This is a genomic window from Aestuariivita boseongensis (assembly GCF_001262635.1).
Taxonomy (GTDB): domain Bacteria; phylum Pseudomonadota; class Alphaproteobacteria; order Rhodobacterales; family Rhodobacteraceae; genus Aestuariivita; species Aestuariivita boseongensis.
In genome coordinates this window covers 1-55,767 of record NZ_JXYH01000026.1, presented here as the reverse complement: position 1 = coordinate 55,767, position 55,767 = coordinate 1, and the positions used below count along the sequence as shown (strand labels likewise).

53 protein-coding genes are annotated in these 55,767 nt (G+C 61.3%); 23 read left to right on the top strand and 30 right to left on the bottom strand.

The features are described 5' to 3' along the window. From TR61_RS20265 to pncA, 4 genes are all read right to left on the bottom strand, one after another. Positions 1-252, bottom strand: a 252-nt coding sequence (locus tag TR61_RS20265) for a phosphoribosyltransferase-like protein (protein WP_216595397.1), incomplete at its 3' end; no start/stop codon positions are given. Between the two features lie 129 nt (positions 253-381). Continuing rightward, positions 382-1,671 carry a nicotinate phosphoribosyltransferase gene (gene pncB, locus TR61_RS11595; protein WP_050930181.1) on the bottom strand — a complete coding sequence of 430 codons (1,290 nt, stop codon included), beginning with the start codon at positions 1,669-1,671 and terminating at the stop codon, positions 382-384. A 66-nt stretch (positions 1,672-1,737) separates the two neighbouring features. Further along, complete coding sequence (locus TR61_RS11590; protein ID WP_050930179.1) at positions 1,738-3,975, bottom strand: ATP-binding protein; 2,238 nt, start codon at positions 3,973-3,975, stop codon at positions 1,738-1,740. A gap of 114 nt (positions 3,976-4,089) precedes the next feature. Then, a complete protein-coding gene (gene pncA, locus TR61_RS11585; protein ID WP_050930177.1) occupies positions 4,090-4,689 on the bottom strand; it encodes a bifunctional nicotinamidase/pyrazinamidase in 600 nt (199 codons plus the stop codon). A 96-nt stretch (positions 4,690-4,785) separates the two neighbouring features. Between pncA and trhO the strand changes: the two genes are divergently transcribed. Further along, positions 4,786-5,691, top strand: a complete 906-nt coding sequence (gene trhO, locus TR61_RS11580; RefSeq protein ID WP_050930175.1) for an oxygen-dependent tRNA uridine(34) hydroxylase TrhO — start codon at positions 4,786-4,788, stop codon at positions 5,689-5,691. Positions 5,692-5,699: 8 nt separating this feature from the next. Here the strand turns inward: trhO and TR61_RS11575 are convergent, their stop codons facing one another. Genes TR61_RS11575 through TR61_RS11565 form a run of 3 tightly spaced genes read right to left on the bottom strand, consistent with a single transcriptional unit; the run spans position 5,700 to position 8,485 of the window. Beyond that, a complete protein-coding gene (locus tag TR61_RS11575; RefSeq protein WP_050930173.1) occupies positions 5,700-6,926 on the bottom strand; it encodes an MFS transporter in 1,227 nt (408 codons plus the stop codon). Positions 6,927-6,982: 56 nt separating this feature from the next. Continuing rightward, a complete protein-coding gene (locus TR61_RS11570) occupies positions 6,983-7,660 on the bottom strand; it encodes an SDR family NAD(P)-dependent oxidoreductase (RefSeq protein WP_050930171.1) in 678 nt (225 codons plus the stop codon). Between the two features lie 3 nt (positions 7,661-7,663). Next, entirely contained in the window at positions 7,664-8,485 is an 822-nt protein-coding gene (locus TR61_RS11565; protein WP_050930169.1) for an SDR family oxidoreductase, read from the bottom strand. Between the two features lie 156 nt (positions 8,486-8,641). Between TR61_RS11565 and TR61_RS11560 the strand changes: the two genes are divergently transcribed. From TR61_RS11560 to TR61_RS11550, 3 genes are all read left to right on the top strand, one after another. Further along, positions 8,642-9,226: an NUDIX hydrolase gene (locus tag TR61_RS11560; RefSeq protein WP_172676972.1), complete on the top strand. Its 585-nt coding sequence runs from the start codon at positions 8,642-8,644 to the stop codon at positions 9,224-9,226. An 85-nt stretch (positions 9,227-9,311) separates the two neighbouring features. Beyond that, entirely contained in the window at positions 9,312-9,704 is a 393-nt protein-coding gene (locus TR61_RS11555; RefSeq protein WP_050930165.1) for a nuclear transport factor 2 family protein, read from the top strand. After that, positions 9,704-10,717 (top strand): NAD(P)H-dependent amine dehydrogenase family protein, encoded by a 1,014-nt coding sequence (locus tag TR61_RS11550; protein WP_050930163.1) that lies wholly within the window; start codon positions 9,704-9,706, stop codon positions 10,715-10,717. Before TR61_RS11555 ends, TR61_RS11550 begins: the two co-directional genes overlap by 1 nt. Before the next feature lie 24 nt (positions 10,718-10,741). Here TR61_RS11550 and gyrB read toward each other — a convergent pair whose 3' ends face one another. The 9 genes from gyrB to mutM form a co-directional block, all read right to left on the bottom strand. Next, positions 10,742-13,159, bottom strand: a complete 2,418-nt coding sequence (gene gyrB, locus TR61_RS11545) for a DNA topoisomerase (ATP-hydrolyzing) subunit B (protein WP_050930162.1) — start codon at positions 13,157-13,159, stop codon at positions 10,742-10,744. A 77-nt stretch (positions 13,160-13,236) separates the two neighbouring features. Then, positions 13,237-13,857 (bottom strand): LysE family translocator, encoded by a 621-nt coding sequence (locus TR61_RS11540; protein ID WP_050930160.1) that lies wholly within the window; start codon positions 13,855-13,857, stop codon positions 13,237-13,239. Next, the gene (recF, locus tag TR61_RS11535) at positions 13,854-14,951 is read right to left on the bottom strand and encodes a DNA replication/repair protein RecF (RefSeq protein WP_050930158.1); all 1,098 of its coding nucleotides are present in this window, start codon (positions 14,949-14,951) and stop codon (positions 13,854-13,856) included. Before recF ends, TR61_RS11540 begins: the two co-directional genes overlap by 4 nt. A gap of 63 nt (positions 14,952-15,014) precedes the next feature. After that, on the bottom strand, positions 15,015-16,133 hold the full coding sequence (gene dnaN / locus TR61_RS11530; protein WP_050930187.1) for a DNA polymerase III subunit beta: 1,119 nt from the start codon (positions 16,131-16,133) through the stop codon (positions 15,015-15,017). 226 nt (positions 16,134-16,359) lie between these two features. Further along, on the bottom strand, positions 16,360-17,745 hold the full coding sequence (gene dnaA, locus TR61_RS11525; protein WP_050930156.1) for a chromosomal replication initiator protein DnaA: 1,386 nt from the start codon (positions 17,743-17,745) through the stop codon (positions 16,360-16,362). Positions 17,746-18,266: 521 nt separating this feature from the next. Next, the gene (gene rpsT / locus TR61_RS11520) at positions 18,267-18,530 is read right to left on the bottom strand and encodes a 30S ribosomal protein S20 (protein ID WP_050930154.1); all 264 of its coding nucleotides are present in this window, start codon (positions 18,528-18,530) and stop codon (positions 18,267-18,269) included. 172 nt (positions 18,531-18,702) lie between these two features. Beyond that, complete coding sequence (locus tag TR61_RS11515) at positions 18,703-19,560, bottom strand: DMT family transporter (protein ID WP_050930152.1); 858 nt, start codon at positions 19,558-19,560, stop codon at positions 18,703-18,705. 308 nt (positions 19,561-19,868) lie between these two features. Next, positions 19,869-20,645: an enoyl-CoA hydratase gene (locus TR61_RS11510; RefSeq protein ID WP_050930150.1), complete on the bottom strand. Its 777-nt coding sequence runs from the start codon at positions 20,643-20,645 to the stop codon at positions 19,869-19,871. Positions 20,646-20,711: 66 nt separating this feature from the next. After that, a complete protein-coding gene (mutM, locus tag TR61_RS11505; protein WP_050930147.1) occupies positions 20,712-21,563 on the bottom strand; it encodes a bifunctional DNA-formamidopyrimidine glycosylase/DNA-(apurinic or apyrimidinic site) lyase in 852 nt (283 codons plus the stop codon). Positions 21,564-21,647: 84 nt separating this feature from the next. Between mutM and ubiE the strand changes: the two genes are divergently transcribed. From ubiE to TR61_RS11490, 3 genes are read left to right on the top strand one after another with little or no spacing between them, the layout of a single operon-like run. After that, on the top strand, positions 21,648-22,400 hold the full coding sequence (gene ubiE / locus TR61_RS11500) for a bifunctional demethylmenaquinone methyltransferase/2-methoxy-6-polyprenyl-1,4-benzoquinol methylase UbiE (RefSeq protein ID WP_050930145.1): 753 nt from the start codon (positions 21,648-21,650) through the stop codon (positions 22,398-22,400). Positions 22,401-22,403: 3 nt separating this feature from the next. Next, positions 22,404-23,936: a 2-polyprenylphenol 6-hydroxylase gene (ubiB, locus tag TR61_RS11495; RefSeq protein ID WP_050930144.1), complete on the top strand. Its 1,533-nt coding sequence runs from the start codon at positions 22,404-22,406 to the stop codon at positions 23,934-23,936. A 27-nt stretch (positions 23,937-23,963) separates the two neighbouring features. Continuing rightward, positions 23,964-24,956: a 4Fe-4S dicluster domain-containing protein gene (locus TR61_RS11490; RefSeq protein WP_050930142.1), complete on the top strand. Its 993-nt coding sequence runs from the start codon at positions 23,964-23,966 to the stop codon at positions 24,954-24,956. Between the two features lie 66 nt (positions 24,957-25,022). Here TR61_RS11490 and TR61_RS11485 read toward each other — a convergent pair whose 3' ends face one another. Then, positions 25,023-26,198, bottom strand: coding sequence for an acetyl-CoA C-acyltransferase family protein (locus TR61_RS11485; RefSeq protein ID WP_050930140.1), 1,176 nt, complete (start codon positions 26,196-26,198; stop codon positions 25,023-25,025). A gap of 124 nt (positions 26,199-26,322) precedes the next feature. Here TR61_RS11485 and TR61_RS11480 point away from each other — a divergent pair, with 124 nt between their 5' ends. From TR61_RS11480 to tdh, 3 genes are all read left to right on the top strand, one after another. Next, positions 26,323-26,889 carry a helix-turn-helix domain-containing protein gene (locus TR61_RS11480; protein WP_050930137.1) on the top strand — a complete coding sequence of 189 codons (567 nt, stop codon included), beginning with the start codon at positions 26,323-26,325 and terminating at the stop codon, positions 26,887-26,889. A gap of 171 nt (positions 26,890-27,060) precedes the next feature. Beyond that, the gene (locus TR61_RS11475) at positions 27,061-28,242 is read left to right on the top strand and encodes a glycine C-acetyltransferase (protein ID WP_050930135.1); all 1,182 of its coding nucleotides are present in this window, start codon (positions 27,061-27,063) and stop codon (positions 28,240-28,242) included. Then, positions 28,242-29,279: an L-threonine 3-dehydrogenase gene (gene tdh, locus TR61_RS11470; RefSeq protein ID WP_050930133.1), complete on the top strand. Its 1,038-nt coding sequence runs from the start codon at positions 28,242-28,244 to the stop codon at positions 29,277-29,279. Before TR61_RS11475 ends, tdh begins: the two co-directional genes overlap by 1 nt. Before the next feature lie 72 nt (positions 29,280-29,351). Here tdh and TR61_RS11465 read toward each other — a convergent pair whose 3' ends face one another. From TR61_RS11465 to TR61_RS11440, 6 genes are all read right to left on the bottom strand, one after another. Continuing rightward, positions 29,352-30,080: a metallophosphoesterase family protein gene (locus tag TR61_RS11465; RefSeq protein WP_050930131.1), complete on the bottom strand. Its 729-nt coding sequence runs from the start codon at positions 30,078-30,080 to the stop codon at positions 29,352-29,354. Positions 30,081-30,133: 53 nt separating this feature from the next. After that, complete coding sequence (locus TR61_RS11460) at positions 30,134-30,886, bottom strand: ABC transporter permease (protein ID WP_050930130.1); 753 nt, start codon at positions 30,884-30,886, stop codon at positions 30,134-30,136. Next, complete coding sequence (locus tag TR61_RS11455; RefSeq protein ID WP_050930129.1) at positions 30,883-31,683, bottom strand: ABC transporter ATP-binding protein; 801 nt, start codon at positions 31,681-31,683, stop codon at positions 30,883-30,885. Before TR61_RS11455 ends, TR61_RS11460 begins: the two co-directional genes overlap by 4 nt. Before the next feature lie 47 nt (positions 31,684-31,730). Continuing rightward, positions 31,731-32,732: an ABC transporter substrate-binding protein gene (locus TR61_RS11450; RefSeq protein ID WP_050930128.1), complete on the bottom strand. Its 1,002-nt coding sequence runs from the start codon at positions 32,730-32,732 to the stop codon at positions 31,731-31,733. A 293-nt stretch (positions 32,733-33,025) separates the two neighbouring features. After that, a complete protein-coding gene (serA, locus tag TR61_RS11445) occupies positions 33,026-34,621 on the bottom strand; it encodes a phosphoglycerate dehydrogenase (RefSeq protein WP_050930127.1) in 1,596 nt (531 codons plus the stop codon). A gap of 84 nt (positions 34,622-34,705) precedes the next feature. Beyond that, the gene (locus tag TR61_RS11440; RefSeq protein ID WP_050930126.1) at positions 34,706-35,860 is read right to left on the bottom strand and encodes a phosphoserine transaminase; all 1,155 of its coding nucleotides are present in this window, start codon (positions 35,858-35,860) and stop codon (positions 34,706-34,708) included. A gap of 215 nt (positions 35,861-36,075) precedes the next feature. Between TR61_RS11440 and TR61_RS11435 the strand changes: the two genes are divergently transcribed. Next, a complete protein-coding gene (locus TR61_RS11435; RefSeq protein WP_050930125.1) occupies positions 36,076-36,537 on the top strand; it encodes a hypothetical protein in 462 nt (153 codons plus the stop codon). 74 nt (positions 36,538-36,611) lie between these two features. Next, complete coding sequence (serB, locus tag TR61_RS11430) at positions 36,612-37,487, top strand: phosphoserine phosphatase SerB (RefSeq protein ID WP_050930124.1); 876 nt, start codon at positions 36,612-36,614, stop codon at positions 37,485-37,487. A 103-nt stretch (positions 37,488-37,590) separates the two neighbouring features. On the opposite strand, the gene TR61_RS11425 is transcribed toward serB, so the two are convergent. Then, a complete protein-coding gene (locus TR61_RS11425; protein WP_245626880.1) occupies positions 37,591-38,241 on the bottom strand; it encodes a class I SAM-dependent methyltransferase in 651 nt (216 codons plus the stop codon). A gap of 90 nt (positions 38,242-38,331) precedes the next feature. Here TR61_RS11425 and TR61_RS11420 point away from each other — a divergent pair, with 90 nt between their 5' ends. After that, a complete protein-coding gene (locus tag TR61_RS11420; RefSeq protein ID WP_050930123.1) occupies positions 38,332-39,258 on the top strand; it encodes a LysR family transcriptional regulator in 927 nt (308 codons plus the stop codon). Here TR61_RS11420 and TR61_RS11415 read toward each other — a convergent pair. Next, complete coding sequence (locus TR61_RS11415) at positions 39,251-40,231, bottom strand: asparaginase (RefSeq protein WP_050930122.1); 981 nt, start codon at positions 40,229-40,231, stop codon at positions 39,251-39,253. The genes TR61_RS11420 and TR61_RS11415 overlap by 8 nt on opposite strands. Positions 40,232-40,391: 160 nt before the next feature. On the opposite strand from TR61_RS11415, the gene TR61_RS11410 reads away from it, so the two are divergent. The 3 genes from TR61_RS11410 (at position 40,392) to TR61_RS11400 (ending at position 42,638) form a co-directional block, all read left to right on the top strand. Continuing rightward, the gene (locus tag TR61_RS11410; protein WP_050930121.1) at positions 40,392-40,937 is read left to right on the top strand and encodes an invasion associated locus B family protein; all 546 of its coding nucleotides are present in this window, start codon (positions 40,392-40,394) and stop codon (positions 40,935-40,937) included. 80 nt (positions 40,938-41,017) lie between these two features. Then, a complete protein-coding gene (gene rlmN / locus TR61_RS11405; protein ID WP_050930120.1) occupies positions 41,018-42,199 on the top strand; it encodes a dual-specificity RNA methyltransferase RlmN in 1,182 nt (393 codons plus the stop codon). 229 nt (positions 42,200-42,428) lie between these two features. Next, complete coding sequence (locus tag TR61_RS11400) at positions 42,429-42,638, top strand: hypothetical protein (RefSeq protein WP_245626879.1); 210 nt, start codon at positions 42,429-42,431, stop codon at positions 42,636-42,638. Between the two features lie 52 nt (positions 42,639-42,690). On the opposite strand, the gene TR61_RS11395 is transcribed toward TR61_RS11400, so the two are convergent. Continuing rightward, positions 42,691-43,533, bottom strand: a complete 843-nt coding sequence (locus TR61_RS11395) for an LOG family protein (protein WP_050930119.1) — start codon at positions 43,531-43,533, stop codon at positions 42,691-42,693. Between the two features lie 78 nt (positions 43,534-43,611). On the opposite strand from TR61_RS11395, the gene TR61_RS11390 reads away from it, so the two are divergent. The 3 genes from TR61_RS11390 to TR61_RS11380 all read left to right on the top strand — a co-directional run bounded on the left by TR61_RS11390 (position 43,612) and on the right by TR61_RS11380 (position 45,817). Continuing rightward, a complete protein-coding gene (locus TR61_RS11390) occupies positions 43,612-44,532 on the top strand; it encodes a threonine/serine dehydratase (RefSeq protein ID WP_050930118.1) in 921 nt (306 codons plus the stop codon). Between the two features lie 77 nt (positions 44,533-44,609). Beyond that, the gene (dapD, locus tag TR61_RS11385) at positions 44,610-45,437 is read left to right on the top strand and encodes a 2,3,4,5-tetrahydropyridine-2,6-dicarboxylate N-succinyltransferase (protein ID WP_050930117.1); all 828 of its coding nucleotides are present in this window, start codon (positions 44,610-44,612) and stop codon (positions 45,435-45,437) included. A 35-nt stretch (positions 45,438-45,472) separates the two neighbouring features. Beyond that, entirely contained in the window at positions 45,473-45,817 is a 345-nt protein-coding gene (locus TR61_RS11380) for a hypothetical protein (RefSeq protein WP_050930116.1), read from the top strand. Here TR61_RS11380 and TR61_RS11375 read toward each other — a convergent pair. Continuing rightward, positions 45,802-46,902 (bottom strand): Hint domain-containing protein, encoded by a 1,101-nt coding sequence (locus TR61_RS11375; RefSeq protein ID WP_050930115.1) that lies wholly within the window; start codon positions 46,900-46,902, stop codon positions 45,802-45,804. The two genes, TR61_RS11380 and TR61_RS11375, sit on opposite strands and share 16 nt — an antisense overlap. Before the next feature lie 163 nt (positions 46,903-47,065). Between TR61_RS11375 and dapE the strand changes: the two genes are divergently transcribed. The 4 genes from dapE (at position 47,066) to TR61_RS11355 (ending at position 52,617) form a co-directional block, all read left to right on the top strand. Continuing rightward, positions 47,066-48,226, top strand: coding sequence for a succinyl-diaminopimelate desuccinylase (gene dapE / locus TR61_RS11370; protein ID WP_050930114.1), 1,161 nt, complete (start codon positions 47,066-47,068; stop codon positions 48,224-48,226). A 36-nt stretch (positions 48,227-48,262) separates the two neighbouring features. Next, entirely contained in the window at positions 48,263-48,847 is a 585-nt protein-coding gene (locus TR61_RS11365; RefSeq protein ID WP_050930113.1) for a TIGR04282 family arsenosugar biosynthesis glycosyltransferase, read from the top strand. Between the two features lie 85 nt (positions 48,848-48,932). Beyond that, positions 48,933-51,185 carry a ribonuclease R gene (rnr, locus tag TR61_RS11360; RefSeq protein WP_050930112.1) on the top strand — a complete coding sequence of 751 codons (2,253 nt, stop codon included), beginning with the start codon at positions 48,933-48,935 and terminating at the stop codon, positions 51,183-51,185. Between the two features lie 103 nt (positions 51,186-51,288). Next, positions 51,289-52,617, top strand: coding sequence for a lytic murein transglycosylase (locus tag TR61_RS11355; RefSeq protein WP_050930111.1), 1,329 nt, complete (start codon positions 51,289-51,291; stop codon positions 52,615-52,617). A gap of 64 nt (positions 52,618-52,681) precedes the next feature. Here TR61_RS11355 and TR61_RS11350 read toward each other — a convergent pair whose 3' ends face one another. From TR61_RS11350 to TR61_RS11340, 3 genes are read right to left on the bottom strand one after another with little or no spacing between them, the layout of a single operon-like run. After that, entirely contained in the window at positions 52,682-53,860 is a 1,179-nt protein-coding gene (locus TR61_RS11350; RefSeq protein WP_050930110.1) for an ABC transporter permease, read from the bottom strand. A gap of 4 nt (positions 53,861-53,864) precedes the next feature. Then, positions 53,865-55,409, bottom strand: coding sequence for an ABC transporter permease (locus tag TR61_RS11345; RefSeq protein ID WP_050930109.1), 1,545 nt, complete (start codon positions 55,407-55,409; stop codon positions 53,865-53,867). Next, entirely contained in the window at positions 55,406-55,696 is a 291-nt protein-coding gene (locus TR61_RS11340) for a DUF1330 domain-containing protein (RefSeq protein ID WP_050930108.1), read from the bottom strand. The genes TR61_RS11345 and TR61_RS11340 overlap by 4 nt, the downstream gene beginning before the upstream one ends. Positions 55,697-55,767: the final 71 nt, after the last annotated feature.

Below are 55,767 nucleotides of genomic sequence, written 5' to 3'. Positions count from 1 at the left end.
ATCAATGGGTCCTGACCCTAAGATCACAAGCATCTCGCGTTGGCTTCTGCCCCTCGCTTGGATATTCAGTAGATTGGCAGACTTCCAGAAGCCTGCAGGATCAGAGCCACTGAACTCTTCATTTTTCACAACTTCTTTCAGCCAGCTTTCCGCTTCGGACTTAGAAAAGTAGCAAACCGATAGTGCATTCTCAACGCAAGTAAGTATTTGGGCGCGTTGACCTTCTGGGAATTGATTTGCCCAATTGGTCACGTGAACTTCGTCAAACTCGAACCCGTCATCCTGGCGGTAGTCACCACACTTTTGTACAATCTTAGAAATTACTGAGGGCATTACTACTCTACCTGTAGAACATTTTCGTTCTTTATATGTTCCAATTCCTTAAACCACAACCTCCAGCCGTTCCTGCTCCCCAACCCCAAACACCCGCTTATACCGGTCAATCTGATCCTCCGGCCCCATCGCCTTGTTCGGGTTGTCCGACAGTTTCACCGTCGGTCGTCCGTTTGCTGACACCGCCTTGCACACCAGGGAAAACGGCGCGAGGCGGTCGTCGGGGGTGAGGCCGCGGAAATCATTTGTCAGCAACGTCCCCCAGCCGAAGGACACCTTCACGCGGCCGGCGAACTGCGCGTAAAGCTCCAGGATTTTGTCCACGTCCAGACCGTCAGAGAAGATCACCAGCTTCTCCCTCGGGTCCTCGCCGCGGGATTGCCACCAGCGGATGGCGGTTTCGGCCCCCTCGGCCGGGTCGCCTGAATCGATGCGGATGCCCGTCCATTGGGTCAGCCAGTCGGGCGCGTTTTCCAGAAAGCCGTCGGTGCCGTAGGTGTCGGGCAGGATGATGCGCAGGTTGCCCTCATGCTCTTCATGCCAGTCGGACAGCACGTCATAGGGGGCCTGGGCCAGGTCGGCGTCGGTATCGGCCAGAGCGGCATAGACCATGGGGAGTTCGTGGGCGTTGGTGCCGATCGCCTCAAGATCGCGGTTCTTGGCGATCAGGCAGTTGGAGGTGCCCACGAAGCTGTCGCCCAGCCCTTCGAACATGGCCTGCACGCACCAGTCCTGCCAGAGGAAGCTGTGCCTACGCCGTGTGCCGAAATCGGCAATGCGCAGGGCGGGCTGACTGCGCAGGCGTTGGACCTTTTCCCACAGCTTGGTCATGGCGCGGGCATAGAGGACCTGCAGTTCGAACCGGCCCATTTCGTTCAGCACCGCGCGGCCGCGCAATTCCATCAGCACGGCGAGGGCGGGGATTTCCCAGAGCATGACCTCGGGCCAGCTGCCTTCGAAGGTGAGTTCGTACTGATCGCCCACCCGTTCCAGGTGGTAGGGCGGCAGGCGAAGGTTTTCGAACCACTCCATGAAATCGGGGCGGAACATCTGGCGTTTGCCATAGAAGGTGTTGCCGCGCAGCCAGGTGCTTTCTCCGCGCGTCAGCGAGAGGGAGCGGATGTGGTCAAGCTGTTCGCGCAGCTCGCCCTCGTCGATCAGGCGGGCGAGGGGCACGTGTTTGGAGCGGTTGATGAGAGAAAACGTGACTTGCGTGTCGGGGCGGTTGCGGAAGACCGATTGGCACATCAGCAGTTTATAGAAATCCGTGTCGATCAGAGACCGGACGATCGGGTCGATCTTCCATTTGTGGTTCCAGACCCGGGTGGCGATATCCATGGCGCGTCTCCTGCAACGTGGTGGCGGTTTGATACGCCAGCGGGGCGGGGCGCGCCAAGGGGGTAATCAGTCGCTGGGGACGGTTGCGCGGTGTTGCGCAAGCTGCGCCAGGATATCATTGCGACGCACCGGTTTCGACAGGAACCCGTCCATCCCCGCCTTCAGGCAGGCGTCGCGGTCAGTGGTCAGGGCGTTGGCGGTCAACGCAAGGATCCGGGGTGCGCCGGGGCAGGTTGCGCGGATCTGGCGGGTGGCTTCCAGCCCGTCCATCACAGGCATCGACATATCCATGAAGATCACGTCGGGCTGCATATCGCGCGCCATGGCGACGGCTTCGACGCCATTGTTGGCAAAGGTCAGGGTGATATCCGCATCCGCCAGATACTTGCCCATGAGCATGCGATTGATCTGATTGTCTTCGGCCACAAGAACGCGTAGGCCGCTGATCTGATCGGTCAGCGTCACCTCAGCCTCGGCAGGTGTGGTTACGTCGGATTGCGTGACCGCGGGCTGAAGATGCACCGTGAGGGTGAAGCAGGCCCCCTCTCCGGCGGTTGAGGTGACGGTGATATCCCCGCCCATGGCTTCGGCAAGAAGCTTGGAGATGGTCAGACCCAGACCAGTACCACCGAAGCGGCGGGTTGTGCTGGCTTCGGCCTGGGAAAAGCGTTCGAACACATGCATCAGCTTGTCGGATGGAATACCGATGCCGGTGTCTTCCACGTCGACCGTGAGTTCCACATCTTCTTCGGTATGGGCCAACGAAACCGCGACGCGCACAAAGCCTTCATCGGTGAACTTGATCGCGTTGCCGACGAGGTTCAGCAGGATCTGGCGCAGGCGCATGTCATCCCCCCAAACCCGTTCCGGCGCGGTATCGGGAAAATCGAAATGCAGGGCGACCCCTTTGCTTTCCGCCTGCGGGCGCAGCAGGTGGATCGTGTTTTCCAAACAGCATCGCAGATCGAAATCCACTGGCATTAGCGTCATCTTGTCAGCATCCAGCTTGGAGAGGTCCAGAATGTCGTTGATGATGCTGAGCAGCCCCTGGGCAGAGCCGCGGATCGTGTCGGCGTAAAGGCGCTGGTCACCTTTCAGATCGGTATCGACCAGCAATTCCGCCATTCCCATAATGCCATTCATCGGCGTGCGGATTTCGTGGCTCATGGTGGCGAGGAATTCAGCTTTGGCCCGAGCACTGTTTTCACTGGCCTGCTGGGCGGCGATCAGTTCGGCCTTTTGTTTTTTGGCCAGCGTCGCGTCGCGATTGACCGACACGATGGCGTGAAGCGACCCGTCCCCGTCAAGAACGGGGACCTGGTTCACCTCGAACCAGAAAGGGGTGCCATCTTTGCGGCGCAGTTCAATTTCCCCTCGAAAGGGGCTGCCGTTGGGCGGGCTTTGAATGATTTGCTGCAAGACGGCACGATCGGTTTTTTCAAAGGTCAGCACGTCACGCAGGCGCCGGCCGACAATCTCCTCTGAGGTGTATCCGGTCGTTCGGATGAAGGCGTCATTGACGAAGGACACCGTGGCATCCGCCTTGCTGATAATCATGCTGTCATTCGCATGGCGCGCGACCAAAGACAGCAGACTGAGCTCGCGTTCGCGGTCAATGAGTTGTGCGTTCAGCTGTTGCAGCTCCCCCTCCCGGCGGGTCATGTCGAGCGTGCGTTTGCGGTTCTTGCTGAACCCTGTATTCACGAATGACACATAGGCATAGGCCATGTAGAGCAACATGATCGAACCGCCCAGGTTCAGGGCGAACGAGTGCGTGATTGCGCCGTAAAGGATCACTTCGGACCCCAGCAGAACCACCAGCGCGATCCCGTAAACGATCACCCGTGAGATGCTGGCTGCACGGTGATACGGCATGACAAGACCCGCGTTAATCGTCGTGCCCACAAGGAAGGACAGCGCGAAAAGCGGTGCGGAGTGGCCGACCGGGCCGAACCATGCCAGCGCGACACAGACCGAGATGGTCAGCGCCTGAACGGTTCCGGTGATAGTGCTGACCACATACGCCCGATGAACATCCGCATCGCTGCGCAAGTCGCGGCGTGCGACCCGCTTGAGATAGAGGCAATCGACCCCTTCCCCCAAAATCGCGAGCGCAAGGGCTGGCAACGCATATCCGGGTCCATCGGCAAACCAAAGGATCGCCACACCCAGCGCGATCATCGAAACGCGCATCCAGACATACGCCACGCGCCCGCGTGCATAGCGGATCAACAGCTCTTTCCGGCTGTAGCGTGCTTTTGCCTGTGTCAGCGCATCAGCGCCATCACCCGATGTATCACCCATTTTGCCCCACAATGATGCCTGCCCCCAAAGGCAGGATGGCGCAAAGGTCTTAAGAATTTGCGACCGCGTTTCGGGTGTAATGGCGACCTGTAGGAGAAGCGGTTTGCGGTCAGCCTAACCGATGATATGCACACCCGCTTCCTGCATTCCCGTCCGGGCTGCAGCCAGGGATCCATCAAGATCAATCGCCCGGCACAGATCCGAGCGCACGGTGACCGAAAAGCCCAGTTTCGCCGCATCCACCGCCGAAAAATTCACGCAAAAATCCGTAGCCAGCCCAACCATCGTCAGATCGGTGATGCCGCGGGTTTTCAAATAGCCTTCCAGCCCGGTGGGCGTGCTGTGGTCGTTTTCAAAAAACGCGGAATAGCTGTCGATGGCCGGGTTGAACCCCTTGCGGATGATCAGATCGGCGCGGTCCGTGGTCAGATCGGCATGGAACTGCGCACCGATGGAGCCCTGGATGCAATGATCGGGCCACAGCACCTGCGGGCCATAAGGCATCTGGGTCATGTCATAGGGCGCTTTGCCCCCATGTGAGGAGGCGAAGGAGGAATGGCCCGCCGGGTGCCAGTCCTGGGTCAGGATGACCACCGGATATTCCGCCATCAACGCGTTTATCCCGGGCACGATCTGGTCGCCTTCAGGGACCGCCAGCGCGCCGCCGGGGCAGAAATCGTTTTGCACGTCGATGACGATCAGGGCCTGGGTCATGGGAACCTCCGCTTTTGCGGTCAGGGGTAGGTGTCTTGGCGGGCCGCGTCAATGCGGGCTCTTGTACGCAGGGCGGGTCGGACGTATGTCGCCGCCATGTACAAGATTGCCGCCCTTTATCACTTTACCCGGTTCGAGGATGCCGGCGCGCTCAAAGCGCCGCTGGCCAAGCTGTGCTGTGGCGAAGGGGTCAAGGGCACGCTTCTGCTGGCGCAGGAGGGGATCAACGGCACGATCGCGGGGCCCGAGGCGGGTATTGCCCGTGTGCTGGATCATATCCGCGCCCTGCCCGGCTGCGCCGATTTGGAATGGAAGGAAAGCTGGTCGGACCATCCGCCTTTTCCCCGCATGAAGGTGCGGCTGAAGCGCGAGATCGTGACGATGGGCCAGCCTGATGTCGACCCCAAGGCGCGGGTGGGCCATTACGTGGAGCCTGCGGACTGGAACGATCTGATCCGCCGCCCGGATGTGGCGGTGATCGACACGCGCAATGATTACGAGGTGGCGATCGGCACCTTCGAGGGCGCAGTTGACCCCGAAACGGCCAGCTTTCGGGATTTCCCCGCCTGGTGGGAAGAAAACAAGCACCGCTTCCACAACAAGAAGATCGCGATGTTCTGCACCGGCGGGATACGCTGTGAGAAATCGACGAATTACCTGTTGGGTCAGGGGGTTGAGGATGTCTTTCACCTGAAAGGCGGCATCCTGAAATACCTAGAGGAAGTGCCGCAGGAACAAAGCACCTGGCAGGGCGAATGCTTTGTCTTCGACAACCGGGTCAGCGTGGGTCACGGGTTGAAGGAGGGGCCGCATCTGCTGTGCCATGGCTGCCGCCGTCCGATCCTGCCGGAAAATCAGAAGCGTCCCGAGTACGAGGCCGGGGTGTCCTGCCATCACTGCATTGATGAGACGTCAGAGGCCGACAAGATACGTTTCCGGGAACGCCAGAAACAGATCCGGCTTGCCCGCGAACGGGGCGAGGCACATCTGGCCGGCTCGTAGGGCGGGCTTCAGCCCGCCACCCCGGCGACGGGCCGCGGCGCCCTTGGCCTGCTGCGGGACAAGAGCCACAGCATGATCGCGATGTTCAGCCCGTTCCAGAGAATGCCGTTCACGAAGGCCATCTGGTAGCTGCCGCTGACATCATAGATCCAGCCCGACATCCAGCCGCCCAGCGCCATGCCGAGAATGGTCATCATCATCACGAAACCCACGCGCTGGCCTGCCTCTTTCGCGGGCATGTATTCGCGTACGACCAGCGCATAGGATGGCACGATACCGCCCTGCGCCAAGCCGAACATCAGGCTGATGATGTAAAGCGACACCATCCCGTCCCAGGGCAAATAGAGAAAGAGCGCAATCGCTTGAAGGACCGATCCGATCAGGAGCGTCATCACACCGCCCAGCCTATCGGCCAAGAGGCCCGAGATGATACGGCTGACCACGCCCCCCAAAAGCATGAGCGACAGCATCTCGGCCCCGACAGCGGGGCCATAGCCCAGACCCACGCAATAGGCCACGATATGGACCTGCGGCATGGACATGGCCACGCAGCAGCCGATACCTGCAAGGCCCAGAAGATACTGGAGCGTGCGGGGGCTGAGCCCGACGCTGCGCGCGCGCAGGGCATTGGCCGCATCGGCGACGCCATGCGCGTCATCCGGAACCCTGCGCCGCAACAGAAGCGAGAGCGGCGGGATGATCACGACGGCCAGAATGGCAAGAGTGATATAGACCTGCCTCCAACCGCTTTCAGCCAGCATGTCGACAAGAAGCGTGGGCCAGATCGCGCCCGACAGGTAGTTTCCGCTAGCCACCAGCGCGACAGCGATCCCACGCCGCTTGAGAAACCAGTGAGAGATATCGGCGATCAGCGGGCCGAAGCCCACCGCCGTGCCCAACCCCAAAATCAGGTGCGTAAGCGACAGAACCGCCATCGACGGCGCAAAGGTCGACAGCAGAAACCCCGCCGCGATCCCCAGCGCCGCGCCGTTCAGCGCCAAAGTTACACCGAACCGGTCGACCAGCCGGCCGATCAGCATGTTGCCCAGGGCAAAGCCAATCATCGTCAGCGTATAAGGCATGGACGCCGCCGCGCGGGTCGCTTCGAATTCGACCTCGACCGCGGGCATGATCACGATGATGGCCCACATGCCCACATTGGCAATCATGCCGATGGCCAGCGTGATCAGCAGGCGCGTCCAGGAATAGGCGCTGTCATGGATGGCATGGGTCATGGCGGCGACGCTACGCCTGGAGGGCCGGCTTGCATAGGGCCAGTTTCACCCCCGGCTTAGAACCTTTCGACCCATGGGCGCAGCTCGATCTCCCACGCCCAGGACGAGGGGTGCTGGTCCAGGAAATGCATGTAACTGTCGGCGATCGCATCGGGATCAAGGCGGGCATTCCCCGGGTTGTCTTCGGGTGTTTTGGTGATCCCGCCATCAATGACGAAATGACCGATATGGATGCCCTGCGGATGCAATTCTCGCGCCAGTGACTGGCAAAGACCCCGCAACGCAAACTTGCCCATGGCGAAGGTGGAAGACTGCGCAAAGCCCTTCACACCCGCCGACGCGCCGGTAAAGAGCATCGCGCCCCTGCCCTGTGGCAGCATCCGCTTGGCCGCGTGATGCGCCATCAGGAATGCGCCATATGCCGTGGTCAGGATCGCGTCTTCGACCGCCTCTGGATCAAGCTCCTGCACCGGTCCACGCACGCGGGCGCTGGGGTTATAGATAGCGACCGACAGGGGCGTTCCGGTGGCGTCGACCGCTTCGAAAAGACGCTCCATATCTGCGCGGTCGCGGGCATTGCAGGGCACGCAGGTTGCGCTGGTTTCCTCGGCCAGAGCGCCCAGGTCCGAGATGTCGCGCGCCGCCAGCACCAGCTTGTGCCCGCGCGCCGCAAGTTTCCGGGCAAGCGAGGCCGAAAGCCCCGCACCTGCGCCGATGATCAGAGCCGTTGTCATGGCTTACCCTCCGCTTTTGCTGCGCAGCATCTGGCCGATCATCTGACCCAACTGGCCGGAGCCGCGCTGATAAAGCCCCCCATCGACCGAGATCACCTGCCCGGTCACATGGTCCGCCAGATCGGACGCAAGCCAGAGACAGCTATTGGCCACATCCTGCACAGCCCCCAGACGACCCTGCGGGATGTTGCGGCGCACCATCTCAAGCGCCTGTTCCGTCGGGGCCAGCCTGCGCGCACCTTCGGTATCAGCGATATACCCCGGCACAACCGAATTGATGCGGATCCCCTCAGGCGACCATTCCAGCGCAAGAGTACGGGTGATCATGTCGACGCCGGCCTTCGCCGCACAGACATGGGCCTGCCCTTCGTAAGGCAGAAATGCCTGCGGGGCAGAGATGCTGATGACGCTCGCGCCGGGCCGTTTGAGCAGCGGATAAGCGGCCTTCATTAGATGGACGGTGCCCATCAGATCAATTTCGACCACCGTGCGGAAGGCATTCACCGACATTTCGGCCATGAGTGCCGGGAAATTGCCCGCAGCCCCCGAGATCAGGATATCGAAATCGCCCAACGCCTCATGCATCTGCTGCAGGCCTTTGGCCACGGCATCCGCGTCGCGCACGTCGAAGGCCACGCCCATGGCCGTCTCCGCGCCCGCTTCGGTGAGGGCGGTCACCGTGTCGTCCACTTTCTCTTGCGATCTGCTGGCCACGGCGACGCGGGCGCCTGAGCGGGCGAATGTCTCGGCTATTCCGCGATTGATGCCGCTGGTGCCGCCGACGACGATGACGGTCTTGCCTGTGAAATCGGTTGTGATGGTCATCTCAAATCCTCCGCTGATCCAAGAGATAGCGGATTGGCATGGCCTGCACAGCGGAAGTTTGTCATGGATAGGCAGAAGCGTTTTCAGCAACCAAACAGGTTACCCGTGACGGATCACTCATTTTCTGTCCCCCTGCGAGATGTCATTACGTCACGCGTGCGGTCCTTCCCCATCGAAAGGGCGCAACAGGACGGGCTGCGCCGGGCCGCCGTGGCGGTGGTGATCGCGCCCCATGATGACGGTGACCAGGCCAGTGTACTGGTGACGATGCGCCCGCAGACGATCAACCGCCACAGCGGGCAATACGCCCTGCCCGGCGGGCGGCTGGATGACGGAGAGACCGCCCAGCAAGCCGCCCTGCGGGAATTGGAGGAGGAGCTGGGCCTGACCCTGACCGAGCAGGATATTCTGGGGCGGCTCGATGATTTCCCGACGCGGTCTGGTTTCTGCATCAGCCCGTTTGTGATGTGGGCCGAAGATATCCGGGCTATGCGACCAGACCCGTCCGAGGTGGCCCAGGTACATCATCTGTCCTTTGCTGAGCTGAACAGCCCGGACATTCCACGACTGAAAGACGCCGATCACGGAACGCAACCGGTGCTGTCGGCCTTTTTTCCAAGTCTGGGGCATTACATTTTCGCCCCGACAGCCGCGATCCTGTACCAGTTCCGCCAAGTGGCCATTCGGGGGCAACAGACGCGGGCCGCGCATTTTGAACAGCCTGCATTTGCGTGGAAATGAAAGGCGGTTTCGGCTCTGAAAACCCTCAAACCTTGCTACAAAATCGGATGAGACTTAGGCTTTCCCAATTTAGGGGGGAAAAGACATGTCATTTACTCAAAGCGAATTGGACGATCTGGCGCAGCGTTACACCGCCGCGTGGAATTCAAAAGTTCCGGAAAACGTCGCGGCGTTTCATACGCCAAGCAGCAGCATCATCATCAATCGTGGCGAGCCGTCCAAGGGCCATGACGGTCTGACGGCCATGGCTGCAGGATTTCATGCAGACGTTCCGGATTTGCACCTGACTTGCGACGGTATTCGCGGTGCGGGGCAGCATGTCGTCTATATGTGGACCTTCACCGGCCATCACGCGGAAACAGGCAACCCGCTGCATGTTCAGGGTTGGGAGGAATGGGAGCTTGACGAGGATATGAAGGTGACGTCGGCCCTGGGGTGGTTCGACGGCGAGGAGTATGACCGCCAGGTCGCAGGTTAATGCCCGGCCCTTTTTCAGGAATACGGGTTGTCGTTTACGGCGTTGGGGCGATGGGCGCGATTGCAACCCGGCTTCTTGTGGAGAAAGGCGCCAAGATTGTCGGGGCTGTTGGGCGAAGCCCGTCGAAAGTTGGCCGCGACCTGGGTGAAGTGGCGGGGCTTGGCACCCGTTTGGGTGTGTCAGTGGAAAGCAATGCCGATCTTGTCCTGTCGCGCGGTGCGGATATCGCGGTGGTCTGTGTGGGCAGTTACCTGTCTTCGATGCACAGGCATTTCGAAACATGTCTGAAGCACGGGGTTAACGTCGTCACGATTGAGGAAGAAACGGTTTTTCCCTGGACAACGGCACCCGATCACGCACAGGGGCTGGATGCGCTGGCAAAGGCCAACGGGGTGACGCTGGCTGCGTCCGGTGCGCAGGACGTGTTTTGGCTGAACATGGTGACCACGCTGCTTGGCGCGTCTCATAAGGTCGAGACAGTTGTTGGTCGGTGCCGATGGAATGTGGACGATTATGGGCCCGAGGTTGCCAACCACCTGCTGATCGGAAAATCCCGGGCGGAGTTTGAAGATTATGTCGCGTCATCCGGCTGGCCTGAATTCGTGGCGCGGCAGGTTTTGGAAGCGCTGGTCGCGCGCCTGGGGCTGAAGATCGGGTCAATGGAATCGGATGTCACGCCCGTGCTGGCGGACGAACAGGTGCATTGCCGAAGTCTGGCGGCCGAAATCCCGAAGGGGCATGTGATTGGAACCATTGACCGAACCGCCGTGACCACGCAGGAGGGGCCCTCGTTCGAGTTCGCGATGGAAGGGCGCATTTACCGCGAGGGTGAGAATGACACGAACCTCTGGCAGGTGACCGGAGAGCCGAACCTGCAGCTTGAATGCGACGACGCAAATTATCGGTTCACGACCTGTTCGACGCTGATAAACCGCATTCCAGACGTGATCGCCGCTGCGCCCGGATTGCAGTCACTCGATGGGCTGAACCCGCCAAGTTACAGGCATCACTGACGGGGCAGGTTTGCCCCGGTTAGATCAGAAATCCAGGTTTTCCACGCTCAGCGCGTTTTGCTGGATGAACTCGCGGCGGGGTTCGACCACATCGCCCATCAGCTTGGTGAAAAGGTCATCGGCTTCGGCCATATCCTCCACCCGCACTTGCAGCAGGGTTCGTGCGTCCGGGTCCAGCGTGGTTTCCCACAGCTGGTCGGGGTTCATTTCGCCCAGACCCTTGTAGCGCTGGAGCGAAAGGCCCTTTTCGCCCTCTTCCAGGATGGCGGCCAGAAGGCCCAAGGGTCCATAGATCACCTGGCTGCGGTCCTTGCGGTGCAGCGTGGCGGCGGTGCCGTAAACCTCTTGCAGGCTTTCGGTGAAGCTGCCCGTCTTGCGCGCTTCGCCCGAACGCAGCATTGGGCCGTCAAGGGTGCGCAACTCTTCCACTCCGCGTAGGATGCGGGACAGACGGATGCCCATGTCCTGGGTGATCCGGCCTTGCCAGCCGCGTTCATATTCCTCGGCGATCAAGTCAAGACGGGCGGCCACCTTGTCGGCCACGCCCTGCAAGTCGGCATCCACGGCGCCCGGCACAAAGGCACCGGCAATCGCGGCCTGCTCCAGAATGTGACGCGGATAATGGGTGGGGAAGGCGTCAAGCACGCGTTTCAGCTGGCGCGCCTCTTCCACGATACGAACCAGATCCTGGCTGGTGATTTCCTCGCCCGAACCAAGGCGCAGAACGGCACCATCGGTGCCCTGACCGATCAGGTAATCATCCAAAGCCGCCTGGTCTTTCAGATACACCTCGGACTTGCCACGCGCGACTTTGTAGAGCGGCGGCTGCGCGATGTAGAGATACCCGCCTTCGATCAGCTCGGGCATCTGGCGGTAGAAGAACGTCAGCAAGAGCGTCCGGATATGCGCGCCGTCCACGTCAGCATCGGTCATGATGACGATCTTGTGGTAGCGCAGCTTCGAGATGTCGAATTCATCGCGGCCGATGCCAGTACCCAGCGCCATAACCAGGTTGCCGATCTCCTGAGACGAAAGCATCCGGTCAAACCGCGCGCGTTCCACGTTCAGGATCTTGCCGCGCAGGGGCAGGATGGCCTGCGTGCGCCGGTCGCGACCTGTCTGGGCCGAACCGCCGGCGCTGTCACCCTCAACCAGGAACAATTCGGACTTCGCCGGGTCTTTTTCGGCGCAGTCCTTCAGCTTTCCAGCCAGGTAATTCACATCCATAGCCGTCTTGCGCCGGGTCAGTTCACGCGCCTTTCGGGCCGCTTCGCGGGCAAGTGCCGCCTCGATGATCTTGCCGACGATCTGGCGGGCCTCGTTCGGGTTCTCTTCGAACCACTCCGAAAGCTTTTCGCCCAGCAACCCCTCGACCGCCGGACGGACTTCTGAAGACACAAGCTTGTCCTTGGTCTGACTGCTGAACTTCGGATCGGGCACCTTGACCGACAGCACACAGGTCAGCCCCTCGCGCGCGTCATCGCCCGTAAAGTTCACCTTTTCCTTTTTCGCGATCCCGCTGTCCTGCGCATATTTCTGGATCGTCCGCGTTAGCGCGCCCCGGAACCCGGCCAGGTGCGTGCCGCCGTCGCGTTGGGGGATGTTGTTGGTGAAGGGCAGAACGTTTTCGTGATAGCTGTCGTTCCACCACAAAGCCGCTTCGATACCGATATCGTCGCGCTCACCGGTGACAAAGATCGGTTCAGGCATGACCGAGGATTTGTGCCGATCGAGGTATTTGACGAATTCCTTCACGCCACCTTCATAGAAAAGTTCGGTCTTCAACAACTCGGCCGGGCGTTCATCTTCCAGAATGATGCGGACACCAGAATTCAGGAAAGCCAGTTCACGCAGGCGGCGCTCAAGCGTTTCGAAGGAATAGTCGAGGTTCGAGAAGGTGTCGGTAGAGGCCAGGAACCGCACTTCCGTTCCGGTCTTTCCATCGGCATCACCCACAACCTCAAGATGCTTGACCGTTTCGCCATGTTCGAACCGCGCGACATGCTCCTTGCCGTCGCGCCAGATCCGCAGCTCCAGCCAGACCGATAGCGCGTTCACCACTGACACGCCCACACCGTGCAGACCGCCCGACACCTTGTAGGAGTTCGAGTCGAACTTCCCGCCGGCATGCAGCTGAGTCATGATCACCTCGGCTGCACTGACGCCCTCTTCCTCGTGAATACCCACGGGGATGCCGCGGCCATTATCACTGACCGAGACGCTGGAATCGGCGTGAATTTTCACATGCACATAGTCGGCGTGACCGGCCAAAGCCTCGTCAATGCCGTTATCGACAACCTCATAGACCATGTGGTGCAGGCCCGACCCGTCATCGGTATCCCCGATATACATGCCGGGGCGTTTTCTGACTGCCTCTAAGCCTTTGAGAACCTTGATGGAATCAGCGCCATACTCTTCCGGCGTCTGTGCCGCGTCTGACATCCGCGAAATCCTTTATTCGTTTTGTTGAATATACGAATTCTGGGGGGGATTGTCACGCATTTGCCCCAGATTTTGTGTCAGGTGAAGGGGATGACCAAGCCGACCAGAACCAGCGCCCAACCGGCCGTCAGATTGGTCCGCCTCAGCGCCGTGGGAGAGGTCACAAACCGGCGCATCCGGTCAATGAACAGGGCAAATGTCAGGTTCCCGATCAGGGGCACGACGACCGACAGCGCCACGATCACCGCGACGTCGGTCCTGGTGACCGCACGCAGATCGAAAAAGCCCGGCAACACGCCCATGTAGAACAGGATCGCCTTGGGGTTGCCCAGGATCGCCACGACGCCGGCGGCAAACCCGGCCCACATGCCGGGCCGCGTCAGACGGCTGTCGCTGCTGATGGCCTTGTCCGCGCTGCGGATCACCTGCCAGCCCATGAACAGGAACACCGCGCAGGCAACCCATTTCAGCAAAGTCATGAAACCCGCGATTTCGGTCACGATCCAACTCAGGCCCAGAATGGCCAAAAGCGGCCAGATAACGTCACCAACAGACACGCCCAGCGCCAGGGGCCAGGCCGCATTGAACCCGCCGCTGACCGACCGGGCCATCAGAGCCAGCCAGACCGGCCCGGGCGTCAGGAACAGGATCAGAAGCGCACCGGAATAGAGAAACAGGTCAAAGGCTGAAATCGTCATGGCCCTGTCACGTGACTGATGCCGTCGGTTTCCGTCACCTCCAGATACTGCGCGCGATCGCCCAGTTCTTCGAACAGTTCCGGCCCGGTTCCGGTCATCCAGGCCTGCGCGCCAAGGGCGCAAATCTCGTCATAAAGCGCGGCCCGGCGGCCTGCATCCAGATGGGCCGAGACCTCGTCCAGAAGCAACAGCGGCGGGGCGCCGAAGTCCTGTGCCAGCGCGCGGGCATTGGCCAGGATAAGGGACACCAGAAGCGCCTTCTGTTCCCCGGTCGAACAATCCCGCGCAGGCACGCCCTTCGCGGCGTAGACGCCATACAGATCGGTGCGGTGCGGCCCGACCAGCGTCCGCCCGGCGGCGATGTCACGTGACCGGCTCTCGGCAAGCGCCTCGCGCAGGTTATCTTCGCTTTCCGGCATCTCGCCTTCGCTTTGCTGAAGCTCCAGCGTGGCGGTGGGGAAAGCGGTTTCAGCACTGTCCTGTGCCGCGGTCAGCTGCGCCAGCGCCGCCACGCGGGCGGTGTGAATGCGGTGGCCCGCCTCAGCCATCTGGCGTTCCAATGCGGCATACCAATGGGCATCGCGCACCTGGTCCTTCAGCAGGCGGTTACGCTCGCGCATCGCCTTTTCATAGGTCAGGGACGCGTCGGCATGGTCGGGAAAGAAGCTCAGCGTCATGCGGTCCAGAAACCGCCTGCGCCCCTCGGTCCCTTCGATCCAAAGCCGATCCATCGCCGGGATCAGCCACAGCACCCGCGCGATGCGGCCCAAAGCCACCTGAGAGGCCGCCTTTTCATCAATCCGCACCTGACGCGCCGCGCCGCCCTCGGACCAGGTCTCAACCTCGTGCACCTGCCCCAGAGAGGTCAGCTGCCCCTTCAGCTTCCAGCCCAGCGCCTCGGGACGGCGGGTCATCTCCTCGGCGCTGGCCCGGCGCAGTCCACGGCCGGGGGAGAACAGCGACACCGCTTCCAGGATATTGGTCTTTCCCGCGCCATTGGGCCCAAAGATCGCTACGGGGCGCTCGTCCACGGCGATCCGCGCCAGTTTGTGCGATCTGAAATGCGACAGGGTGAGCTGCGTTAAGGCAAGCATAACTGCCCCTGCTTCTTTCTGGCCCAAAATACCTCCGCCGGAGGCATCGCGCGTCAGCGCGATTTACACGCGCATCGGCATGACGACATAAACAGCGCTGGTGTCATTGCCTTCGCGCATCAGCGTGGGGTCGCCGGCGGAGTTGAACAGGAACACTGCGTTCTCGCGATCCACCTGGCTGGCGATCTCAAGCAGGTATTTCGCGTTGAAGCCGATATCCAGCGTCTCGTCGCCATAGGCCACGGCCAGTTCCTCTTCGGCCGCGCCGCTGTCGGGGGCGTTCACCGACAGGACCAGCTTGTCTTCCGACAGCTGCAGCTTGACCGCGCGCGACCGTTCCGAGCTGACCGTCGCAACCCGGTCCACGGCCTGGGCGAATTCCGACGCATCCACCTCAAGGCGGCGCGTGTTGTTTTGCGGGATCACGCGGGTGTAATCGGGGAAGGTGCCGTCAATGACCTTCGAGGTCAGCGTGATATCCGGTGTCGCAAAGCGGATCTTGGTTTCCGAGACCGAGACGGCGATCTTCATCTCGTCATCATCCAGCAGCTTGCGCAGCTCACCCACGGTCTTGCGTGGTACGATCACACCCGGCATGTCAGCGGCCCCTTCGGGCAGGTCCGCATCGATGCGCGCCAGGCGGTGGCCGTCAGTGGCCACGCAGCGCAGCACCTTGCCGCCATCGGCATCGGACACATGCATGTAGACACCGTTCAGGTAATACCGCGTCTCTTCGGTGGAGATGGCAAACTTCGACTTGTCGAAGAGCCGCCGCAGCATCGGCGCGGGGGCCGAGAAATTCGAGGCGTATTCCGAGGACGCCATGACCGGGAAATCTTCCTTAGGCAGCGTCGCGAGAGAGAAGTTCGACCGCCCCGCCTCAACCGTCAGCCGGCCCGAGGCGCTGTCAGCAGTCAGGGTGACCAGCGCGCCATCGGGCAGTTTGCGCACGATCTCATGCAGGGTCGTGGCGGCGACTGTCGTTGCACCCGCCCGTTCCACCTTGGCCGGGGCCTTGTCCACCACTTCGATATCCAGATCAGTGGCGCGGAATTGCACCGTGTCCCCGTCGGCTTCGATCAGGACATTGGCGAGGATCGGAATAGTGTTGCGCCGTTCCACCACGGATTGGGCCTGAGACACCGCTTTCAGAAGTGCCGCGCGTTCAATACTGAGTTTCATCTGCCATTCCCATGATCCAAGCGCCGGGACAGGCAAATTACTGTTTTGCCACCGCAGCACAAGCGTTTTTCGTGTCTTGTACCCGGTTTGTCCGCTGGAATGGCGAAACGGTCAAGCGCGCGCCTTGCGTTGCGTTCAGGCGTGGCGGGCAAAGCACAGCCGGAGGGCGGGATGTGTCCCGCCAAGCGCGCTGATTATGGGGAAGGGTGGCGGGACACGTCCCGCCCTACGCCTCCAGCACCCGGCGCAGCATTTCCACGTCTTCGGCGATCTGACCGTCCGTTGACTTCAGCTCTTCAATCCGGCGGACCCCGTGCATGACGGTGGTATGGTCACGACCACCAAACCGACGCCCGATTTCCGGCAGCGACCGCGAGGTCAGCTGCTTGGCCAGATACATCGCGACCTGACGCGGGCGCGCATAGGTGCGCAGCCGCTTCGGTCCGATGATATCGCTCATCCGGATGTTGTAATAATCGGCGACCTGCCGCTGGATCTCTTCGACTGTGATCTTGCGTTCAGACGCGCGCAACACATCCGACAAGCAGTCCTGCGTCAGCTCCATGTCGATCTGTCGCCCGACCAGAGAGGCAAAAGCGAACAGCCGCGTCAGCGCACCTTCCAGCACCCGCACATTGGTCGAGATCCGCTGCGCGAGGAATTCCAGAACACCATCGGCGATCTCAAGCCCCGGATAGGCGCCGCGATATTGTTCAACCTTCGACTGCAGCACCCCAAGGCGCAGTTCGTAATCGGTCGGGTGCAGGTCAACGACCAGACCGCATTGCAGGCGCGAGCGGATACGGTCTTCGAGCTGCTTGATCTCTCCCGGCGCACGGTCGGCCGAGATGATGATCTGCTTGTTCTGATCCACCAGCGCGTTGAAGGTATGGAAGAATTCTTCCTGCGTGCTGTCCTTGCCCGCAATGAACTGCACGTCATCCACCATCAGCACATCGACCGACCGGAAGAGGTGCTTGAAATCCATCATCTTGCGTTCGCGCAGGGCCTGCACGAAGCGGTACATGAACTGTTCGGCGGAAAGATACAGCACGTTCAGCTCGGGCTGACGGGCGCGCAGTTCCCAGGCGATGGCATGCATCAGGTGGGTTTTACCCAGGCCGACGCCGCCATAAAGAAAGAGCGGGTTGAAGGTGACAGGCCCGCCTTCGGACACGCGGCGCGCGGCGGCATGGGCCAGTTCGTTTGGTTTGCCCACAACAAAGGTGTCAAAGGTAAAACGGTTGTCCAGCGGGGCGGTCTGAAAAGCTTCGGAGGTTTTTGCGGCAAGTTCTACACGGGCGGAAGCGGGCGCAAGCTCGGCCGTCGCATCGGGCTCCCCATCCGTTTTGGACGGCATGTCGGTCGAATTGGCGGACACCTGGAACTCCAGACGCTGCACACGTTCACCCGCGTTATTCAGTTCATAGAGAATCAGATCTGCAAAGTTGCGGCTGACATAATTGCCCAGGAAATTTGTCGGTACATCAAAGGATGCGACCCCCCCTTCCAGTCCGGAAAACTCCAGCGGCTCGATCCAGGATTTATAGTTATTCTGCCCTACGGTTTTGAGCAGTTTTTGTCTGAGTTGTCCCCATTTTTCTTGTGTCATTCGTGCCTCACGCATCCCGTTTCTTTGGCCTATCGGCCTGTTATTTGCGCATCCCGGCCCCCCAGTGGACCAGTCGATTCGACACGCAAAGGACACCCGTCCTCATCCTTGACAGATGAAGTTCTATCCGAAACGGATAGAAGGTGATGACAGAGCCAGTCGTCCCATAGACTGGTCGTGTCCGTCACACGGATATGTCATGACAGGGCCAACAGCCGGCGCAGACCGACCAAGGCATCTAGTTGAAAAGCAGTACGCCGTACCACCTGTCCAACGCACGCGTCACTGAAACCAGGATAATTTATTGGCTTCCGAGACGCGGCCTGTCCCCCCAAGCGAATGAATCAATCGCTGACTATAGGTACCAAGTCGGGCAGGCGAGCGGCAACGAAACTCTGCGCTTGACTCAGCGTTTTTCGAAAAAGAATCTCTGCCCTTTTTCCAGGCCCTGAAACGACAAAAGGCGCCGCGTTCAGCAGCGCCTTTGATTCATAAAGAAAATGTCCGGAAAGTGGCCGGGATCAGCCCAGTGCTTTGACCCGCGCGCTCAGCCGCGACATTTTGCGGGAAGCGGTGTTTTTGTGAAACACACCCTTTGTGACACCGCGCATCAGCTCGGGCTGGGCGGCGCGAAGTGCGGCAACTGCGGCATCTTTGTCACCAGATGCGATCGCTTCTTCCACCTTGCGAAGGAATGTCCGGATGCGCGAACGGCGAGCTTTGTTAACCGCAAAGCGCTTTTCGTTCTGACGGGCGCGCTTTTTGGACTGGGGCGAATTTGCCATGTTGTGGTCCCTTTCTCTGGGGTCGTCTGAATGTCTCTCTGCATGCAACACGCCGACCAGATCCAGGGGATCCTCTCACCGGTTCTAGCCAAAGCGGGCTGCACGCGCATGTATGACGGGGCGGTATAGCCAAGAATCGCCAGCTTGCAAGCCGTTTCTGCCCCTCGATGGGTCAGGCTGTGACCAAGATGCTCATCCCCGCGAAGATCACAACGGCCCAACCCAGGCGCTGGCGCAGTTGTCCTTCTCCCAGAAGAAGGCTGCCTGCCAGCACCGTCAACAGCACGCTGACCTCACGCGTCGGCGCGACGAAAGCGACCGGGGTAAAGGTCAACGCATAGAGAACAAGGATGTAGGCCAGAGGGCTGAGCACCGCGATAATCAGCACGCCGGTCCGGTGATGTGTCCAATGCTGCACGACAAGGCTGCGCCGTTTCAAAGCGATCGGGGCAAGGACCACCACGCGCCCGAGGTTGGAGGCATAGTCCAACAGCAAGGGCGGCACCAAGAGCACCGATACCGCATAAGTGTCCCACGCGGTGTAGCTGCCGATAAAGAGCCCCGCGCCCAGACCAAAGGCCAGCGACGCGCCGATCTGGCGCGCCCCAAAGCGGATGCCACCGGTCAGCATCAGCACCCCGAAGATGATCAACAACGCCCCGGCGGCCATCTGCAGGGTGATCACCTCACCCAGAAACAACACCGCGAAGCCGGTCGACAAGAGCGGCCCCGTTGATCGCGCCACGGGATAGACCAGCGACAGATCCCCGTGGCGGTAGCCAGTTTGCAAGAGCAGGAAATATCCCAGATGCAAAACGATGGTGCCGATAATGAAAACCATCGGCCAGAAACTGAAATCGGGCTTCTGGGTGACGACGATCCAAACCGCCAGCGGCAGATAGAGAAGAACCGCCACGACGGAAAACAACCAGATCAGCTCGGGCCCGCCGTTGATCCGTTTGACATAGAAATTCCAGGTGGCGTGGCACACAGCCGCCGCAAGGACGAGGGCAAGACCAGTGATCGACATATTTGGCTCCGAGATGGTTACAGACGTGTTTCATCACGCCCTGTCCACCCCCTCTGGTCTTTTAATCCTCGGGTGTCTGCCACCGGCTCATAACGGCGCTTGGTCCTCTTTGACGACGCAACAGATCCCTAGCCGCACATGGAAAGGCTGATCGCAGCCTAAGCCGGGTGATGAGTTGGGTCAATGAAGTGGCGCGGGTCGGGAACCCGCAGTCAGAAGAAATTGCTGGTTCGCAAGATTACTTGGTCCAGCCGGTGCCAAAAAAAAACGGGGCCGCAAAGACCCCGCTTTCATCACGTTTTCTTGCTTTACTTGTCGCGGAACTGCGCGGTGCGCTTTTCCATGAAGGCGTTCATGCCTTCCTTCTGATCTTCCGTGGCAAAGAGCGCGTGGAACACTTTGCGTTCGTAATTCAGCCCTTCGGTCAGGGGCAGCTCGAACGCGCGGTTTACCGCATCTTTCACCGTCAGCGAAGCGATCAGCGATTTCTCGGCGATTTTCTGAGCCGCGCCCATCGCCTCTTCCATCAGCTTCTTGGCCGGCACAACGCGGGAGACGAGGCCCGCACGCTCGGCCTCTTCCGCCGGCATGAAGCGGCCGGTCAGGTTCATGTCCATCGCCTTGGCCTTGCCCACGGCCAGCGTCAACCGTTGAGAGCCACCCATGCCCGGGATCACACCCAGGTTAATCTCTGGCTGGCCGAATTTGGCGGTATCGGCTGCAATGATGAAATCGCAGGCCATCGCCAATTCGCACCCGCCGCCCAGCGCATAGCCCGCAACAGCCGCGATGATCGGCTTGCGGATGCTCATCAGACGCTGCGACGGTTCGCCAAACAGGTTGCGGTTGAACACCTCGACATAGGACATCTCGGACATTTCCTTGATGTCAGCGCCTGCGGCGAAGGCTTTTTCGTTCCCGGTGATCACGATGCACCGGACCTTGTCGTTGCTGTCCGCCTCTTCCAGCGCCGTGCAAAGCTCACCCAGCAAATGCTGGTTCAGCGCATTCAATGCATCGGGGCGGTTCAGTTTTATCAGGCAAACGTGGTCTTCTACTTCGACGATGATCGTCTCATAGGCCATGAGTGGTTCTTTCCTTAGTTTGCGTTCAAGACCGAGTCATTAAGCCTGCAAAAAGCGCGGTTCAAGTTATCTTTGGCATTGCGCGCAGAAGAAGGATGAGCGTCCGGATTGTACGATTCGGCCCACAGTACCGGTGCAACCGGGGCTGCGGCAGGGTTCGCCTTCGCGGCCATAGACGTCGAAGGAATGTTGAAAATATCCAAGTTCTCCATCGGCTTGGCGGAAATCGCGCAGGGATGATCCACCCGCCTCGATAGCATCGCGCAAGACCTGGCGGATGATCGGAACAAGCGCCGCGACACGGGGTTTTGCAATGCGGCCTGCCTTGCGGCGCGGTGATATCCCGGCGCGAAACAATGCCTCGCAGACATAGATATTGCCCAAACCCGCGACGATTTTCTGATCCAGCAGCGCGGCCTTCACAGGCGTCATCTTGCCCCGGAACGCATTAATCAGATGTGTTTCGTGGAAATCATTGCCCAGGGGTTCAGGCCCAAGAACCGAAAGCAGCTTGTGGCTTTCGGCGGTGGCGGTTTCCATCAGATCCATCGCGCCAAAGCGACGCGGATCATTGAAGGTGATGCGTGCACCGTTTTCCATGTGAAAGACGACATGGTCATGTTTTTCAGGTGCGGGATGGTCATGGACGAAGACGCCAAGCGGATCACCCGAGACCAGCATGCGCCCCGACATCCCCAGATGCACGAGCAGCGTCTCGCCCGAGCTGAGATCAGCCAGAATGTACTTTGACCGCCGCCGCAGGCGCTCCACCCTTTGCCCAGTCAGCCTCTCGGCCATCCGGTCGGGAAAGGGCCAGCGCAAGTCCGGGCGGTTCACATCCGCCTTGGTAATCACTTGCCCTTCCATCACGGGCGAAAGTCCACGGCGGACGGTTTCAACCTCGGGCAGTTCGGGCATGTGACATCCTTGTTCAATTGGGCGCATTGTGCGAGATGGGCAGCGCCCTATAACAAGGGCGAAACCAAAGGCTTGCAAGACCCCATGACCGACGACAGCAACAAAACCACCCATTTCGGGTTCGAAACCGTGCCCGAGGGCGAAAAGGCCGGGCGCGTGAGGGGCGTGTTCAATTCGGTCGCGTCGAAATACGACATCATGAATGACGTGATGAGCGTGGGTATCCACCGCGTCTGGAAAGACGCGATGATGGATTGGCTGGCCCCGCGCCCGGGTCAGAAGCTGCTGGATGTGGCGGGCGGTACCGGCGATATCTCGTTTCGGTTCTTGAAACGCGCGGGTCATGGTCACGCCACTGTGCTGGATCTGACCGAACCCATGCTGATCGAAGGCCGCAAACGGGCCGAGGCAGAACACATGGCCGACAGCCTGGACTGGATCGTCGGCGACGCAATGGCCTTGCCGTTCGAGGATAACACCTTTGATGTCTACACGATCAGCTTTGGCATCCGGAATGTCACCCGGCCCCAGGATGCGCTGACGGAAGCGTACCGAGTCCTGAAACCCGGTGGTCGCCTGATGGTGCTGGAGTTCAGCCAGCTGCCCAATGACGGGCTGCAAAAGCTGTATGATCTCTATTCCTTCAACGTGATCCCGCGTATGGGCCAGCTGATCGCGAATGACCGGGACAGCTACCAATACCTCGTCGAATCCATCCGCAAATTCCCGGATCAGGAAACCTTCCTGCGCATGATCCAGGACGCCGGGTTCGAGAACGCCAAATACCGCAACCTGTCCATGGGCATCGCCGCGCTGCATTCGGGGTGGAAGATCTGAGCCATGCGCGGCCCTCACAACATATGGCGGCTGGTCCGCACGGGTGCCACGCTGGAACGCACCGGGGCCATGGGCGTCGTGCTGGATGCTTTCGACGCACCGAAATCCGTGCGCTTCATGGCCCGCCTTCTGGGCTTTCCGTTCCAGTGGCTGGGCTACAAGGGCGACCCGACCATGCCGCCGGTCACCCGCGCGATCACGGCGTTGGGGCCTGCCTATATCAAATTCGGCCAGATCCTTTCGACAAGACCGGACGTGGTGGGCGACGAGATGGCCCAGCAATTGCGCGTCCTGCAGGACAAGCTGCCCGCCTTTGCTATCGCCGATGCGAAAAAGGTGGTCGAGTCCGAGCTTGGCCTGCCCGTCGATCAGACCTTTGATGAATTCAGTGAACCGATCGCCGCTGCTTCCATCGCGCAGGTGCACAAGGCGCGGATGAAAGACACGGGCGAAGCGCTGGCCGTGAAGGTGCTGCGCCCCGGGATCGAAAGGGCCTTCCAGAAGGATATCGACGCCTTCTATTTCGCCGCCGCGATGATCGAGTTTTTCGCGCCCTTCTCCCGCCGTTTGCGGCCCAAGGATGTGATCGCCCATTTCGACGGGGTCGTGCAAGGCGAGCTGGATCTGAGACTGGAAAGCGCCGCGGCGTCGGAATTCGCGGCCAATACCGAAGGCGACGCAGGGTTCAAACTGCCGCGCATTCTGTGGAACTTCTCAAGCCGCCGGGTGATGACCATGACCTGGGCCGACGGCGTCAATATGGGCGACAACGAGGCTCTGGACGCCGCCGGCCATGACCGGCGCGAGATCGGTGAACGGGTGCTGCGCCTGTTCCTGCAGCACGCGCTGCGCGACGGGTATTTCCACGCCGACATGCATCAGGGCAACCTGAAGGTCGCGGCAAACGGGGATATCATCGCCTATGATTTCGGGATCATGGGCCATATCGACGAATACACCCGCCGGGTCTATGCCGAGATCCTCTATGGCTTCATCCGCCGTGATTACAAACGCGTGGCCGAGGTGCATTTCGAGGCCGGATATGTCCCAGCCGACCGGGACGTCGATGAATTCGCCCGCGCCCTGCGCGCCGTGGGGGAGCCGATCTTTGGCATGGACGCCACGCAGATCTCCATGGGCCGCGTGCTGGCCTATCTCTTCGAGGTAACCGAACGCTTTGGCATGGAAACCCGGACCGAGCTGATCTTGCTGCAACGCACCATGGTCGTGGTCGAAGGTGTGGCGCGGTCGCTGAACCCCCATGTGAATATGTGGGAAGTCGCCAAGCCGGTGGTCGAGGATTACATCAAGGGCTCTATCGGACCGAAAGCGATCCTGCGCGACCTGACGAATACGCTTCAGGTTGTTGCCCGGTTCGGCCCGCGTCTGCCCGGCCTCGTGGAAGCGGCGCTGATCCGGCAAAGCCAAACTGACAGCCCTCCCGAGAAAAAGCGTTTCTGGCGCTACATGCTGATCGGCGTGATCGGCCTGCTTCTGGGGGCCAGCGGCGTGATCGCCATAGACGCACTTCTCTGATCGGCGATCTGTGGTACTCTGCGGGCTATGGCACGCGAAAACCCATATCGCCCTTTCACTCCGGACCCCGACCAGATGCGCCTTGTGCCAAAGGTCAGCGGCAACGACATCAACGGCTTGGGAGAGACCGAGTTCCGCCGCCCCGACGTGGTCTATTGGGCCACCGACACGTCGAAGATCCCGCATGGGAAGATGCAGGATTATTTCTATATGCGCTCCAGCGGCGTGCCGGAATTCGGCGAGGCGCGCGAACGCCGCCGCCAGATCAACGAAGCGCCCCTGCCCCCTGTCGCCCCTGTTGCCGCCGATCACAGTCCCGTGGAGTGGACCGCCCTTCTGGATCAGTTCGTCGCGGCAGGTGATTGCGAGATGGTGGGCGTGGCGGAAATGAACTCCGACTGGGCCTATGCCGGGCAGGAAGTGTCGCAGTCACGTGTCGTCGTGGTGGGCGTGCAGCATGATTACGACAACATCAAGACTGCCCCCGAAGATGCCGCCGGCATGGAAGTGCTGATGCAATACACCCGCGCCGGGGCGGCGGCGAAAAAGATCACCGGATGGCTGCACGAAAAAGGTTGGGCGGCCGAGGCCGTGACAGGCCCGTTGACCGGAACGATCACTCTGATCCCGCCTGCACTGGCCTGCGGGTTCGGTGAGCTGGGCAAGCACGGGTCCATTATCAACCCCGAATTCGGCGCGTCCTTCCGCCTGTCCGCGGTGCTGACCGACGCCCCTTTCGCCCCTACCCCGCCGCGCGATTTCGGCATCGACGATTTCTGTCAGAACTGTCGGATCTGCGAGGATGCCTGCCCGCCCGAAGCGCTATTTCCCGAAAAGAAAACCGTGCGGGGCGAAACCAAGTGGTATGTCGATTTCGACAAATGCATCCCGTTTTTCAACCAGACCCACGGCTGCGGCATCTGCATCGCGGTCTGCCCCTGGTCGCGGCCAGGCGTGGGAATGAACCTGGCCGCCAAGCTGGCCAAACGCGCGGAACGGCTAGAGGCTGAGCAGCCCTAAGCCCTTCTTCTCTTTACAAATACCGGCGGGGGTGTGGGGGCTGGCCCCCACTCCCTCAATCGGAAATCAGAGCCGCTCGATGGCCAGTGCGATGCCCTGTCCGCCACCGATACACATGGTGATCAGACCTTTGGTGCCGCCGGTGCGCTCAAGCTCGTAAAGCGCCTTGATGGTGATGATGGCCCCTGTCGCACCCACCGGGTGGCCCAGCGCAATCGCGCCGCCATTGGGGTTCACCTTGGCAGCGTCCAGACCCAGTTCCTTGTTCACGGCCAAGGCCTGCGCGGCGAAGGCCTCGTTCGATTCGATCACGTCGAAATCTTCCACCGACAGACCGGTTTTCTTCATCAGGTTCTGCACCGCCGGGATCGGGCCGATGCCCATCACCTCAGGGCGCACACCCGCATGAGCATAGCCCAGAATACGGGCCTTGGGCTTGAGGCCGGCAGCCTCGGCCGCGTCGGCTGTGGCCAGCACCATCGCGGCCGCGCCATCGTTGATTCCGCTGGCATTTCCGGCAGTTACGGTACCGTCCTTCTGGAAGACGGGGCGCAGACCGGCCAGCGCTTCGGCGGTGGTGGCCTTGGGGTGTTCGTCGCGGGTGAAGGAGACTTTTTCGCGTTTGACCATCACATCAACGGGCGCGATCTGGCTATCGAAATAGCCTGCCTCGATGGCGGCGGCCGCGCGCTGTTGGGAGGTCAGGGCAAAGCCGTCCTGATCTTCGCGGGTGATCTGATGTTCCTTGGCGACATTCTCGGCCGTGACGCCCATGTGGCCGGTGCCGAAGGGGCAGTTCAGCGCGCCCAGCATCATGTCGAGCGTTTTGACGTCGCCCATCTTCTGTCCCCAGCGTTGGGACGGGATGATGAAGGGGCTGCGCGACATGGCCTCGGCCCCGCCTGCAACGGCGAAATCCGCATCGCCCATGGCCAGGGATTGCACAGCAGAAACAATGGCTTGCGCTCCTGAGCCGCAGAGTCGGTTCACGTTCATCGCTGGGGTGCCATTGGGGATACCCGCCTGCATCGCCGCGACGCGGGACAGGTACATGTCGCGCGGTTCGGTGTTGATCACATGGCCGAACACCACATGGCCGATTTGGCCCGGTTCGACGCCCGAGCGTTCCAATGCGGCTTCGGTCGCAACGGTCGCCAGATCAATCGGTGCGGTGGACGACAGAGCGCCGCCAAAAGTGCCGATAGCGGTGCGGGCACCATCCAAAAGAACGATATCTTTCATGGGGTTAACTTCCTTTCCCTCGATTCTTGGCCTGAGTATGCGCCACCTGTTCGCCAGCGTCAGCCCTGACCCAGCGTCGCAGGCGGGATTGACGGGTGGCGCAAAACCGGAGGATACATCCGGTATGACGGATGATCTTGATCCAGTACTGAGCCAACTTCCCGCACGGCTGAAAGAGGCGCGGCGCGCGCAGGGTCTTTCGCTGGACGCGGTGGCGAAGCTGTCGGGCGTGTCGCGGTCGATGGTCAGCCAGATCGAACGCGGCGAAAGCAGCCCCACGATTGCCACGCTTTGGAACCTGACACGGGCCTTACAGGTTGATTTTGCAGGGCTTTTGGAAGACGCAAGCCCGCAGGAGCAGATCGAAACCATCCGTGCAGACCAGCGGCCCACCATCGACAAACGTGGCGCGGGATGCCGGATCTTTATCCTTTCTCCGCCCGAAGAAGCTGGGGCTCACGAGCTTTACGAATTGCATTTTTCCGAGGGTGGCTTTCTTGAGTCCGCCCCCCATCGCCGGGGCGCGCGGGAGCAGTTGACGGTAATCGACGGAGAGATTGCGCTGGTCTCGGGCGAGGCGGAAGAGGTGCTGCGCAGCGGCGATACGGCGCGATACGCGGCGGATGTTCCGCACCGGATTTCGACAGTCAACGGGTCGGCAAGAGCGTTCCTGGTGGTGCGGGACGCCTGAGCGAAAACCCTGCGAATTGTGCGTTTTATACAAGGTTCAGACCCCGGTTTGACCGTTTTGTACAATTGCATTCCTCCGGTAAGTGAGAACATTTCCGCTAAACCGGAATGTCCGCCTTTTCGGAAGACGTCCGTTATGGCAGAATTTCCTCAGCTATGAAGGATTCGCTCCATGTCTGATTTTCTGACCCACGTGACCGAGACTCTGAAACAGATCGAGGCCGAAGGGCTGATGAAGCGCGAACGGCTGATCACCTCTCCGCAAGGGGGAGAGATCACGGTTGGCGGGCGTCAGGTGATCAACCTGTGCGCCAACAACTATCTTGGGTTGGCCGATCACCCCGACCTGATCGCGGCCGCCAAAGCGGCGATGGAGGATCACGGGTTCGGCATGGCCTCGGTCCGGTTCATCTGCGGGACGCAGGATCTGCACCGGGCGTTGGAGCAACGGCTGGCCGGGTTTTTGGGGATGGATGACGCGATCCTGTTTGCGGCCTGTTTCGATGCGAATGGGGGTTTGTTCGAGCCGCTTCTGAGCCCCGAGGATGCGGTGATTTCCGATGCGCTGAACCATGCGTCGATCATTGATGGCATCCGGCTGTGCAAGGCGCAGCGGTATCGGTACGCCAATTCCGACATGGACGACCTTGAGGCGCAGTTGAAAGCGGCGCGCGCCGCAGGGGCGCGGCATGTGATGATCGCCACGGACGGGGTGTTTTCGATGGACGGATATCTGGCCAAGCTGGGGGAGATCCGGGCGCTGGCGGATCGCTATGACGCGATCCTTATGGTGGATGATTGCCATGCGACGGGATTCATGGGGCCGCAGGGGCGCGGGACGCCTGCGCATGCGGGGGTGAAGGCCGACATTCTGACCGGTACGCTGGGCAAGGCGCTGGGTGGGTCTATCGGCGGCTATATCGCAGGGCCTCAGCCGGTGATTGATCTGCTTCGCCAGAGAGCGCGGCCATACCTGTTTTCCAACTCTCTGCCGCCCGCGATTGTCGCGGCTGGCATTGAGGCGATCCGGCTGGTGGAAGAGGGCGACGACCTGCGCGCGCAGTTGTTCGAGAACGCGGCCTATTGGCGCGCGGGGTTGGAGCGGCTGGGCTTTGATCTGCTGCAAGGGGAACACCCGATCATTCCGGTGATGCTGGGCGAGGCGCAACTGGCGCAGGACATGGCGGCACGGCTGTTTGAGGAAGGCGTCTATGTCAGCGGGTTTTTCTTTCCCGTGGTGCCGCGCGGACAGGCGCGGATCCGGACGCAGATGAACGCGGCTTTGACGCGGGATGAATTGGACCGAGCCCTGGGTGCGTTTGAGCGCGCGGGCAAAGCCGTGGGAGTGATCTGATGACCAATGAAATGCAATGTCTGGTAAAGGCCGAACCGCGGGAAGGTTTGTGGATGCAGACCGCCCCTGTGCCGGAGATCGGACCCGATGATGTGCTGATCCGCATCAAAAAGACCGGCATCTGCGGGACGGATGTGCATATCTGGAACTGGGATGACTGGGCGCGGAAGACGGTGCCTGTGCCGCTGATCACCGGCCATGAATTTGCCGGTGAGATCGTGGAGATGGGCCGCAATGTCGAAGGGCTGGAGATTGGGCAGCGCTGTTCTGGCGAAGGCCATCTGATTGGCCGCAAATCCCGGCAGAGCCGTGCGGGCAAGTTTCATCTGGACCCGGCGACGCGGGGGATCGGGGTGAACGAGAACGGGGCTTTTGCGGAATATCTGAAGCTGCCTGCCTTCAATGTGGTGCCGCTGCCCGATGAGATCGACGACGATATCGGTGCGATCCTCGATCCGTTGGGGAATGCGGTGCATACCGCTTTGTCCTTCGATCTGGTGGGGGAGGATGTGCTGATCACCGGCGCGGGGCCCATCGGGATCATGGCGGCGGCTGTTGCCCGCCATGTGGGGGCGCGGCATGTGGTGATCACCGACGTCAATCAGGATCGTCTGGATTTGGCCGCGAAAGTGGCCGACGTGGTGCCGGTGAATGTCGCGACCCAGGAGTTGCGCGAGGTGGAAGGCGCGCTGAAGATGACCGAAGGGTTCGATGTGGGGCTGGAGATGTCGGGATCGCAGGCCGCATTGGACCAGATGGTGGAGAACCTTGTCATGGGCGGGCGGATTGCTTTGTTGGGGATCCCGCCCGGTAAATCTCCGGTCGATTGGAGCCGAATTGTATTCAAGGCGATCACCATCAAGGGTGTCTACGGCCGCGAGATTTTCGAGACCTGGTACAAGATGATTGCGATGCTGCAGAACGGGCTGGATGTGTCGGGCGTCATCACGCACCGTTTTGCAGCACGGGATTTCGAGGCCGGTTTTGCCGCGATGCGGTCGGGCCAGAGCGGCAAGGTGGTGCTGGACTGGCGGTAGGCCCGGATTTCCGGCTGGCGTGCCCGGCGGCTTTGGTTGGTTTGGGGTATTTAGGGCCAGAAAGAAGCAGGGTCAGGGGGTGAGTGGTTGCCGGCCCGCTTCGGTAAGGAGCCAGCAATCGGCGCCTTCGAATACCGCCGTGCTGAGCGGTTTGCCATAGCCCGCGCCGCTGTCGAGATTGATGCGGTTGCCGTAATGGGTGGCCTCGTTCACCGGGGTGTGGCCGTGGACCACCAGTTTCGGGTGCGGGTCTTTGTGGCTGTGGAATTCCTGCCGGATCCAGACGAGGTCTTCTTCGGTCTGGTCCTTGATCGCGATGCCGGGGCGGATGCCTGCGTGGACGAAAAGAAGCTCGTTGGCTTCGTGCAGGACCGGGAGGCTGTTGAGGAACGCGACATGCGCGGGGGGGATGGTTTCCTTTGCCTCTTCGTGGAGCGCCGCAAGTCGGGTCTGATCATCGAAGGTGATGCCGTAGGAGGCCAACGTTTCGGTGCCGCCGATCCGGTCGTGGAACCAGTGGAAGCCTACCAGAAGGTGGGGGTCGTGGCGGGGGGTGTCCTCCATGAACCATTGGAAGAGGCGGTCGTGATTGCCCTTCAGGCAGGTCCAGTTGCGGCCCTGGGACTGGCCTTTGATCAGCGTATCGATCACCGCGCGGCTGTCGGGGCCACGGTCGACATAATCGCCTAGGAAGACCACGGGCGCGTCGGGGCCGCCATCTGCCTCGATCCGGGCGAGGGCGTCTTCCAGCATGCCGTGCTGGCCGTGAATATCGCCGATGGCATAGAGGGGGCGGGTCATGGGAGGGTCCTTGACTGTCTGTAGCCCGGCAGAAGCGGCAGGGAGCGCCTGGATTAACGTTCGGCCCAGCCTGCGAAGATCTTTTCCAGCGCGACAACCACATAGTAGAGGACGATGCCCAGGAAGGCGAGTGCGATGAGAACGGCGAACATCAGCGGGTAGTCGGAGTTTGTCTTGCCGCTGTCGAAAAGCGCGCCAAGGCCGCGCCCGTGGGGCGAGACAATTTCCATCAGATTGGTGCCGATGAAGGCCAGCGTGACCGACACTTTCAGTGCGCCGAAGAATTCCGGCAGCGTTTTTGGCAGGGCGATCTTCCAGAAGATGGTGGCCTGGCTGGCGCCAAGCGAACGCAGGATATCGCGGTATTCGGGTTCCAGCGTCGAGAGGCCGATGGAGACGGAGACAGCAATGGGGAAGAACGAGATCATGAAGGCGATCAGGATCGTGTTGAAGTCATGCGCGCCCACAAAGAGCAGCGCCACGATGGGCACCACGGTCGCCTTGGGAATGGCGTTGAACCCCACCAGAAGCGGATAGAGCGCGTCGCGCATGGTGCGGGAGAAGCCCATGATCATGCCGACAGCCACACCGAAGGCGATGGCGATCAGCAGCCCGACGACCGTGCGCCAGAGGGTTTGCCAGCCCATGACGATGAACAGCTCCCAGAACCGGGCATAGGCCGCGGGCAGGTCGGATGGGGAGGCCATGATGTAGTTTGGCCAGCCATTGGCCCAGACCAGAAGCTCCCACAGGATCAGGAAGACGATCATGGCAAGCAAGGGCACGGCGATCTTTTTGAGTGTCATGCCACTGTGTCCTCGGCCGGGGCGCGGCCTTGCGCGATTTCGATCTGGTGGCGCAGGATGTTCAGGCGGTCGGCGGCCTCGGCTGTGTAAAGATCGTCGATCTTTGGCGCGCCGTCGCGCGGGATATCCATCACGTACTGGGTGCGCGCGGGGCGGCCGGACAGAACCACCACCTGATCGGCAAGGAAGATCGCCTCGCGCAGGTCATGGGTGATCAGCACGCCGGTAAAGGGTTCTTCGGCCTTGAGCGCGTGCATCGTCTGCCAGAGATCTTCGCGGGTGAAGGCGTCGAGCGCGCCGAAAGGTTCATCGAGGATCAGAACCTCGGGCTTGTGAATGAGGGAACGGCAGAGCGAGGCGCGCTGGCGCATGCCCCCGGACAGTTCTGAGGGGCGTTTGTCTTCGAACCCCTTGAGGCCCACGAGGTCAAGGAGGTGGCGCGCGCGCTCTTCCTGCTGCGCCTTTGTCATCTTGGTCGGCACGATCTCAAGCGGGAGCATCACGTTCTTCAGGATCGTGCGCCATTCCAGCAGGACCGGGTTCTGGAAGGCCATGCCGACGGTGGAACGCGGGGATTTCACGCGTTCGCCGTGCAGCCAGACCTCTCCGGTGTCGGGTTTCATCAGACCGGCGATAAGGCGCGTCAGGGTCGATTTTCCGCAGCCAGACGGGCCGACGACGGCGACAAAGCCACCCTCGGGGACGGAGGCGTTCAAGCCATTGAGGACCGGAAGCGGCCCTGCGTCCGTCGCATAAGCGTGATGGACGTCTTTAATGTCGATGAGCCAGTCTGTCATGGAAAGCGGTGGCGCGGGCCGGTGGGCCAGCCCGTGCCTTTGTCCTTTTAGTTCAGCGTGAAGCCGCCTTCGGGAAGGTAGGTATCGGTGAAGTAAAGCGACGCATCGGGCGTGTTCTGGAAATCATAGGTTTCGCCCAGCTGCGAGATGGCGTTTTCCATCCGGGCCGCGTCAATGCCGCCCATTCCGTTGGCCTTGACGTAATCGGTCAGGACGTTCTGGTCGATGGCCATTTGCAGGCGTTCCTGTTCCAGCGCCTTGTCAGCGGCAGGGTTACGTTCAACCAGCGATGTGATGCCGGCGGCGGGGTCGTTGATCACGTCCTGCCAGCCTGCCGCGACCGCACGCAGGAAGGCGCGCACAGTATCGCCGTTTTCGGCGGCCCAATCGGTATTCACGAGGATTGCGTTGCCATAAAGCTGCAAGCCATGGTCAGCCATCAGGATGTTCGAGATGTCGTCATCCGGCACGCCAAGCCGCTTGAGGTTGACCACGGAGGAGAAGGAAAAGCCGGTGATCGCATCGACATTGCCTTCGGCAAGCATCGGTTCGCGGGTGGGGAAGCCAACCGGTTCGATCTTCACGGCGTCAGGGTCAATGCCGGTTTCGCGGGCGAAGACGGGGAATTGCGCCCATGCGCCATCAGGCGGCGGTGCGCCAAGCACCTTGCCTTCAAGATCCTTGGGTTCGGAAACACCCTGGCTTTTGCGGCCGACGATGGCGAACGGCGGCTTGTCATAGACCATCATCACGGCCGTGACAGGCGCGCCCGGGTTCTGGTCGAGAAACTTGATGACCGAGTTGATATCGCCAAAGCCGATGGGGAAGGCGCCGGTTGCGATCTTTGGGATCGTCTGGACAGAACCGGATCCGGCCTCGATCGTGACTGACAGGCCTTCGGCGGCGAAATGGCCGTTGTCGATGGCGGCGAAATAGGCGGCCGAGGGGCCTTCGAATTTCCAGTCGAGCGCAAAGGGCACTTCGGTCTGAGCGCTGGCGACCGTTCCGGCGAAAAGCCCGGCGGCGACAGCAAGAGCGCGATGAAACATGGGGCAGCATCCTCCTGTTGGTGGTGTTTCGTTCAGCCGAACACCTTGTTGTCCCGAAGGAACCGATACGCCAGCGCGCGGGCCCCTTCCAATGCATTGCGGTATAGTGCTGCCTGCGGATTAGGCAATAGGAAGCCGCCCTGATCAAAAATCAGGCGAGGATGGGGTTGATTGTCAGATGGGGAGGATTGGCAAAGGCTTTGGCGCGCCTGTCTTCGGCAATGCAGCAGGCGGCATGCCGCGCCCCAGGCACCGGGTGATCTCCACAGCGCCTGGGGCAGTTTTGAAGCGAGTTAAGCCACGTCGAACTCCAGCGGCGCGACCTGCCGGAACATGCCGGTGCCTTCCAGCGTCTTCAGCACGTCCTGCGGAATGGCGTTGTCGACATAGAGAAGGGCAATCGCCTCCCCGCCGACTTCGTTCCGGCCAAGGGTAAAGTTGGCGATATTGACGCCGTTCTTGCCCATGGTGTTCCCCAAAAGGCCGATGATGCCAGGCACGTCTTCGTTCGTCGTGTAAAGCATATGCGCGCCGATCTCGGCATCGATGTTGATGCCCTTGATCTGGATGAAGCGTGGCTTGCCGTCCGAGAACACCGTGCCCGCGATGGAGCGTTCGCGTTTCGTCGTCACCACCGTCATCTTGATGTACCCGTCGAAGGCACCCGATTTGTCCTGATTGGTGGTCGAGATCTTGATGCCCTTGTCTTTGGCGATCACCGGGGCGGAGACCATGTTCACATCCGGGTTCACGCGCTTCATGATGCCCGCGATGGCCGCGCAATTGAGCGCTTCGAGGTTCATTTCGGCGACGGTGCCGTCGTAAAGGATGTTGATCGCCTTGATCGGCTCATCGGTGAGTTGGCCGATGAAGCTGCCCAGATGACCCGCAAGCTTGACCCAGGGGCCCATGACCTTGGCTTCTTCCGCCGTGACAGAGGGCATGTTGAGCGCGTTTTCCACCGCGCCTGTCAGCAGGTAGTTCGACATCTGCTCGGCCACTTGCAGGGCGACGTTTTCCTGTGCTTCGGTCGTCGCGGCGCCCAGGTGAGGGGTGCAGACCACGTTGGGCAGACCGAAAAGCGGGTTTTCGGTGGCCGGTTCGACGCTGAACACATCGAAAGCCGCACCGGCGACATGGCCGGATTTCAGCAGATCGGCCAGCGCTTCTTCGTCCACCAGACCGCCACGGGCGCAGTTGATGATGCGCACGCCTTTCTTGGTTTTCTCCAGCGCCTCGCGGGAGAGGATGTTGCGGGTGGCGTCGGTCAGCGGCACATGGAGCGTGATGAAATCGGCGCGTTTGAGCAGGTCTTCGAGTTCGACTTTCTCCACCTGCATTTTCTGGGCCTTTTCTTCGCTCAGGAAGGGATCATAGGCGATGACCTTCATGCGCAGACCACGGGCGCGGTCGCAGACGATGGAGCCGATATTGCCCGCGCCTATGACGCCGAGGGTCTTGTTGGTCAGTTCGACCCCCATGAATTTCGACTTCTCCCATTTGCCCGCATGGGTGGAGGCGGAGGCTTCGGGGATCTGGCGCGCCACGGCGAACATCATCGCGATGGCATGTTCGGCGGTGGTGATGGTGTTGCCGAAGGGCGTGTTCATCACGATCACACCCTTTTTCGATGCGGCGTCCTTGTCGACATTGTCGGTGCCGATACCGGCGCGGCCGACGACTTTCAGATTGTCGGCGGCGGCCAGGATCTTGTCGGTGACCTTGGTGGCCGAGCGGATGGCGAGGCCGTCATACTGGCCGATGACTTCAAGGAGTTTGTCCTTGTCCTTGCCTAGGTCGGGTTGGAAATCCACGTCGATGCCACGATCGCGGAAGATTTGAACAGCGGTTTCCGAGAGCTTGTCGGAGACGAGTACTTTTGGGGCCATGGTTTTGGTCCTTTTGAGAGCGGGTGCCGGGCTGAAGCCCGGCCTACAGGATGTGGGGTAGGCCGGGCTTCACCCCGGCATCTGTCATGCGGCTTGGGACTGCGCGGCGATTTCAGCCTCGAACGCGTATTCGAGCCAGGGCAGCATCGCCTCGATATCCGAGGTTTCAACAGTGCCGCCACACCAGATCCGCAGGCCCGGAGGGGCGTCGCGATAGGCGCCGATATCGAGGGCCACGTTTTCATCGCCCAGACGTTTGGCCACGGCCTTGGCGAAAGCCGCCCCATCCGTGATGCGGGAATCGGTGAATTTCAGGCAGACCGAGGTATTCGACCGCGTGGCCGCGTCAACGGCCAGATTGTCGATCCAGTCGCGCGTGGCGCAGAAATCCCAGATCGCTTGTGCGTTGGCATCGGCACGGGCGATGAGGCCCTTGAGCCCCCCGACCGAGCGCGCCCAGGCCAGACACTGCAGGTAATCCTCCACTGCCAGCATGGACGGCGTGTTGATGGTTTCACCCACGAAGACGCCTTCGATCAGCTTACCGCCCTTGGTCAGACGGAAGATCTTCGGCAGGGGCCATGCGGGGGTGTAGGTCTCAAGACGCTCCACCGCGCGGGGCGACAGTATCAGCATTCCATGGGCCGCTTCACCGCCCAGCACTTTTTGCCAGGAGAAGGTGGTCACATCCAGCTTGTCCCAGGGCAGGTCCATAGCGAAGGCGGCAGAGGTCGCGTCGCAGAGCGTCAGCCCCTCGCGATCAGCCGGGATTGCATCGCCATTCGGAACGCGCACGCCAGAGGTGGTGCCGTTCCAGGTGAAGCAGACGTCTTTCGCCCAGTCGACGGTGGCAAGATCGACGATCTCGCCATACTCGGCGGTTTTGACCTCGGCATCGAGTTTCAGCTGTTTGATGCAGTCTGTTACCCAGCCCGCGCCGAAGCTTTCCCAGGCGAGCATTTCGACGCCGCGGTCGCCCAGAAGGTTCCACATCGCCATTTCGAACGCGCCGGTGTCAGACGCGGGTACGATGCCGATCCTGTAATCTGCCGGTACGCCCAGGATCTCGCGCGTTTCTTCGATTGCGGCTTTCAGCTTGGCCTTGCCGATGGCAGCGCGGTGCGACCGGCCCAGAGCGGCGTCAGCAAGCGAATCCAGTGTAAAAGTGGGGGGTTTGGCGCAGGGGCCAGAGGAAAAACGCGGATTTGCCGGCCGCGTTGCCGGTTGATCAATAGCCATCAATGCTACCCTTCCAGATAAGCGCCCCTCGTTGGGGAGGGGTGTCCCACAGATCGGATTACGTGCATGCCGCGCGGCGCGCAAGACAAAAGATGCAGGGTTTGCGCCGGTTTACCGTGCAAAACCGACACATGGGTTTATGATCGGAAACTTTTGACATGCCGGCATTTTCGGCTGAGGTTTAGGTGTGATTACAACCTAAAGGAGTTCATTCGATGCTTTTTCGCCTTTCCGTGCTTCTGGGGATTGCCATTGCCCTGCATGCCACGCCCAGCACAGCCCAGACCGTTTATCCCGCCTGCTACAACATCCAGAATGTCCAGGTGCACTATTACCCGGACCCGTCCATTCCCGATATCGCGGTTGCGCGGACGTCACCCAATGGCCAACCGATCGTGCTGTGGAATCCAAGCATTCTGATGCCTCGACCGGCTGCGACGCAGGAATTCTTCTATTACCACGAATGCGCCCATCACGCGTTGGGTCATGCCCTGGGTGCTTACGGTCCGGGTGGTGAGCGCCAGGCGGATTGCTGGGCGAAACAGACGATGATCCAGGTCGGGGTGATGACGCCCCAGAAGTATCAGACGATCCGTAAGGACCTTTTGATACTCAGCACGCCGGGCATCGACTGGCCGAACGGCGCAGTGCGGGTGCAACTTCTGGACGCCTGTTAGACGCCCGTACAGGTCGGGGTCTGGTAATGCAGGTCTTGCTGGCTTAAGGGGGCGCAAACTGCTCCCGAGGTCTCATGTTTACCGTCACAGTACTTGCCGCCCCAAAATCGAATGCCCTTGATCCCGCGCTGATCGACTCGCTGCGCAACGCGTGGGGTGGCGGCGATGCGGTCTGGCTTGCTCCGGACGAGGCGGCGGAGTTTCCGGTTCCGCAGGTGCCGGGCAACCGCTGGGACGTGTGGGAGGATCTGCAGAAGATGGGGGTGGATCTGGTGGTGCAACCCGCTGACAGCCGGAAAAAGCAGATGCTGCTGGCCGATATGGACAGCACCATGATCCAGCAGGAATGCATCGACGAACTGGCCGAGGAAGCCGGTGTCGGTGACCGCGTCAAGGACATCACTGCGCGGGCCATGAACGGAGAGCTGGATTTCGAAGGGGCGCTGACCGAACGCGTGGGTCTTCTGAAGGGCCTGCCCGAGACGGTGATCCAAAGCGTTCTGGCAAACCGGATCACGTTGATGCCGGGCGGGCCGGAGCTGGTTGCCACGATGCGGGCGAATGGCGCCTATGCGGCGCTGGTGTCAGGTGGATTTACGTCCTTCACCTCGGAGATCGCGGCGCGGCTGGGATTTGACGAGAACCGCGCCAATACGCTTTTGGCGGATGGCGGTGTACTGACCGGCGATGTGGGTCGCCCGATTCTGGGGAAAGAGGCGAAAGTCGCCGCTCTGGAAGAGATTACCGCCCGGCTGAGCATCGGGGAAGACCAGGTGTTGGCCGTTGGGGATGGCGCCAACGATCTGGGGATGCTCAGCCGGGCGGGCGCAGGCGTGGCGCTGCATGCCAAGCCCGCTGTCGCGGCCCAGTGCGATATCCGCATCAATTTCGGAGACCTCACCGCGCTGCTGTATATCCAGGGTTATGCCCGGGATGAGTTTGTTTTGTGAGTGGCCGATTTCTGACGCAGAAACCGCCGGGGATTTGACGCAAATTCCTTGGCACGGATGTCTGGCCTCAGGACGCTGCGTCAGCGTCCTGCCGGAAAATGCGTCATTTTCCGGCCAGCGGTTTGCGTGCCACGATGAAACGGGCGGTGGGCGCTTTGTCGAAGGTCCGTGACGAAAGCACCTCGAACCCGGCCCAGCGCATCGCGTCTTCCAGTTCTTTCGTGTTGAAGTAAAGCACCTGCGGCGCGCGGCCAAAGCACTGCATGCCACGGACCAAGCCTTTGATCAGGAACGACATCTCACCCAAGCAGGCGGATTTCGAGATGAAGGTCCCGCCAGGGCGCAGCTGCGCATGGATATCGGACAGGGTACGGTCCAGATCCGGCACCAGATGCAGCAGGTTGAAAGCAAGAACCGCATCATAGCTTTGCCAGTTCAGAACCTGCTCCCCCACCTCGGCAGGCATGAATTCGACATTGTCGACCCCAGCCTCGGCCCGCTTGCGTTCAGCAATGGCGATCATACGCGGAGAGATATCCGACGCGGTGATCCGCGCCACATCCCCGGCCAGCGTCAGGGCGGTTGACCCAGTACCGCAGCCAAGCTCGAGCACATGATCGGAGGGCCCCAGGTGCGCGCGCGTGGCGTCGAGGGTTTGTTCATAGGCCGTCTGGTTCTTGACGGGCTGGCGGGAATACTTGTCGGCGATGCGATCCCAAAACACGGCACTGGTTGTCATTTTCTTTGCTTTCATACGAGGTCGATTACTGTCTTGCCGCTTTGGTGACATATTCATATCCGTTTCGGAATTGCGAAAATACGTAGTCTATGTATACAAAATTGCATGAATTGGAGTGGCATCAATTTTGACTGGAACCAGGCGCGCGCCTTTCTTGTAACGGCGGAGGAAGGATCGCTGTCGGCCGCCGCGCGGGCGTTGGGTCTGACCCAACCCACGCTGGGCCGTCAGGTTGCGGCGCTGGAGGAGAGCCTGGGCGTTCTTCTGTTCAACCGCACCGGGCGGAACCTGACCCTGACCGAGGCTGGCTTGGATCTGGTCGAACATGTGCGCGCCATGGCAAACGCCGCACACGGCTTTTCGCTGACCGCGTCCGGGCGCAACCGCGCCATCGAGGGCCATGTCACGATCACGGCCGGCGATTGGACGGCGGTGTACATTCTGCCCCGCGCCTTGCGTCGGCTGAGAGAGATTGCGCCGGGCATTACGGTTGAAATCATCTCGTCCAACGATGTGCAGGATTTGCGGCGACGGGAAGCGGATATCGCCCTGCGCCATGTGCGGCCCGACCAGCCGGAACTGATCGCCCAAAAGCTGCGTGACGATGAGGTGCGGCTTTACGCGACGCCGAGGTATCTTGAGATATTTGGCGTGCCGAAAAGTGTCCGCGACCTCAAAGGGCACATCATCGCGGGGTTCGAGCCGGTGGAACGGCATCTGGCCGCCGCGCAGGCCATGGGGCTGGCGATGACGCGCGACAACTTGCGGTTTTCCTCGGCCAGCACACTGGCGATGCTGGAAATCGTGCGCCTGGGGGAAGCGATTGGAATGATGGGAAAAGATATGGCGGGGATGGTTCCCGATCTGCAGCTTGTGACCGAAGATTTCACCCCCATGAATGTGGAAACCTGGCTGGTCAGCCACCGGGAGCTGCAGACGAACCGGCGTATCCGTCTGGTGTTTGACCTGTTGGCCGAAGAGCTGAGCGTACGCGGGCCGCTGTGGCAGCGCCTGCAAGACGCGGTCAGATGAAGCCTTCGCTGGGGCGGATCACGCCGGTGTCGATCCCCCTGCGGTTCAGAAGCGGCGCGGCCAGGTAATCGCGCGCCACCGGATCCTCAGCTGACAGAACGCCCAAGCGCACCAGCAGCGCCGTGATCGCACATTCGCTGGCGCGGGTGGCGCCGTCGGTGATCTTCAGCGCAACGCCCAGTTTCTGGTCCGGGAGGATTGCGATGAACACCGCCTCGGCCCCTGTCTTGATCGCGGCTTTGGTGCCCATGGCACGCATCAGGCGGGTGCAGGACCGCCCTTCACCCGCGACCAGATCGGGGTGCTGCATCATGGCGTTGCGCAGGCGCGCCTCGGCACTCCCGTCGGGAGCCGAGGCGAAACGGGCCATTGCACGGGCAAGGCCCAGAAGTCTGCTTTGGAAATTGGGGGCTGAACATCCGTCAATCCCGAAGCCGGGCGTGTCTTCGCCCGTGGCGCGTTCGAAGGCGTCTTTCACCGCCAGCTGAACGGGGTGATCGGGGTCAACATATTCCGGGCCGGCGCCCATGTCCTTCGACAGGGTCAGGAAACCCGAATGCTTGCCCGAACAGTTGTTGTGATACTGACAGGGCGTCTGGCCCGCGCGGACCATGGCATGTTCTGCCTCTTGCGGCTGGGGCCATTGGGTGCCGCAGCGCAGGGCGTCGTCATTCATGCCCAGATCGGCCAGCCAGCGCTGCACCCGGTCCGTATGGATCGCATTGCCGTTATGCGAGGCACAGGCCAGAGCCAGGTGTTCCGATGTCAGCCCCGCACGATCTGCCGCCCCGCTTTCCAGAAGCGGCAGCGCCTGCACCATCTTGCAGGAACTGCGCGGATAGATCAGCTGGTGCGGATTGCCCCAGGCTTCGACGATCTGGCCGGTATCGTCGCAAATCACGGCATGCCCGCTATGCAGGCTTTCCAGCAGATCACCCCGCCAGACTTCGACCATTGGAACGGCTTGTGACATCGGATACCTCAATTCTTGGCGAATTCACGCCAATCGCTCTTTCGTCTGCTGCGCATATTACGTTAATATGCCATTTGTCGAGACAAGCCGGTCGCAGAACAAAAACCATAGGACGGTTGGCTGTAGTTATTGAGGTTAAGGACAGCTGGAGGCTGGACATATGGCTGTACACTGGGGAACACATCTGACGCGCTGGATTGCGGGTCTGAGCATGGCTGCAACGGCTTCAGGCGCTGCACTGGCACAGGAAGAAAGCACGAACCGCGTCGCCGCCAAGACCGATTGGAGCGTGTTTGTCGAAAGCGATCCGACCGAGTGCTGGGGCGTCTCTGCGCCCAAGGAAACGGTAAACACGCGCGATGGACGCGTCGTGGCGGTGCGGCGGGGGGATATCCTGCTGTTCGTGTTCTATCGCCCCGGCGAGGAGGTGAAAGGCCAGGTGACATTCACCGGCGGCTATCCCTTCGCGGATGGATCGACCGTGAACCTGCAGATCGGAAGCAATTCCTTCGAGCTTTTCACCGAGGGCGAATGGGCCTGGCCCGCGTCGGAAGCCGATGATGCCAAGATCATCACGGCGATGAAGCGCGGCGCGCAGGCAGTGCTGACGGCCCGGTCGTCGCGCGGCACGCAGACGGTCGATACGTTCTCGTTGCTGGGCTTCACAGCCGCCATCGAGGATGCGGAAGCCCGCTGCAGCGGATAGGCCGCAGGGACAATTCCCTTTTGCATCGCGCGCGCGCTCCTATATAGAGGCGCATCTTCTTACCTATTGGACCTGAAACCATGTCAGCCAATGCGCCGATCACGCAAGACGTCATGACGATCCCCCGGAAACTGCCGGAGGGGCCTGTGAACCTTGTCGGCCTGACCCGCGACCAGCTGCGCGAGACGCTGATCGCCCATGGCACGCCGGAAAAGCAGGCCAAGATGCGCGTGGGCCAGATCTGGCAGTGGATCTACCAATGGGGCAAGCGCGACTTTGCCGAGATGACGAACCTGAGCAAAGCCTATCGCGCCGAGCTGGCCGAGCGTTTCGTGATCGAGGTTCCGGAGGTGGTGTCCAAACAGGTCTCGACCGACGGGACGCGCAAATACCTGGTGCGCATCGCGGGCGGACATGAGGTTGAGGTCGTCTATATCCCCGAAGAGGGGCGCGGCACGCTGTGTGTGTCGTCGCAGGTGGGCTGCACGCTGACCTGTTCCTTCTGCCACACGGGCACGCAGAAACTGGTGCGCAACCTGACCGCCGGGGAAATCGTGGGCCAGATCATGGTCGCACGCGACGATCTGGACGAATGGCCCGTGCCGGGCGTGCCCAAGGACGAAACGCGGCTTTTGTCGAATATCGTGCTGATGGGCATGGGCGAGCCGCTGTATAACTTCGAAAACGTACGTGATGCGATGAAGATCGCGATGGACGGCGAAGGCATTTCACTCAGCCGTCGCCGCATCACGCTATCCACCAGCGGCGTTGTGCCGGAAATCGCCCGCACCGCCGAAGAGATCGGCTGCCTTCTGGCGGTGTCCTTCCACGCCACCACCGACGAGGTGCGCGACAAGCTGGTACCGATCAACAAGCGCTGGAACATCGAAACCCTGCTGGAGGCGCTGCGCGCCTATCCACGGCTGACCAATTCCGAACGGATCACCTTTGAATATGTGATGCTGGACGGGGTCAATGACAGCGACGAAGATGCGCGACGCCTGATCAAGCTGATCGAAGGGATCCCGGCCAAGGTGAACCTGATCCCGTTCAACGAATGGCCCGGCGCGCCTTACAAGCGATCCTCGAACAACCGGATCCGGGCTTTTGCCGACATCATTTACAAGGCGGGCTATGCCTCCCCGATCCGCACTCCAAGGGGCGAGGACATCCTTGCGGCCTGTGGCCAGCTGAAATCGGCCACGGAACGCGCGCGCAAATCCCGAAAGGAAATCGCCGCCGAGGCCGGATTGCAAAGCTGACGGCCCCGTGGCCGCCGCCGGAGTTCCGTATTTGGAAAGAGAAGAAGGACCAGGGGGGCACCTGCTTCTTTCTGACCATAAATACCCAATCCGGCAGCAGGCAGGCCGCAACCAATTGTGTCAAAATGCGGAACAGTGGCCGCGAAAATTCCCTTTTGTGGAACCATTGCGGCCCTGATCAACAATCAGTTTCCATCTCATAAACAACTGCACTGGATGGAGAGCACCAATGTTGAGCGCAGATACAGGCACCCCGATGCTGGAAGCATCGACCCTTGATTTCCTGGCGGCAGAGCGGCGCAAGTCGCTGTCCAAGCGGGAATGGCACTTTCGCATGAAAGGCTATGGATACGGCATCCGTGAACAAGGCAGCCGCCAGGTCGTCACCAAACTGCCGCAAGGCATCACGCTGGGCATTCTGCCGCAGAACTTCGCGTGATCCTGAAAACGACGTGCCTTGGGTGAGTGCAGTTCAGATCGCCCAAGGCACGTTACCGCCCCGGTATTTCTGTCCGCGCCGGAGCGGGATCCCAATTGTCGATGATCTCGACCGCTTCGGCGGCTGTATCGACGAAGCGGAACAGATCCAGGTCTTCGTCCGAGATCGTGCCGGCATCTGCCAGCGCTTTCCAGTTGATGATCTTCTCCCAGAAGTCTTTCCCAAACAGAATGAACGGCACACGCTCCATCCGGCCGGTCTGGATGAGGGTGAGCGACTCGAACATCTCATCGAGGGTTCCGAACCCGCCCGGGAAAACGCAGATCGCCCGTGCGCGCATCAGGAAATGCATCTTGCGGATCGCGAAATAGTGGAAATTGAAGCTGAGGTCGGGGGTCACATAGGTATTCGGCATCTGCTCATGCGGCAACACGATGCTGAAACCTACTGACACCCCACCCGCCTCATGCGCACCCAGATTGCCCGCCTCCATCACACCGGGGCCGCCGCCGGTGGCGATGACGAACTCCCGGCAGCCGGTTTTCACTGATTTTTCAGTCATCAGGCGGGCGAACCGCCGGGCTTCCTCGTAATATTCGGAGAGGGACGCGAGGGTTTTCGTGCGCGCGGTGTTTTTCTTCTCGGGGCTTGGGATGCGTGCCCCGCCGAACAGGACCACGGTGCTTTCGATGCCGCGCTCTTCCAGCAGCAATTCGGGTTTCAGAAGTTCCAGCTGGAGGCGTACCGGGCGCAGTTCATCGCGGCAGAGGAAATCCTCATCGGCGAACGCAAGCCTGTAGGCACTGGATTCCGTTTGGGGAGAGCTGGGCAATTCGCCCGCGGTAATCTTGTCTTCGCGGGCATCGCGGAAGCGGCTGTGGCGGTGATCTCTCATATCGGTCTGGTCCTTCCTGGGCGGTCGTGCCATCGATATAGGGTTGGATGATCAAGCGCTATGGGGAAGGAGACAGGCATGGATTGGACAGCCGAGATCGCGGCGGCACAGTCACGGATAGAGGGCCATGTGCGGGTGACCCCGGTGCTGATGGGGTGCGATCTGGGTCTGGACCGGCCGATTGACCTGAAGCTGGAACAGATGCAGCACACCGGCAGTTTCAAACCGCGCGGTGCCTTCAACACGCTTTTGTCGTCAGACGTGCCTGCGGCGGGCGTAGTGGCCGCGTCGGGTGGAAACCACGGGGCGGCGGTGGCCTTCGCCGCGCGGGCGCTGGGATATCCCGCAACGATCTTCGTGCCCGAGATGGCGGGCCCCGCCAAGATCAACTTGATCCGGGAAACGGGGGCCGATCTGCATGTGGTTCCCGGCGCGTACGCCAACGCTTTGGAGGCCGCGCAAGACTTCGAGACGAAAAGCGGGGCGATGCAGGTGCATGCTTATGACGCCGTGGGCACGGTCGCGGGTCAGGGCACTTTGGCTGCAGAATGGAATGCGCAGGGGTTGGACGCCGATACGGTCGTCATTGCCGTGGGCGGCGGTGGTCTGGTCGCCGGTGCCATGGCGCATTGGGCCGGGGCGCGCCGCATCATCGCGGTTGAACCAGAAACCTCCTGCGCGCTGAACGCGGCGCTGGCGGCGGGCGGCCCTGTGGATGTGGAGGTTTCGGGGATTGCCGCGAATGCGCTGGGGGCCAAGCGGATCGGGCAGATCTGCTATGATCTGGCGGTTGAAACCCAGGTGACGTCGGTTCTTGTCACCGATGATGCGATTGCCGAGGCGCAGCTGCGCCTGTGGCGGGGGCTGCGCCAATTGGTGGAGCCTGCCGGGGCGGCGGCGCTGGCCGCGGTGATGAGTGGGGCCTATGCGCCCGCGAAGGATGAACGTGTGGCCGTTCTGGTCTGCGGCGCAAACCCCGCGCCTGATCCGCTGGGCTAGGAGACAGCGAATCCATTGCCCCGCCCTGCCCCCGCCGATATAGGGGCGCAAGGAAATTGGACCGACGGGGAAATCACATGTCAAACGCTCAGCTGGAAACCGCAATCGAAGCCGCCTGGGAGGCGCGCGACACCATCACGCCCACCACCACGGGCGAGACGCGCGAGGCGATCGAAGACACGCTGAACGCGCTGGACAGCGGCAGCCTGCGTGTGGCGGAAAAGCAAGGCGACGGCAGCTGGCATGTGAACCAATGGGCGAAGAAGGCCGTGCTGCTGGGCTTCCGCATCAAGGATATGGAACAGCAAGATGGCGGCCCGCAAGGCAGCGGCTGGTGGGACAAGGTTGACAGCAAGTTCAAAGGCTGGGGCGACAACCAGTGGAAAGCCGCCGGGTTCCGTGCCGTGCCCAACTGCGTCGTGCGCAAAAGCGCGTATATCGCACCGGGCGTGGTGCTGATGCCGTCTTTCGTAAACCTTGGCGCCTATGTGGACGAAGGCACTATGGTCGATACCTGGGCCACAGTCGGCTCCTGCGCTCAGATCGGCAAGAACGTGCACCTGTCAGGTGGCGTAGGCATCGGCGGGGTGCTGGAGCCGATGCAGGCGGGCCCCACGATCATCGAAGACAACTGCTTTATCGGCGCGCGGTCGGAAGTGGTTGAGGGCTGCATCGTCCGCGAAGGGTCGGTTCTGGGGATGGGTGTGTTCATCGGGAAATCCACCAAGATCGTGGATCGCGAAACGGGTGAGGTCATGTATGGCGAAGTGCCGCCCTATTCTGTGGTGGTCGCCGGGTCGATGCCGTCGAAGAATAACATCAACCTCTATTGTGCGGTGATCGTGAAACGGGTGGACGAGAAGACACGTTCGAAAACCGGGATCAACGAGCTTCTGCGCGACTGATTGGGGGCGGCGGGATACGTCCCGCCCTACGGCCGATGGCGAAACGCGACAGCAAACAACAGGTGTTCACACTTCTGGTTCAGATCGGCCGGAAGGAGGGGGACGGTTTGCCCAAAGGATCGACCGGGGCTGCGCTGATGATCTTTGCCAGTGGCGTGGATGAGGCCGAGGCGGTGCGCGAAACCGTGGCAATCCTCAAGCAAGCCGATACCGCGCCGCTGGATGTGACCGGTTATGGGACTTTGGAAGAGCGGCTGGAGCAGGGTCACGAGATCAATGAAGAAGAACGCGCGCTGATGGCGCGGGCGCTGGAGGAAAACGCAGTGATCGTCGCGCAGATGACTCCGTTCTTCGGAGACGAGGATCAGGCCGCCCTGTAATCCGCCAGAACCTGCGCATCATAGGCGCGCAGCACCGGGTAAAGCGACTTTCCGTGATCCGGCAGAAACGCCTGATCCAGATTGGCAAGATGGCTGGCCGCCAACAGGCGCGGCTTGCGTCGGATCCGCCCGATGTAAAGGCTCTCGGCGGCGGTCCCGGCGGCATTCAGCGCCTCGTGCCCAGGCAGCAACAGCTGGCAATATCGGATGGTTCCGGACCTGTAGGGAGCCGCGACGGCCGCCGCACCGCCCAGATGGCGCGCGGGCACAAGGACCGCTTCATGACCAAACAGGTATTCCACCTCGGACCCTTCCATTACAAGGCGCTGATCCGGGGCAACGGTGATGTCCTGCTGCAATCCGAAATACGGCGCGCGCAGGATGACCGGGCGGTTCAGCCCGCGCGCGGGCTTTTCGCAATCGACGCGGTGCAGCACAGGGACGACCTGACCCGATGCGGTCAGAACCGTGTCACCCCGTTTCAGGCTGCCTGCGGGCTTGTAGCCCTGCGGTGTGGCAATGGGAGTTTCCGGCGTCAGAGTGGGGCTTGGGCCCACCGGCTCGATATGAGTGGCTGCGGCGAAATAGACCACGTCCTGAGAAAACTCGCGCTGGCCATCGCCAAGGCAAAGCGCGCGTAAGTCGCGCATCAGGATCGGCTTGGGCGCCTTGACCGGGAAAAGCGTGACGGCCGAGCTTCCGGTACGTTCCACCGCGATCAGTCCGGTGCGCGCGGGTGCATCCCAGGAATAGGTGATGCGCAACAAGTCGGTGCGGCCGGTTTCGGCATGGCCTATGGCGCAATGCTGAAGGTCATCGCCATTGGCGATCACCAGCGTCAGACCGCCGCCGGGAATGGCCTGAAGACTGATCTGCAGCGGACCGGCAATGCTTTGGCGAAAGGTCAGCAGGGGTTGCGGGCGGCGCTGCGGGCTGAGACCGGTTTCGATCACAAGGCTGCCCTTTGGCACCAGCAGGGTGGCTGGCAAGGCCTCGTAATGCGCATTGGGCCGCGCGCCGTTCGGCCCGAGACCCTGCGCATCGAACTGCGCGTCGGTGTGATCCGCGATCGCGATCCAAGCCATGCTGTGATCAGCGCCTGTATTTGTGCCCAGCCCACGTGATGCGTGGGTCTTTCATGCCACGAAATTACCATAACGGGACTGGGGCGGGAACGTATTTGTCCCCTTAAGGGGTTGGCATTCGTGGGAATTCGGCTCAACTGTGGCCTCAAATGCTCAGAAAGTGATGCAGGAGGGTTCCTTGTCTGACACCGACGCCGCCGCCTTGACCGCCGATCTGATCCGCTGTCCTTCGGTCACGCCCGAGGAAGGCGGCGCACTTGTGCTGCTGGAAAAAGTGCTGGCCGGGGCAGGGTTTGCGTGCACCCGCGCGGATCGCGGTGGTGTTGCCAATCTGTTTGCCCGTTGGGGGCAGAAGGGACATCCGCGTAGCTTCGGGTTCAACGGTCATACGGATGTCGTCCCGGTGGGAGATGAGGCCGCCTGGACTCGCCCGCCTTTCGGGGCAGAGGTGCATGACGGAGTGATGTTCGGACGTGGAGCCACCGATATGAAATCGGGCGTCGCGGCCTTTGCCGCGGCGGCGATTGATTTTGTGACCAACACCCCACCCGATGGCGCGGTGATCCTCGCCATTACCGGGGACGAGGAAGGCGACGCGCTGGATGGCACGGCCGCGCTGCTGGATCACATGGCACAGGCGGGCGAGAAGATGAGCGTTTGCCTGGTGGGTGAGCCAACCTGCCCCAATGAGATGGGAGAGATGATGAAAATTGGCCGTCGCGGGTCGATGACGGCCTATTTCACCGTGACCGGCGTGCAGGGGCATTCGGCCTATCCGCATCGGGCAAAGAACCCGCTGCCTGCGATGGCACGGCTGATGGACCGGCTGGCCTCGCATACGCTGGACGAAGGGTCAGAGCATTTCGATGCCTCGACCCTGGCGGTGGTGACGATCGACACCGGAAATCCCGCAAACAACGTGATCCCGGCGCAGACGCGATCCACCGTGAACATCCGGTTCAATGATCTGCACACAAGCGCCAGCCTGACCGAATGGATGCAGGCCGAGGCCGATGTGGTCGCAGCCGAGTTCGGCGTGGCAATCGAGATGGCGCTGAAAGTGTCCGGCGAAAGCTTCCTGACGCCGCCGGGGCCGCTGTCGGATCTGGTGGCGCGGGCGGTGAAGGCGGAAACCGGGCGCCACCCGGTTTTGTCGACCACGGGCGGCACCTCGGATGCGCGGTTCGTGAAGGATCACTGCCCGGTGGTGGAATTCGGGCTTGTGGGCAAGACCATGCATCAGGTCGATGAATGCGTCCCGGTTGAGCAGATCCACCAGTTGAAAGCCATCTATGGCCGGATCCTGCGGGATTACTTTGCATAAGGCTTCGGCAAGGTGAGACAGCGCTGGCTGGTCATCATGGTCAAGGAACCCCTGCCCGGACGGGTGAAAACCCGGTTGGGGCAGGAGATCGGCATGGTGCAGGCCGCGCGGTGGTTCAGGCGGCAATCGCTGTCACTGATCGGGCGGCTGGATGATCCGCGCTGGCAGATTGTGCTGGCCGTGACCCCCGACCGGGCAGGGATGATGAGCCGGGTCTGGCCCGAAAGCGTGGCCCGCGTCCCGCAGGGCCAAGGCGATCTGGGGGACCGGATGGGCAGGTTGTTACGGTCGATGCCACCGGGGTCTGTCTGCGTGATCGGGGCGGATATTCCGGGCATCACGCGTGCGCATATCGCAAGAGCTTTCGCCGCCCTTGGGCGGGCGGACACCGTCTTTGGCCCGGCGGAGGATGGCGGGTATTGGCTGGTAGGCCTGAAGCGCAGTCGCGCGGTGCCTCCCGATCTGTTTCAGGGCGTTCGGTGGAGCAGCGCCCATGCGCTTTCCGACACGTTGAAGACGCTTGCGGGCATGTCTTCCCGGCAGGTGGATGTTCTGGCGGACGTGGACACGAAAGCGGATCTTTTGCGCGTGTCGCGGGGCGATACGCCACCCAAAGCGTAGCCCCTTTCCAGTGGGTGGGGCGGGATTTTTCCTGTAGCTTACGGATGTGGTTTCTAAGTCCATCGGCTTGGTATAGACCGAATCCATGAGCCGTATTCCGACCAAGGCAGAAATCCTCGACTGGATTGCCGCCAACCCCACGCTGACCTCGAAACGCGATATCGCGAAGGCCTTTGGCATCAAGGGCGCGGCGCGGATCGATCTGAAACGGCTGCTGAAAGAACTGGAAGGCGAAGGCCATCTGGAGAAGCGCAAGAAGACCTATCGCGATCCGGATCGCCTGCCGCCCGTGTCCGTTCTGCAGGTGAAAGAACCCGACGCGAATGGCGACATGTTCGCCCGGCCCATGGAGTGGCATGGCGAGGGGGTGGAGCCGATCGTTCTGATCGTCCCACGCGCCAGCGACCCGGCGCTGAAGCCCGGTGACAGGATCCTGGCCCGGCTGACCGTTGTGCATGAGGATGACCACAATTACGAGGCGCGGCTGATCCGTCGGATCGGCACCTCGCCCCGCAAGATCCTGGGTGTGTTCCGCAAAACAGCCGAAGGCGGGCGGATCGTGCCCATCGACAAGGCGGGCCAGAACGAATGGCTGGTGGCCGCTGCGAATACGCTGGGTGCCAAGGATGGTGAGCTGGTCGAGGGCGAACAATCCGGCCCGAAAGATCGCATGGGCCTGCCCAAGGCGCGGATCGTGTCGCGTCTGGGTGATCCGAGCGGGCCAAGGGCGGTATCGCTGATCGCGATTCATCAGCACGGCATCCCGGACGACTTCCCCGAGGCCGCGATCCTTGAGGCCGACAAGGCCAAACCGCTGGGCCTGAAAGGGCGCGAAGACCTGCGCGACATGCCGTTGATCACCATCGACCCTTCGGACGCGCGCGACCATGACGATGCCTGTTACGCCCATGCAGATGACGACTCCAAGAACCCCGGCGGCCACGTCATCTGGGTCGCGATTGCGGATGTTGCGGCCTATGTCCGCCCCGGCACCGCGCTGGATGCCGAGGCGCGCAAGCGGGGCAATTCCACCTATTTCCCGGACCGGGTCGTGCCGATGCTGCCGGACAGGTTGTCGGGCGATCTGTGTTCGCTGCACGAAGGCGTGCCGCGCGCCTGTATCGCGGTGCGCATGCAGATCAACGCGCAGGGTGACAAGATCGGGCATCACTTTGTAAGGGGGCTGATGCGCTCGCCTGCTTCGCTGAACTATCAGGAAGTGCAGGCGGCGGTTGACGGGGCGCCCAATGACAAGACCGGTCCTCTGCTGGAGCCGGTCTTGCAACCGCTTTACGCCGCCTACAAAGCGTTGAAACAGGCGCGGGAGGAGCGGCAGCCGCTGGATCTGGACCTGCCAGAGCGGCGGATCGAGATTGACGAGGATGGCCATGTCGCCTCGGTCAATTTCCGCGACAGGCTGGATGCGCACCGGCTGATCGAGGAATTCATGATCCTTGCCAATGTGGCCGCGGCGGAAACGCTGGTGGCAAAACGCTCCCCGCTGCTGTTCCGGGTGCATGAAGAACCCAGCCCCGAAAAGCTGGAGGCGCTGCGCGAGACGGCGGGTGCGGCCGGGTTCAATCTGGCCAAGGGGCAGGTGCTGCAGACCCGCCATCTGAATGCGCTGCTGAACGCCGCCGCCGGCACGGATGAGGCCGAACTGATCAACATGTCGACGCTTCGGTCGATGACGCAGGCCTATTACAGCCCCGAGAATTTTGGTCATTTCGGGCTGGCGCTGAAGAACTATGCGCATTTCACATCGCCCATCCGGCGCTATTCGGATCTGATCGTGCACCGGGCGCTGATCTCGGCCCATGGCTGGGGCAAGGACGGGCTGTCGCCAGATGAGATCGACCGGCTGGAGCAGACCGCGCAACATGTTTCGGACACGGAACGCCGGTCGATGATGGCCGAACGCGATACGACAGACCGCTATCTGGCCGCCTATCTGAGCGAACGGGTCGGCAATGAGTTTACCGGACGGATCAACGGCATCGCCCGGTTCGGCGCCTTTGTGCGGCTGGATGAAACCGGGGCGGACGGGTTGATTCCGATCCGGTCGCTGGGGCGGGAGTATTTTCATTTCGACCGTGATGCGGGCACGCTGATGGGCTCGGACACCGGGCTTCTGATCGGGATCGGTCAGCGCGTGACCGTGCGGCTGTCTCAGGCCACGCCGGTGACCGGCGGGCTAGAGTTGGAGTTGTTGTCGATCAACGACAAGGCCCTGCCCCGCGCGCCCAGCCCCGCAGGCCGCAGCGTTCGGCGCAAGCAGGCCAAGGGCAAGCGCAAGGCAGCCAAGGTCAAGCGCAAGGTCGAACGGCGGCGACGCTAGGCGTGCGCCGCACCAGCGGATCGCCGCAGGCGCTGCAAGGGAGTGCTTTGAGCATCGCCCCCTCTGCGCTACAATCACGCCAGAGCAGATAAAGGCAGGCGTTATGCGAACCATGCTAGGCGGAGCGGTCTTGGGCGTTCTGGGCTGTTTGCCCGGCGCTGCAGACGCTCTGGACACATCCATTCGACCCGAACTCAGGCAACCGGCGGCGAAACTGGCGCTGGCACAGACGGCTGACCTGTCGCGGTCGCTCAGGCCCCAAGTCAGACCGGTGAAGCAGACCGTGACCGAACCCGAAGACAGCCCCGTGACAAACCAGCGTTTCCAGTACTGGCTGCGCGCCTTCAAGGAACGCGCCGTGGCGCAGGGGATATCGCCTGACGTGCTGGATCGCGCCTTGCAGGGCCTGCGGTACGATGCCGATGTGATCAAGCGCGACAGGAACCAGTCGGAATTTACCAAGACCATCTGGGAATATCTGGACAGCGCCGCATCGGACGTGCGGATCGCCAACGGCAAATCGGCGCTGGCCGGTCACAGGGCCACACTTGAGGCGATCGAGGCAAAGTATGGCGTCGACAAGGAAGTCGTCGTGGCGATCTGGGGTCTGGAAAGCGCTTATGGCAGCTTTCGCGGGAAATCGAACGTGATCCGGTCCTTGGCCACGCTGGCCTTTGACGCGCGGCGCAGTGCCTTCTTCGAAGACCAGCTGATCGCCGCGCTGCGCATCCTGCAAAGCGGCGACACCACGCCTGCCAACATGACCGGCAGCTGGGCCGGGGCCATGGGGCACACGCAGTTCATGCCAACCTCGTATCTGGATTATGCGGTGGATTTCACCGGTGACGGACGGCGCGACATCTGGTCGGATGATCCCAGCGACGCGCTGGCCTCGACAGCCGCCTATCTGAAGCGGTTCGGCTGGACGCAAGGCCAACCCTGGGGGGTGGAAGTGCAGATCCCCGACGGATTCAACTACACCCTTGCGAAACGGTCGATCACCAAGGCCCCCAGCGCCTGGGCGCAGCTGGGTGTTGTCGATATGAGCGGTCGGGCTGTGCCGGATCATGGCCTGGCCTCGGTCTTGCTGCCTGCTGGCGGCAATGGCGCAGCCTTCCTGATCTTTGACAATTTCGCGGTAATCGAGCGGTACAATTCAGCCGATGCCTACGTGATCGGCGTGGGCCATCTGAGCGACCGCATCAAGGGCGGGCCGCCGATCCAATCGCCCTGGCCGCGCGAAGACCGCGCGCTGACCTTGAAGGAACGCAAGGAGCTTCAGACACGCCTGACCGAAAAAGGTTTCGACACCCAAGGCATCGACGGCAAGATCGGCCCGCTGACGATCGAGGCGGTGCGGTCGTTCCAACTGGCCGAGGGGCTGAAACCGGACGGCTATGCCTCGCTCAACGTGTTGAAACGGTTGCGCTGATCCGCCCTTCTTCTGGGTTCTCAAATATCCGAGGGGAGCGCCTGTGGAGCGGGGGCAGAGCCCCCTACCCCGGTGACATCCCGCGCAGCCGTTCAGACCGGCGGCGCAACAGTTCCACGACCGTTAGCAACACGATGGAGATGAACACGAGGATCGTCGCCACCGCCAGAATGGTCGGAGAGATCTGCTCGCGCAGGCCTGTGAACATCTGCCATGGCAGTGTCTGCTGGCTGGCAGAGCCCACGAACAGCACCACAACCACCTCGTCAAAGGACGTGATGAAGGCAAACAACCCGCCCGAGATCACGCCCGGCAGGATCAGCGGCATCTGCACGCGGAAGAAGGTGGTTACGGGATCCGCGCCCATATTCGCCGCCGCCCGCGTCAGGGAGCGGTCGAACCCCACCAGCGTTGCAGTCACCGTGATGATCACAAACGGAATACCCAGCGCGGCATGCGCCAGCACGACCCCGGCATAGGTGCCCTGCAGCCCGATGCGGGAATAGAAGAAGTACATCCCGGCCGCCGAAATGATCAGAGGCACGATCATCGGCGAGATCAGGATCGCCATGATCGCCCGGCGGAACGGCACGTGTTCGGAGCTCAGCCCGATTGCCGCCAGCGTGCCGAAGGACACCGACAGAAGCGTCGCAACCGGCGCGATCAGAAGCGAATTGCGCAGCGCCTGCTGCCATTCAGAACTGGTGAAGAAATCCTGATAGTGCTTCAGCGAGTATCCGGCAGGATCGAACCGCAGCATTTCCGGCGTGAAGGTAAAGAAATCTTCCGCATTGAAGCTGAGCGGCATGACCACGAGGATCGGCGTGATGAGGAAGACAAAGATCGCGCCACAGATCACACGGAAGGAAAAGTGCCATAAAACCTGCATGGGCGTCAGGTAGGGCGGCAGTTTGCGGCGATAGCGTCCCTCGAACAGCCAGAAGGTAAACCAGCCGAAGAACCAGCCGAAAAGCGCACCCAGAACGATGCCTGGCAGGCCACCGACCCAGAACCCCAGGGCAGTGAACAGGGCCAGAATGATCCAGCGCGCCGCCTGTTCGTTCTTCAAAACATTCGTTGCAACAAACGCGATCACGGCCAGAAGCGCTGCGCCGATCAGGAGGCCCAGCAATGAACTGCCCTGCGAGGTGCCGACCAGAAGTCCGGCAAAGGCCCCGGCTGCGGCCACGACGGGTACATAGAAAGAAACCGGCGTGCGCGAGATTGGAGTTAAGGCTGTCATCTCATCACCCTCCCAGCTTCACATTGTCGATGCCGACGATCTTGTCATAGGCCCAGTAGAGGATCAGAACCGCCGCCAGAAGGATCGTACCCAGCGCGGCCGCCAGACCCCAGTTCAAAGAACTGGAGATGTGATAGGCGATCTGGTTCGAGATAAACGTCCCTGTCCGGCCGCCCACGATTTCCGGCGTGATGTAATAGCCAATCGCCAGGATGAAGACGAGGATTGAGCCCGCGCCGATCCCCGGCACCGATTGCGGGAAATAGACCCGCCAGAAGGCCGTCCAGTTCGTGGCCCCCAGTGATTTCGCCGCGCGCAGATAGCTGGGCGGGATCGTCTGCATCACCGAATACATCGGCAGGATCATGAAGGGCAGAAGGATATGCGTCATCGCGACGATCGTGCCGAACTGGTTGTTGATCATCACCAGTCGCGCGGCATCATCCACAAGGCCCAGCCACACGAGCACATCGTTGATCACGCCCTGTTGCTGCAACATCACCTTCCACGAGGATGTCCGCACCAGAAGCGAGGTCCAGAAGGGCAGAAGCACCAGGATCATCAACAGGTTCGCGGTGCGCATCGGCAGGTTCGCCAAAAGCCATGCGACCGGGTACCCCAGCAGGATACAGCTGAAGGTGATCACCAGTGACATGAACAGCGTGCGCTGGAACAGCATCAGATAGAATTGCTGGTTCTCGGGGCGGGCCTCGGGGCCATCGGGGCCCTTCTGCATGTCAATCGCGTTCAGGAAATAGCCCGACGTGTAATCAGGGGCATAGGTTTGGATCGTGCGCCAGACATCGGTGCTGAGCCAGTCTTCGTCCACATCTTCGAACTGGCCGCGCAGGCTGACAGTTTCATAGCCGGACACATCCAGCGGCGCGATCAGCGGATGGGCCGATTGCGCACCGTCGCGCAGCTCGAAATAGAGGGTGGAATACAGGAAATCTTCGACATCCTCTTCCGCCGGATCGTCGCCTTCGGTCCGCAGATAGGCGGCCCAGCGATCCCATGTGCGCGCGGTCAGTGGCAGGTCGGCGCGCAGATCGGCGCTTTGCATCATGTCGACCCAGGCCGCGGGGCTTTCCAGATCGGGCGATTGCGCGATGATCTGGTCGGTATAGATGTCCGTGTCGAACCGGCCTACGCGGCGGCCCGATTTGCGGAAGGCCGAGGAAATACCGGCCTGTTCATAATTCAGCCGCGTGCCAAGACGAGTGTGCAGTTTCTTCTCGGACGCCATGAAGAGGTCAATATAGAGCGCCTCAAACACCCGCTCGGAAGGGGGCTCGTCGCTGTCAGGATCCCATTCGGCCAGCTCCACCACCGTTTCCGGCAGCGTTTCGGATACGATCTGGTTTTCGACTGACCTGAACAGCATATCCGCGATGGGCGCGATGAAAGTCACCATCACGAAGATCAGCAGGGGGGCCACCAGCAACAGGGCGCGCATCTTTTGCATGCGCAGGGCGCGCGCCAGGGATTTCTTCAGCGGGGTGCCGTCGGCGGCCAGCATCGGCCCGTCTTGTGTCGAGATATCGGTCATTCCGTACCTTCCACCACGATGATTGTGCCGGTTGAATTGGCTTGGCGGATCTTCATGTTCTCTTGGTATTCGGGGTCGTTATAGGCGGCGAGCGCGGCCTCATAAGACGGGAATTCAATGATCACGTGGCGGGTGTGGCAGTCGCCTTCCATGATCTGGGATTGGCCTCCGCGAACAAGGAACTTGCCCTGGTGCTTCGGGAAGATCTCATTGTTGCTCTGGGCATAGGGTTGGTACGCCTCGGGATCGCTGATCGTCACGTGACCGATGATGTATCCTTTGGGCATCCTGGTTTCTTTCTTTTGGGGTGTAAGGCGGGCTGAAGCCCGCCCTACGGAACTGTGCGGTAGGGCGGGCT

Coding starts and splice junctions, on each gene's coding strand:
- dnaA (WP_050930156.1), bottom strand. CDS start 17,745: ATGACACAAGAAAAATGGGGACAACTCAGACAAAAACTGCTCAAAACC.
- TR61_RS11350 (WP_050930110.1), bottom strand. CDS start 53,860: ATGACAGCCTTAACTCCAATCTCGCGCACGCCGGTTTCTTTCTATGTA.
- TR61_RS11490 (WP_050930142.1), top strand. CDS start 23,964: ATGGCACGCGAAAACCCATATCGCCCTTTCACTCCGGACCCCGACCAG.
- TR61_RS11510 (WP_050930150.1), bottom strand. CDS start 20,645: ATGGCCTATGAGACGATCATCGTCGAAGTAGAAGACCACGTTTGCCTG.
- ubiE (WP_050930145.1), top strand. CDS start 21,648: ATGACCGACGACAGCAACAAAACCACCCATTTCGGGTTCGAAACCGTG.
- TR61_RS11590 (WP_050930179.1), bottom strand. CDS start 3,975: ATGGGTGATACATCGGGTGATGGCGCTGATGCGCTGACACAGGCAAAA.
- TR61_RS11365 (WP_050930113.1), top strand. CDS start 48,263: ATGGTCAAGGAACCCCTGCCCGGACGGGTGAAAACCCGGTTGGGGCAG.
- tdh (WP_050930133.1), top strand. CDS start 28,242: ATGACCAATGAAATGCAATGTCTGGTAAAGGCCGAACCGCGGGAAGGT.
- TR61_RS11400 (WP_245626879.1), top strand. CDS start 42,429: ATGTTGAGCGCAGATACAGGCACCCCGATGCTGGAAGCATCGACCCTT.
- TR61_RS11475 (WP_050930135.1), top strand. CDS start 27,061: ATGTCTGATTTTCTGACCCACGTGACCGAGACTCTGAAACAGATCGAG.
- gyrB (WP_050930162.1), bottom strand. CDS start 13,159: ATGTCAGACGCGGCACAGACGCCGGAAGAGTATGGCGCTGATTCCATC.
- TR61_RS11345 (WP_050930109.1), bottom strand. CDS start 55,409: ATGACCGATATCTCGACACAAGACGGGCCGATGCTGGCCGCCGACGGC.
- pncB (WP_050930181.1), bottom strand. CDS start 1,671: ATGGATATCGCCACCCGGGTCTGGAACCACAAATGGAAGATCGACCCG.
- serB (WP_050930124.1), top strand. CDS start 36,612: ATGTTTACCGTCACAGTACTTGCCGCCCCAAAATCGAATGCCCTTGAT.
- TR61_RS11540 (WP_050930160.1), bottom strand. CDS start 13,857: ATGACGATTTCAGCCTTTGACCTGTTTCTCTATTCCGGTGCGCTTCTG.
- TR61_RS11375 (WP_050930115.1), bottom strand. CDS start 46,902: ATGGCTTGGATCGCGATCGCGGATCACACCGACGCGCAGTTCGATGCG.
- TR61_RS11440 (WP_050930126.1), bottom strand. CDS start 35,860: ATGGCTATTGATCAACCGGCAACGCGGCCGGCAAATCCGCGTTTTTCC.
- TR61_RS11390 (WP_050930118.1), top strand. CDS start 43,612: ATGGATTGGACAGCCGAGATCGCGGCGGCACAGTCACGGATAGAGGGC.
- TR61_RS11395 (WP_050930119.1), bottom strand. CDS start 43,533: ATGAGAGATCACCGCCACAGCCGCTTCCGCGATGCCCGCGAAGACAAG.
- dapE (WP_050930114.1), top strand. CDS start 47,066: ATGCAGGAGGGTTCCTTGTCTGACACCGACGCCGCCGCCTTGACCGCC.
- TR61_RS11550 (WP_050930163.1), top strand. CDS start 9,704: ATGCCCGGCCCTTTTTCAGGAATACGGGTTGTCGTTTACGGCGTTGGG.
- rlmN (WP_050930120.1), top strand. CDS start 41,018: ATGTCAGCCAATGCGCCGATCACGCAAGACGTCATGACGATCCCCCGG.
- dnaN (WP_050930187.1), bottom strand. CDS start 16,133: ATGAAACTCAGTATTGAACGCGCGGCACTTCTGAAAGCGGTGTCTCAG.
- TR61_RS11570 (WP_050930171.1), bottom strand. CDS start 7,660: ATGACAACGGCTCTGATCATCGGCGCAGGTGCGGGGCTTTCGGCCTCG.
- ubiB (WP_050930144.1), top strand. CDS start 22,404: ATGCGCGGCCCTCACAACATATGGCGGCTGGTCCGCACGGGTGCCACG.
- pncA (WP_050930177.1), bottom strand. CDS start 4,689: ATGACCCAGGCCCTGATCGTCATCGACGTGCAAAACGATTTCTGCCCC.
- TR61_RS11355 (WP_050930111.1), top strand. CDS start 51,289: ATGCGAACCATGCTAGGCGGAGCGGTCTTGGGCGTTCTGGGCTGTTTG.
- mutM (WP_050930147.1), bottom strand. CDS start 21,563: ATGCCCGAACTGCCCGAGGTTGAAACCGTCCGCCGTGGACTTTCGCCC.
- TR61_RS11515 (WP_050930152.1), bottom strand. CDS start 19,560: ATGTCGATCACTGGTCTTGCCCTCGTCCTTGCGGCGGCTGTGTGCCAC.
- TR61_RS11450 (WP_050930128.1), bottom strand. CDS start 32,732: ATGTTTCATCGCGCTCTTGCTGTCGCCGCCGGGCTTTTCGCCGGAACG.
- TR61_RS11460 (WP_050930130.1), bottom strand. CDS start 30,886: ATGACACTCAAAAAGATCGCCGTGCCCTTGCTTGCCATGATCGTCTTC.
- dapD (WP_050930117.1), top strand. CDS start 44,610: ATGTCAAACGCTCAGCTGGAAACCGCAATCGAAGCCGCCTGGGAGGCG.
- TR61_RS11465 (WP_050930131.1), bottom strand. CDS start 30,080: ATGACCCGCCCCCTCTATGCCATCGGCGATATTCACGGCCAGCACGGC.
- trhO (WP_050930175.1), top strand. CDS start 4,786: ATGTACAAGATTGCCGCCCTTTATCACTTTACCCGGTTCGAGGATGCC.
- TR61_RS11565 (WP_050930169.1), bottom strand. CDS start 8,485: ATGACCATCACAACCGATTTCACAGGCAAGACCGTCATCGTCGTCGGC.
- serA (WP_050930127.1), bottom strand. CDS start 34,621: ATGGCCCCAAAAGTACTCGTCTCCGACAAGCTCTCGGAAACCGCTGTT.
- TR61_RS11415 (WP_050930122.1), bottom strand. CDS start 40,231: ATGTCACAAGCCGTTCCAATGGTCGAAGTCTGGCGGGGTGATCTGCTG.
- TR61_RS11485 (WP_050930140.1), bottom strand. CDS start 26,198: ATGAAAGATATCGTTCTTTTGGATGGTGCCCGCACCGCTATCGGCACT.
- TR61_RS11410 (WP_050930121.1), top strand. CDS start 40,392: ATGGCTGTACACTGGGGAACACATCTGACGCGCTGGATTGCGGGTCTG.
- TR61_RS11425 (WP_245626880.1), bottom strand. CDS start 38,241: ATGAAAGCAAAGAAAATGACAACCAGTGCCGTGTTTTGGGATCGCATC.
- TR61_RS11435 (WP_050930125.1), top strand. CDS start 36,076: ATGCTTTTTCGCCTTTCCGTGCTTCTGGGGATTGCCATTGCCCTGCAT.
- TR61_RS11455 (WP_050930129.1), bottom strand. CDS start 31,683: ATGACAGACTGGCTCATCGACATTAAAGACGTCCATCACGCTTATGCG.
- recF (WP_050930158.1), bottom strand. CDS start 14,951: ATGCTTGCCTTAACGCAGCTCACCCTGTCGCATTTCAGATCGCACAAA.
- rpsT (WP_050930154.1), bottom strand. CDS start 18,530: ATGGCAAATTCGCCCCAGTCCAAAAAGCGCGCCCGTCAGAACGAAAAG.
- TR61_RS11380 (WP_050930116.1), top strand. CDS start 45,473: ATGGCGAAACGCGACAGCAAACAACAGGTGTTCACACTTCTGGTTCAG.
- rnr (WP_050930112.1), top strand. CDS start 48,933: ATGAGCCGTATTCCGACCAAGGCAGAAATCCTCGACTGGATTGCCGCC.
- TR61_RS11340 (WP_050930108.1), bottom strand. CDS start 55,696: ATGCCCAAAGGATACATCATCGGTCACGTGACGATCAGCGATCCCGAG.
- TR61_RS11555 (WP_050930165.1), top strand. CDS start 9,312: ATGTCATTTACTCAAAGCGAATTGGACGATCTGGCGCAGCGTTACACC.
- TR61_RS11575 (WP_050930173.1), bottom strand. CDS start 6,926: ATGACCCATGCCATCCATGACAGCGCCTATTCCTGGACGCGCCTGCTG.
- TR61_RS11480 (WP_050930137.1), top strand. CDS start 26,323: ATGACGGATGATCTTGATCCAGTACTGAGCCAACTTCCCGCACGGCTG.
- TR61_RS11420 (WP_050930123.1), top strand. CDS start 38,332: ATGAATTGGAGTGGCATCAATTTTGACTGGAACCAGGCGCGCGCCTTT.